The 57,671-nt window shown below is 48.2% G+C and carries 55 protein-coding genes and 1 riboswitch (1 of these 56 running past the window's edge); of the genes, 18 read left to right on the top strand and 37 right to left on the bottom strand.

Going from position 1 to position 57,671, the window contains the following annotated elements; translation table 11 throughout:
• Positions 1–917: the 5' portion of a malate:quinone oxidoreductase gene (locus tag B4F99_RS06075; protein ID WP_290755991.1), read on the bottom strand. 577 nt of this gene lie to the left of the window's left edge; 917 of the gene's 1,494 nt are visible here — the first part of the coding sequence; the start codon lies at positions 915–917; its stop codon lies beyond the left edge, outside the window.
• 244 nt (positions 918–1,161) lie between these two features.
• On the opposite strand from B4F99_RS06075, the gene B4F99_RS06070 reads away from it, so the two are divergent.
• Positions 1,162–2,691, top strand: coding sequence for a cryptochrome/photolyase family protein (locus B4F99_RS06070; protein ID WP_290755990.1), 1,530 nt, complete (start codon positions 1,162–1,164; stop codon positions 2,689–2,691).
• A 40-nt stretch (positions 2,692–2,731) separates the two neighbouring features.
• On the opposite strand, the gene B4F99_RS06065 is transcribed toward B4F99_RS06070, so the two are convergent.
• Entirely contained in the window at positions 2,732–4,099 is a 1,368-nt protein-coding gene (locus tag B4F99_RS06065) for an amino acid permease (RefSeq protein ID WP_290755988.1), read from the bottom strand.
• A gap of 160 nt (positions 4,100–4,259) precedes the next feature.
• Positions 4,260–4,337, bottom strand: a riboswitch (glycine riboswitch).
• A gap of 209 nt (positions 4,338–4,546) precedes the next feature.
• On the opposite strand from B4F99_RS06065, the gene B4F99_RS06060 reads away from it, so the two are divergent.
• Complete coding sequence (locus B4F99_RS06060) at positions 4,547–5,086, top strand: histidine phosphatase family protein (protein WP_290755986.1); 540 nt, start codon at positions 4,547–4,549, stop codon at positions 5,084–5,086.
• Positions 5,087–5,299: 213 nt separating this feature from the next.
• Here B4F99_RS06060 and B4F99_RS06055 read toward each other — a convergent pair whose 3' ends face one another.
• Both B4F99_RS06055 and B4F99_RS06050 read right to left on the bottom strand, forming a co-directional pair.
• Positions 5,300–5,821 carry an NUDIX hydrolase gene (locus B4F99_RS06055; protein ID WP_290755984.1) on the bottom strand — a complete coding sequence of 174 codons (522 nt, stop codon included), beginning with the start codon at positions 5,819–5,821 and terminating at the stop codon, positions 5,300–5,302.
• A gap of 18 nt (positions 5,822–5,839) precedes the next feature.
• Complete coding sequence (locus tag B4F99_RS06050) at positions 5,840–6,334, bottom strand: LURP-one-related/scramblase family protein (protein ID WP_290755982.1); 495 nt, start codon at positions 6,332–6,334, stop codon at positions 5,840–5,842.
• A gap of 153 nt (positions 6,335–6,487) precedes the next feature.
• On the opposite strand from B4F99_RS06050, the gene B4F99_RS06045 reads away from it, so the two are divergent.
• Positions 6,488–8,095: an FMN-binding glutamate synthase family protein gene (locus B4F99_RS06045; protein ID WP_290755980.1), complete on the top strand. Its 1,608-nt coding sequence runs from the start codon at positions 6,488–6,490 to the stop codon at positions 8,093–8,095.
• A 107-nt stretch (positions 8,096–8,202) separates the two neighbouring features.
• Positions 8,203–9,198, top strand: a complete 996-nt coding sequence (locus B4F99_RS06040; protein WP_290755978.1) for a tRNA dihydrouridine synthase — start codon at positions 8,203–8,205, stop codon at positions 9,196–9,198.
• Between the two features lie 45 nt (positions 9,199–9,243).
• Here B4F99_RS06040 and B4F99_RS06035 read toward each other — a convergent pair whose 3' ends face one another.
• The 4 genes from B4F99_RS06035 to B4F99_RS06020 all read right to left on the bottom strand — a co-directional run bounded on the left by B4F99_RS06035 (position 9,244) and on the right by B4F99_RS06020 (position 15,005).
• A complete protein-coding gene (locus B4F99_RS06035) occupies positions 9,244–9,756 on the bottom strand; it encodes an SF0329 family protein (RefSeq protein WP_290755976.1) in 513 nt (170 codons plus the stop codon).
• Between the two features lie 31 nt (positions 9,757–9,787).
• Positions 9,788–12,529, bottom strand: a complete 2,742-nt coding sequence (locus tag B4F99_RS06030; RefSeq protein WP_290755974.1) for a glycoside hydrolase family 3 protein — start codon at positions 12,527–12,529, stop codon at positions 9,788–9,790.
• A gap of 33 nt (positions 12,530–12,562) precedes the next feature.
• A complete protein-coding gene (locus B4F99_RS06025; RefSeq protein WP_290755972.1) occupies positions 12,563–13,642 on the bottom strand; it encodes an alpha/beta hydrolase in 1,080 nt (359 codons plus the stop codon).
• 175 nt (positions 13,643–13,817) lie between these two features.
• The gene (locus tag B4F99_RS06020) at positions 13,818–15,005 is read right to left on the bottom strand and encodes a DUF4317 domain-containing protein (RefSeq protein WP_290755971.1); all 1,188 of its coding nucleotides are present in this window, start codon (positions 15,003–15,005) and stop codon (positions 13,818–13,820) included.
• 206 nt (positions 15,006–15,211) lie between these two features.
• Between B4F99_RS06020 and tnpB the strand changes: the two genes are divergently transcribed.
• From tnpB to B4F99_RS05995, 5 genes are all read left to right on the top strand, one after another.
• Positions 15,212–16,384 (top strand): IS200/IS605 family element RNA-guided endonuclease TnpB, encoded by a 1,173-nt coding sequence (gene tnpB, locus B4F99_RS06015; RefSeq protein WP_290755970.1) that lies wholly within the window; start codon positions 15,212–15,214, stop codon positions 16,382–16,384.
• A 216-nt stretch (positions 16,385–16,600) separates the two neighbouring features.
• Entirely contained in the window at positions 16,601–17,221 is a 621-nt protein-coding gene (locus B4F99_RS06010) for an HNH endonuclease family protein (RefSeq protein WP_029343013.1), read from the top strand.
• Between the two features lie 15 nt (positions 17,222–17,236).
• The gene (locus tag B4F99_RS06005; RefSeq protein WP_290755969.1) at positions 17,237–17,476 is read left to right on the top strand and encodes a hypothetical protein; all 240 of its coding nucleotides are present in this window, start codon (positions 17,237–17,239) and stop codon (positions 17,474–17,476) included.
• Positions 17,477–17,634: 158 nt separating this feature from the next.
• The gene (locus tag B4F99_RS06000; protein WP_214861077.1) at positions 17,635–17,787 is read left to right on the top strand and encodes a hypothetical protein; all 153 of its coding nucleotides are present in this window, start codon (positions 17,635–17,637) and stop codon (positions 17,785–17,787) included.
• Between the two features lie 27 nt (positions 17,788–17,814).
• Positions 17,815–17,988, top strand: coding sequence for a hypothetical protein (locus B4F99_RS05995; protein ID WP_290755967.1), 174 nt, complete (start codon positions 17,815–17,817; stop codon positions 17,986–17,988).
• Between the two features lie 202 nt (positions 17,989–18,190).
• On the opposite strand, the gene B4F99_RS05990 is transcribed toward B4F99_RS05995, so the two are convergent.
• The 3 genes from B4F99_RS05990 to B4F99_RS05980 all read right to left on the bottom strand — a co-directional run bounded on the left by B4F99_RS05990 (position 18,191) and on the right by B4F99_RS05980 (position 20,196).
• Positions 18,191–18,589, bottom strand: a complete 399-nt coding sequence (locus B4F99_RS05990) for a GNAT family N-acetyltransferase (protein WP_396136380.1) — start codon at positions 18,587–18,589, stop codon at positions 18,191–18,193.
• Positions 18,590–18,829: 240 nt separating this feature from the next.
• On the bottom strand, positions 18,830–19,363 hold the full coding sequence (locus B4F99_RS05985; RefSeq protein WP_290755963.1) for a Fic family protein: 534 nt from the start codon (positions 19,361–19,363) through the stop codon (positions 18,830–18,832).
• 170 nt (positions 19,364–19,533) lie between these two features.
• A complete protein-coding gene (locus B4F99_RS05980; protein ID WP_290755961.1) occupies positions 19,534–20,196 on the bottom strand; it encodes an SAM-dependent methyltransferase in 663 nt (220 codons plus the stop codon).
• 196 nt (positions 20,197–20,392) lie between these two features.
• On the opposite strand from B4F99_RS05980, the gene B4F99_RS05975 reads away from it, so the two are divergent.
• Complete coding sequence (locus B4F99_RS05975; protein WP_290755959.1) at positions 20,393–20,743, top strand: hypothetical protein; 351 nt, start codon at positions 20,393–20,395, stop codon at positions 20,741–20,743.
• 374 nt (positions 20,744–21,117) lie between these two features.
• Here the strand turns inward: B4F99_RS05975 and rlmH are convergent, their stop codons facing one another.
• The 18 genes from rlmH to B4F99_RS05885 form a co-directional block, all read right to left on the bottom strand.
• Positions 21,118–21,597 (bottom strand): 23S rRNA (pseudouridine(1915)-N(3))-methyltransferase RlmH, encoded by a 480-nt coding sequence (gene rlmH / locus B4F99_RS05970; RefSeq protein WP_290755957.1) that lies wholly within the window; start codon positions 21,595–21,597, stop codon positions 21,118–21,120.
• Positions 21,598–21,669: 72 nt separating this feature from the next.
• Positions 21,670–21,831 (bottom strand): CxxH/CxxC protein, encoded by a 162-nt coding sequence (locus B4F99_RS05965; RefSeq protein ID WP_069201504.1) that lies wholly within the window; start codon positions 21,829–21,831, stop codon positions 21,670–21,672.
• Between the two features lie 144 nt (positions 21,832–21,975).
• Positions 21,976–23,265 (bottom strand): S1C family serine protease, encoded by a 1,290-nt coding sequence (locus tag B4F99_RS05960; RefSeq protein WP_214856543.1) that lies wholly within the window; start codon positions 23,263–23,265, stop codon positions 21,976–21,978.
• 106 nt (positions 23,266–23,371) lie between these two features.
• Complete coding sequence (locus B4F99_RS05955; protein WP_023469840.1) at positions 23,372–24,163, bottom strand: MBL fold metallo-hydrolase; 792 nt, start codon at positions 24,161–24,163, stop codon at positions 23,372–23,374.
• Between the two features lie 10 nt (positions 24,164–24,173).
• Positions 24,174–25,010 (bottom strand): two-component system regulatory protein YycI, encoded by an 837-nt coding sequence (locus B4F99_RS05950; protein ID WP_214856542.1) that lies wholly within the window; start codon positions 25,008–25,010, stop codon positions 24,174–24,176.
• A gap of 6 nt (positions 25,011–25,016) precedes the next feature.
• Complete coding sequence (gene yycH, locus B4F99_RS05945) at positions 25,017–26,333, bottom strand: two-component system activity regulator YycH (RefSeq protein ID WP_290755955.1); 1,317 nt, start codon at positions 26,331–26,333, stop codon at positions 25,017–25,019.
• Positions 26,330–28,180, bottom strand: a complete 1,851-nt coding sequence (gene walK / locus B4F99_RS05940; RefSeq protein WP_035411745.1) for a cell wall metabolism sensor histidine kinase WalK — start codon at positions 28,178–28,180, stop codon at positions 26,330–26,332. Before walK ends, yycH begins: the two co-directional genes overlap by 4 nt.
• Before the next feature lie 2 nt (positions 28,181–28,182).
• Positions 28,183–28,890: a response regulator YycF gene (yycF, locus tag B4F99_RS05935; protein ID WP_023469844.1), complete on the bottom strand. Its 708-nt coding sequence runs from the start codon at positions 28,888–28,890 to the stop codon at positions 28,183–28,185.
• A gap of 441 nt (positions 28,891–29,331) precedes the next feature.
• On the bottom strand, positions 29,332–30,624 hold the full coding sequence (locus B4F99_RS05930) for an adenylosuccinate synthase (RefSeq protein ID WP_056064628.1): 1,293 nt from the start codon (positions 30,622–30,624) through the stop codon (positions 29,332–29,334).
• A 211-nt stretch (positions 30,625–30,835) separates the two neighbouring features.
• Positions 30,836–32,188, bottom strand: coding sequence for a replicative DNA helicase (dnaB, locus tag B4F99_RS05925; protein ID WP_023469846.1), 1,353 nt, complete (start codon positions 32,186–32,188; stop codon positions 30,836–30,838).
• Positions 32,189–32,207: 19 nt separating this feature from the next.
• Entirely contained in the window at positions 32,208–32,651 is a 444-nt protein-coding gene (rplI, locus tag B4F99_RS05920; protein WP_023469847.1) for a 50S ribosomal protein L9, read from the bottom strand.
• Entirely contained in the window at positions 32,648–34,633 is a 1,986-nt protein-coding gene (locus B4F99_RS05915) for a DHH family phosphoesterase (protein ID WP_290755954.1), read from the bottom strand. Before B4F99_RS05915 ends, rplI begins: the two co-directional genes overlap by 4 nt.
• A 134-nt stretch (positions 34,634–34,767) precedes the next feature.
• Complete coding sequence (gene rpsR, locus B4F99_RS05910) at positions 34,768–34,998, bottom strand: 30S ribosomal protein S18 (protein ID WP_023469849.1); 231 nt, start codon at positions 34,996–34,998, stop codon at positions 34,768–34,770.
• A 44-nt stretch (positions 34,999–35,042) separates the two neighbouring features.
• A complete protein-coding gene (ssb, locus tag B4F99_RS05905) occupies positions 35,043–35,561 on the bottom strand; it encodes a single-stranded DNA-binding protein (RefSeq protein ID WP_023469850.1) in 519 nt (172 codons plus the stop codon).
• Positions 35,562–35,584: 23 nt separating this feature from the next.
• Complete coding sequence (gene rpsF, locus B4F99_RS05900) at positions 35,585–35,872, bottom strand: 30S ribosomal protein S6 (protein ID WP_058704734.1); 288 nt, start codon at positions 35,870–35,872, stop codon at positions 35,585–35,587.
• A 120-nt stretch (positions 35,873–35,992) separates the two neighbouring features.
• Positions 35,993–37,093 carry a redox-regulated ATPase YchF gene (gene ychF, locus B4F99_RS05895; protein WP_290755953.1) on the bottom strand — a complete coding sequence of 367 codons (1,101 nt, stop codon included), beginning with the start codon at positions 37,091–37,093 and terminating at the stop codon, positions 35,993–35,995.
• A gap of 229 nt (positions 37,094–37,322) precedes the next feature.
• Positions 37,323–37,511, bottom strand: coding sequence for a DUF951 domain-containing protein (locus B4F99_RS05890; RefSeq protein ID WP_023469853.1), 189 nt, complete (start codon positions 37,509–37,511; stop codon positions 37,323–37,325).
• Positions 37,483–38,412 carry a mechanosensitive ion channel family protein gene (locus B4F99_RS05885; RefSeq protein ID WP_214856536.1) on the bottom strand — a complete coding sequence of 310 codons (930 nt, stop codon included), beginning with the start codon at positions 38,410–38,412 and terminating at the stop codon, positions 37,483–37,485. Before B4F99_RS05885 ends, B4F99_RS05890 begins: the two co-directional genes overlap by 29 nt.
• 182 nt (positions 38,413–38,594) lie before the next feature.
• Here B4F99_RS05885 and yyaC point away from each other — a divergent pair, with 182 nt between their 5' ends.
• Positions 38,595–39,212 (top strand): spore protease YyaC, encoded by a 618-nt coding sequence (gene yyaC, locus B4F99_RS05880; protein ID WP_035412220.1) that lies wholly within the window; start codon positions 38,595–38,597, stop codon positions 39,210–39,212.
• Between the two features lie 37 nt (positions 39,213–39,249).
• Here yyaC and B4F99_RS05875 read toward each other — a convergent pair whose 3' ends face one another.
• From B4F99_RS05875 to rpmH, 8 genes are all read right to left on the bottom strand, one after another.
• Complete coding sequence (locus B4F99_RS05875) at positions 39,250–40,014, bottom strand: ParB/RepB/Spo0J family partition protein (RefSeq protein ID WP_290755952.1); 765 nt, start codon at positions 40,012–40,014, stop codon at positions 39,250–39,252.
• 38 nt (positions 40,015–40,052) lie between these two features.
• On the bottom strand, positions 40,053–40,886 hold the full coding sequence (gene noc, locus B4F99_RS05870) for a nucleoid occlusion protein (RefSeq protein ID WP_214856534.1): 834 nt from the start codon (positions 40,884–40,886) through the stop codon (positions 40,053–40,055).
• A 48-nt stretch (positions 40,887–40,934) separates the two neighbouring features.
• Positions 40,935–41,651, bottom strand: a complete 717-nt coding sequence (rsmG, locus tag B4F99_RS05865; RefSeq protein ID WP_290755950.1) for a 16S rRNA (guanine(527)-N(7))-methyltransferase RsmG — start codon at positions 41,649–41,651, stop codon at positions 40,935–40,937.
• 5 nt (positions 41,652–41,656) lie between these two features.
• On the bottom strand, positions 41,657–43,546 hold the full coding sequence (gene mnmG / locus B4F99_RS05860) for a tRNA uridine-5-carboxymethylaminomethyl(34) synthesis enzyme MnmG (protein ID WP_290755948.1): 1,890 nt from the start codon (positions 43,544–43,546) through the stop codon (positions 41,657–41,659).
• Between the two features lie 43 nt (positions 43,547–43,589).
• The gene (gene mnmE, locus B4F99_RS05855) at positions 43,590–44,972 is read right to left on the bottom strand and encodes a tRNA uridine-5-carboxymethylaminomethyl(34) synthesis GTPase MnmE (RefSeq protein WP_290755946.1); all 1,383 of its coding nucleotides are present in this window, start codon (positions 44,970–44,972) and stop codon (positions 43,590–43,592) included.
• Between the two features lie 147 nt (positions 44,973–45,119).
• Complete coding sequence (gene yidC, locus B4F99_RS05850) at positions 45,120–45,974, bottom strand: membrane protein insertase YidC (protein ID WP_214856531.1); 855 nt, start codon at positions 45,972–45,974, stop codon at positions 45,120–45,122.
• A gap of 104 nt (positions 45,975–46,078) precedes the next feature.
• The gene (gene rnpA / locus B4F99_RS05845; RefSeq protein WP_023469862.1) at positions 46,079–46,429 is read right to left on the bottom strand and encodes a ribonuclease P protein component; all 351 of its coding nucleotides are present in this window, start codon (positions 46,427–46,429) and stop codon (positions 46,079–46,081) included.
• A 165-nt stretch (positions 46,430–46,594) separates the two neighbouring features.
• Entirely contained in the window at positions 46,595–46,729 is a 135-nt protein-coding gene (gene rpmH / locus B4F99_RS05840; protein WP_012371910.1) for a 50S ribosomal protein L34, read from the bottom strand.
• A 738-nt stretch (positions 46,730–47,467) separates the two neighbouring features.
• On the opposite strand from rpmH, the gene dnaA reads away from it, so the two are divergent.
• The 7 genes from dnaA (at position 47,468) to B4F99_RS05805 (ending at position 57,420) form a co-directional block, all read left to right on the top strand.
• Positions 47,468–48,859, top strand: coding sequence for a chromosomal replication initiator protein DnaA (dnaA, locus tag B4F99_RS05835; RefSeq protein ID WP_056064610.1), 1,392 nt, complete (start codon positions 47,468–47,470; stop codon positions 48,857–48,859).
• Positions 48,860–49,050: 191 nt separating this feature from the next.
• On the top strand, positions 49,051–50,184 hold the full coding sequence (gene dnaN / locus B4F99_RS05830; RefSeq protein ID WP_023469864.1) for a DNA polymerase III subunit beta: 1,134 nt from the start codon (positions 49,051–49,053) through the stop codon (positions 50,182–50,184).
• A 162-nt stretch (positions 50,185–50,346) separates the two neighbouring features.
• Positions 50,347–50,568 (top strand): S4 domain-containing protein YaaA, encoded by a 222-nt coding sequence (yaaA, locus tag B4F99_RS05825; RefSeq protein ID WP_023469865.1) that lies wholly within the window; start codon positions 50,347–50,349, stop codon positions 50,566–50,568.
• Position 50,569: 1 nt separating this feature from the next.
• Positions 50,570–51,724 (top strand): DNA replication/repair protein RecF, encoded by a 1,155-nt coding sequence (recF, locus tag B4F99_RS05820; RefSeq protein ID WP_214856529.1) that lies wholly within the window; start codon positions 50,570–50,572, stop codon positions 51,722–51,724.
• Between the two features lie 10 nt (positions 51,725–51,734).
• Positions 51,735–53,648: a DNA topoisomerase (ATP-hydrolyzing) subunit B gene (gene gyrB / locus B4F99_RS05815; RefSeq protein WP_214856610.1), complete on the top strand. Its 1,914-nt coding sequence runs from the start codon at positions 51,735–51,737 to the stop codon at positions 53,646–53,648.
• Positions 53,649–53,675: 27 nt separating this feature from the next.
• Positions 53,676–56,288: a DNA gyrase subunit A gene (gyrA, locus tag B4F99_RS05810; protein WP_214856528.1), complete on the top strand. Its 2,613-nt coding sequence runs from the start codon at positions 53,676–53,678 to the stop codon at positions 56,286–56,288.
• Between the two features lie 88 nt (positions 56,289–56,376).
• The gene (locus B4F99_RS05805; protein WP_214856527.1) at positions 56,377–57,420 is read left to right on the top strand and encodes an HD-GYP domain-containing protein; all 1,044 of its coding nucleotides are present in this window, start codon (positions 56,377–56,379) and stop codon (positions 57,418–57,420) included.
• The last annotated feature ends 251 nt before the right edge of the window (positions 57,421–57,671 follow it).

Here is a 57,671-nt window from a genome sequence, read left to right as displayed (position 1 = left end):
TATCGTGTATCCAAGTGTGGTACTGACATCGGCGGTGCTCCGACTTTCGCTTTTCCGTAGACTTTCGCATGGTGCTGTTCGATGATCTCAGGATTTTTACAAACGAGGAATAAACCACTGACCGGGAAACCACCGATTTGCTTCGATTCCTCGATGCCTGTTTTTTGGAGCAACGGTAGACTACCGCCGCCACCTCCGATGAAGACGAACTGCGCCGTATGATGCTCGATCCGGTGATCGCGCTCATTCTTCACTTTGACTTCCCAACCCCCGTCAACACGCTTCAAATCCTCGACGCCGTGCTGATAGTTGATCTCTACATCGTGCTGTGCGAGATATTCAAACAGGATTCGTGTCAACGCACCGAAGTTGACGTCCGTTCCTGAATCGATTTTTGTCGCGGCGATCGGCTCTGGTGACGTCCGACCGTTCATGATGAGTGGAATCCACTCGGCTAATTTCGCTGGATCCTCTGAATATTCCATCCCTGCGAACAACGGATTCGCTGATAACGCTTCCAATCGTTTTTTCAGGAATTCGACGTTTTCCGTTCCTTCGACCATGCTCATATGTGGAATCGGCATGATGAATTCTTTCGGATTCGGCAAGACACCTTCCTTGACGAGATGCGACCAGAATTGACGTGACAGTTGGAACTGTTCGTTTACTTTGACCGCTTTACTGATATCGATTGAACCATCGGCATTTTCCGTCGTATAGTTCAGTTCGCATAATGCGGCGTGACCTGTTCCAGCATTGTTCCACTCGTTCGAGCTCTCTTCCCCGGCACTCGCGAGTTTCTCGAATACCTTGATGTTGATCTCAGGCGCGAGTTCTTTTAATAAGACCCCTAACGTCGCGCTCATGACTCCGGCACCAATTAAAATAACGTCTGTTTTTTTAGGCATACTGCTCATGATATCCTTCCTATCCCCGTTGATATTATGGACTACCTGTCATGAAAAACTTCCCCCTCATGACGACAACTTACCTTTCCATTATAACCCTATCATAGCTTGCACAGAAAGGAACTTCTTTTACATTCAGAAATGTGTAAAAGCGACGATTCAGGTAAGAAGATTTTCGTCAGCCGGCATACAATCAGGCATGACTTCGACGAAAAACGGTAATCATATAACGAAAGTAAAAGGAGGAACACTCATGGCGACACGCTGGATATTCGGCAATCAATTGAACCACGATCTCCCTTTATTGAAGGAAGCAAACAAACAAGACGACGTCATCCTGATGGTCGAAGCGACCTCGCGCTCCAAGTGGAAGACGTACCATAAACAAAAACTCGTCCTTGTCTTCTCAGCGATGCGACATTTTGCGGAAGAACTGCGCGAAAAAGGCTTCACCGTCGATTACCGGGAAGCTGATTCGTTCGATCAGGCATTTAAGGCGCACCGGGAAGATCATGATCCGGATCATGTATTCTATACGGCGATCACGGACGAACCAATGCGCAAGGCGATGCATAAGTGGCAAGACGCTTTACCGAAGAAAATCACGGTCGAGGTTTGTTCCGACGTGCCGTTGTTTTTACTGACACAGGAAGAAGCGGTCGAAGCAATTGGCGACAAGCCATACAAGATGGATCGGTTTTATCGCAAACTGCGCAAGGAACGAAACGTTCTCATGAACGGCTCTAAACCGATTGGTGGAAAGTGGTCGTTTGACGCTGATAACCGGAAACCGGCGAAGTCCGGGACGACGTTTAAGGGTCCAATTCAGTTTCGTCCCGATCACATCACAAGGGATGTCATCGATAAGGTCGAGCGTGATTTTTCCGATCATCCAGGAGCACTTGATTCCTTTCATTGGCCGGTTACGCGAAAGGAAGCGATGCAGGCTCTCCATCGTTTCATCGAAGAACGACTCGAGACGTTCGGGACGTATCAAGACGCCATGCTGACCGGTGAAGATACGTTATCGCATTCGCTCTTGTCAGCAGCAATCAATCTCGGCTTACTGACACCGGAAGAGGTCATTCGTCAAGTCGAGGCAGCACTTGAAGAACAGGATGCTCCACTCAATGCGGTCGAAGGTTTCATTCGACAAATCCTCGGCTGGCGCGAATACATGCGTGCCGTCTATCTAGCTGAGATGCCGGATTACGCTTTCGTCAATGTGCTGCGGCATGAAGCGGATCTACCGGACTTTTTCTGGACCGGGAAGACGAACATGAACTGTGTCGCTGAATCGTTACGTCCCGTCGTCGAGCATGCCCATAATCACCATATCCAGCGCTTGATGGTGCTCGGGAACTTCGCCAATCTGTTTGCGATCTCGCCGCAACAGACGGCAGATTGGTTCAATGAGATGTACATCGATGCCTACGATTGGGTCGTCTTACCGAACGTCCTCGGGATGGCGCTACATGCCGACGGGGGAACGTTATCGACTAAACCGTACATCGCTTCGGCAAATTACATCCATAAGATGAGTGATTATTGCAAGGGATGTCCGTTCCATCAAAAGGACATGCTTGGCGAAGATGCCTGTCCGTTCAACGCCTTGTACTGGGACTTCATCGACCGGCACGAAAAGCGCTTTGCTGACAATCCGCGGATGTCGATGATGTATCGGCAATGGGGAAAGCGCGATGCCGACAGCAAACGCGATATTCGAAAGAAAGCGAAAGCACTTCGGAAACAACTACAGGACGGTGCTTTCGATACACCATGAAACAAGCCGGTCGGATTAGATCCGACCGGCTTGTTTTGGCTTACGCACTTTTTTGTTCAGCTGCTTGTTGTTTCTTTTTCCGGAGATGATACAGTCCGAATAGTCCGAGGAACCAGACCGGTGTCAGCAACAAGGCTGGACGTGTATCGTCAGCAAACAGCATGACGACGAGAATGACGGCAAACAATCCGAGCACGAGGTAATTGACGAGTGGTGTCAATGGTGCTTTGAATGTCGACGCCGCATGTAATTCCGGATTTTGTTTCTTGTACCGGAGATGACAGACGAGGATGACACCCCAGACCCAGATGAAGCAGATCGCACTGATCGTCGTGACGATACTGAACGCTTGTCCTGGTAACAGTTTACTGAGCAAGGCACCGACCGAGACGACGATCGTCGAAACGAACAAGGCGTTTGCTGGGACATGGTTTTTATTCAACTTCGAGAACTTGTTCGATGCTTGCTGTTGATTTCCCAGGTTATACAGAATCCGACTCGTCGAGAACATCCCGCTGTTACACGCAGAAGCAGCTGATGTCAGTACGACGAAGTTGATGATTCCTGCTGCGAGTGGAATCCCGATCAGACTAAATGTCTTGACGAACGGACTTTCTGTCGCACTTAATCCTGTCCATGGGTTGATCATCAAGAGGACGAGTAAGGCACCGACATAGAAGAATAAGATCCGAAGCGGAATCTTATTGATCGCGGACGGAATGTTCTTTTTCGGATCCGCTGTTTCTGCTGCGGATACCCCAACGAGCTCGACGCCGACATAGGCGAAGACGACCATTTGGAACGATAGTAGGAATCCAGAAATCCCGTTCGGCATCCATCCGCCATGTGACCAGAGGTTCGACACGGTCACGGGACCGGCGTCCGTTTTAAAACCGATTGCGAGCAAGACGATTCCGACACCAATCAAGGCAAGGATCGTCACGACCTTGATCAAGGCGAACCAAAACTCGAGTTCACCGAACAATTTAACCGTCAATAAGTTAAAACCAAGTAAAATCAAGAGTGCAAGAACGGCTGGAATCCATTGCGGGATATCAAACCAATACTTGACGTACAGACCGACAGCGATAATGTCCGCCATCGCTGTCATGATCCAACAGAACCAGTACGTCCAACCGGTCACGAATGCGGCACGTGGTCCGAGATAAGCTTCTGCGATATCCGTGAGTGACTGATAACCCGCTTTTGACAATAACAATTCCCCAAGTGCGCGCATGACGAAGAAAATTGCAATCCCGACGAGTAAGTAGGCAAAAATGATCGATGGTCCGGCGAGTTGGATCGCTTTTCCTGATCCTAAAAACAACCCTGTTCCGATCGTTCCACCAATGGCAATCAACTGTACATGACGATTCGATAAATCCCGCTTTAATCCTTGCTGTTCCAAACCTGAACTCCTCCTTGTGATGGTTTCTCTACACTTCAGACCGTTCTGTCGGTCCTGAAAAAGAAAAAAAGAGACTGGACGAATGTCCAATCTCAACAAAATCAAAGGAATAACCCATACACGCCACCACGACATTCCATGAATGCCCGTCGCTGCATGTGATTACTCTTCTGTCCGTTTGCCTGAGATTGTGAACCCTTCGGCGCCGTGTCGACACGGTCTCTCCAGAAGCTGCTCCTGCCATAGTGTGACCCATGACAATCATAGCTTTCTCTTTATTTGATTATCCGATGCGTCGCTGCATCGATGAATTGTTTCTAATTCTAGTAATCTTAACAGCATTTGTCAACGCCTTTTTCAAAATCATTTTTCAATCTATGAAAAGGACTTTACCATATTTTCCAGAAATCATACAGCACCACTTGATCATGAAAGGATGAAACATTCATGTCGACGATTTACTTGATTCGCCACTGTGAAACGACCGGTCAGGAACCTGATGCCCTATTAACACCTCGTGGAAAAGAACAGGCACGAAGACTGTCCACACAGTTACTTGAGCTTCCGATCACGCATCTTATTTCGAGTCCGTATCGCCGTGCGCTCGATTCGATTCAACCACTTGCGACTGCCCTGAAACTTCCCATTACACAGGAGGATGCTTTGAAAGAACGACAGTTGAGTGCTGTTCCACTTGACAATTGGCAGGATCACCTCCGACAAACGTTCATCGATCCAAACTATACGTGTCCTGGTGGTGAATCTAGCCGAATAGCAACTGAGCGCATCACGCGTGTCGTCGATGAAACGTTGCAACAGCATGATGGATCCATTCTCATGACACACGGGAATTTGTTGTCTTTATATTTGCATTCGATCGATCCAACATTTGGATTCGAAGAAAGCTTACAGCTCAAAAATCCGGATATTTTTAAGGTGACACGTATTCAAAAACAAACAATTATAGAACACTTAGTAGCCTTTTGAAATTCTATTTATCTTAGGCATATGAACCGATAGAATCTATTTTTTTATTTATAAAAAGCATAAGAACTACCTATTTTACTTCCCTTCGAAACGGCTTTATATTAAACGAATTGATAACAAAATTAAGTGGTTTTTGATTCATGTATGAAGCGGAACTTCGAAAATCTACTTAATCAATCAACAAGCCCTTCCGGATCACCGGAAGGGCTGTCTTTATACTTCATTATGAGCACCATAGCTATGGCGAAGGACAAATAACAGTCGAATTAATGATTCATGATAACCGATGAACCATCCTTCTTCGATCCCGTTGACAATCGCTTCTTCTGTCATCCAAGCGACACGCTGAACTTCTTCTTCCTGCAGTGTCAAAGTCGTCAGATCCACTTCCCGTTCGACGAGATAATAATCATCAAAACCGATTTCAAATGGAATCGTCAGATGGGGGCGGACACCCGTGAAATCAATATCAAGTCCAAGCTCTTCCGACAGTTCCCGTTGCGCTGCCATCTGACTCGTATCCCCGCTGATCGCACTGCCCCCGACCGTCAAATCCCACATGTTCGACCAACCAGATTTGAACGGTTGCCGTTGTTGGACGAGCATCTCTCCCTTGGCGTTAAAGACACAGACGTGAATCGTCATATGATAATCGCCGGCTGTATGTGGCGTTCCCCGTGTCCAGAGCCGTCCTGTTTTCTTGCGATCTGCTGTGTATACATCCCACTGTTCCATCTTGCATCATTCCCCTTTTTAATTGATGAAAGACGAGTTATTCGAGCTTTCCTCCGCTTTGACGCAATCAATCGCGACGACGAGGGCGATCAATAATTCTTCCATCGCTTCATCTTCGACTTCGATCATGTACTGATCGGTCCAAGAAATCCACTTTTTCTGCACGCGACCAATCCGTTGTCCCTGTTGCAGGACTTCAAAATCGACATCCCACCAGTCGCCTGTGACTTCGAACTGATCCGAGTTAATTGTATAGCGGTCTTTGAAGAACGTGAACTCTTTGATGATTTCAAACGATTGTCCCGCTGCTTCGACATAAAAGACCGGACGAAAACTGAACGTTTTTTTCTCGATTTCAGCGACGACTTCTCCGTTTTGATTCGTTACGGTGAAGGTCTTCGGTAATTTCATAAAACTCCCCTCAATGTGATACGCATCGTTTCCCTCTTCGTCCTGAATCGCAAATCGTCCACGCAAACTGAAGGCTTTTTGTTTCATATAAAGTGTATGCATACCGGTCTCCTCCTTTTAATGTATAGTCTTATTTACGACATTACTGACAGAAAAGATTCAAAATCTGGAAATAGTCAGTTGGTGCAGTTTGTAACAGAAGCTTCAGTGGTATCAAGTTACATAACACGAATCTACGGGAAAGAAGGAATTTTGATGTCTATCGATACGATTGTGCTCTTCATTTTACTCGCCATCGCCCTGTTGATCATCCTTGTCCCACCCATCCTCTTTTGGCACGTCTGGCGCGCCGATCGTCGCCAGCAAGAACATGCGGTTCTGCGCAACTTCCCCGTTCTCGGAAAGACGCGCTATATCCTCGAAAACATGGGACCGGAACTCCGCCAATACTTATTTCTCAACAATAACGAAGGCAAACCCTTCTCCCGCAATGAATACAAGACAGCTGTCCTTTCTGGCAAATACCAAAGTCGGATTCTTGGTTTTGGCTCGGAACGTAATTTTGAAGAAGCTGGTTTTTATGTACAAAACGCCCTCTTTCCAACGAATCGACAGGAATTACGGATCGATCAATCAGAACGTGTCGATACGCACATTTATCAAATTGATCGCGATGAACTGTTTACGCGGAAAGAACATCTTGTTGCCAAGCAAATCTCACCCTATCTCTTGAAAATGGAGGATGCACCGATCATCGGGGCGAAGACATGTCGTCAGCCTTATCAAATCCAAGGACTGATCGGTCAATCGGCAATGAGTTTTGGTGCACTCGGTGACCGGGCCATTACCGCTCTCTCGATCGGACTTGGTCGCGCTAAAGGAAGCTGGATGAATACCGGTGAAGGTGGTTTGTCCGATTTTCATCTCAAAGGTGACGTCGACATCATCTGTCAGATTGGTCCCGGTCTGTTCGGTGTCCGGACGGAGGACGGTGATTTTTCGTTCGACGAATTCCAGAAAAAAAGTGAGTTACCGCAAGTCAAAGCCTTCGAACTAAAGCTTGCCCAAGGGGCTAAAACGCGCGGCGGACATTTAGAAGGCGCAAAGGTCACAGAAGAGATTGCCGCTGTCCGGAAGGTCAAAGTCGGTGTCGGCATCGATAGTCCGAACCGGTTTAATGAATTCACGACACCAGAGACGATGCTCGACTGGGTCGAACGTCTACGTGAGATTGGCGGAAAACCAGTCGGGATCAAAGTCGTCGTCGGTAATCTTGAAGACATGCGTCAGTTGATTGCTTATATGAAAGAATCCGGTCGTCATCCAGACTTCATGACGGTCGACGGGGGCGAAGGAGGGACAGGCGCGACGTTCCAAGAACTTGCGGATGCTGCCGGCCTACCACTCTTTTCCGCATTACCGTTCGTCCATCAACTTTTGACAGAAGCCGGTTTACGCGACAAGGTCAAAGTGTTCGCATCTGGTAAGCTGATCAGTGCTGATAAGATTGCGATCGCTCTCGCCCTCGGCGCTGACTTCGTCAACATCGCGCGTGGTTTAATGTTTAATGTCGGCTGTATTCAAGCCCAAGTCTGTCATACGAATCACTGTCCAGTCGGCGTCGCGACGACTGATCCGAAACTGCAGAAGGCGCTGATCGTCGACGAAAAAAGTTTCCGCGTGACGAACTACATCATCTCGTTACGAGAAGGACTCTACAATCTGACGGCGGCAGCAGGACTCGTCTCACCGACGGAACTTCGCCCAGAACACGTCATCTATAAGGACGAAGCCGGACACCTGATTCCGGGTCCGGACTGGATGTCACGGCATATGATGGATCGCTCTCTTTCCTCACGGTAACGAATAGCACTCACTTGCACTTTTTAGCCAGAGCGCTTAAAGTGTATAGTTGATGAAATTCTTTAACCACACATGTGCATTACCTTAAGGAAAGGGTTTAATATACTATGAAAAAGAACTTTTGGCAGGACCTACCACGACCATTTTTCGTCTTAGCACCGATGGAAGACGTCACCGACGTCGTCTTCCGCCACGTCGTCGCAAAAGCGGCGCGTCCGGACGTCTTCTTCACGGAATTTACGAATACAGAAAGCTATTGTCATCCGAAAGGCAAACAGAGCGTCCGCGGACGTCTCGAGTTCACGGAGGATGAACAACCAATGGTCGCTCACATCTGGGGCGACAAACCGGAATATTTTCGCGAAATGAGCATCGGCATGGCAGAGATGGGCTTTAGCGGAATCGACATCAACATGGGCTGTCCCGTCCATAATGTGGCCGTGAACGGCAAAGGCTCCGGTTTGATCAATCGTCCGGAAGTTGCAGCTGAACTGATCCAAGCTGCAAAAGCAGGCGGTCTCCCAGTCAGCGTCAAAACGCGTCTCGGCTATACGAAGGTCGAAGAGTGGCACGATTGGTTGCGCCACATCCTCGAGCAAGATATCGCGAACCTCTCGATTCACCTCCGGACACGTAAAGAGATGAGCGCCGTTCCAGCGCACTTCGAATTGATTCCGGAAATCAAGAAGTTACGCGATGAGATCTCACCACAGACGTTACTGACGATCAACGGGGATATCAATGATCGCCAACACGGGCTTGAACTCGTCGAGAAATACGGTGTCGACGGCGTCATGATCGGTCGCGGGATCTTCCACAATCCGTTTGCATTCGAAGTCGAGAAAAAAGAACATTCGAGCCAAGAACTCCTCGATTTGTTACGTCTGCAGCTCGATCTGCACGATCATTACTCGGCTCAATTCGAGCCCCGTCTCTTCAAACCATTACGCCGGTTCTTCAAGATTTACGTCCGCGGATTCCGCGGTGCGAGTGAACTGCGGGTCAAATTGATGGAGACGAACTCAACGGACGAAGTGCGTGCCTTACTCGACGCCTTCGTTGAAGAAGAAGGCATTCACGAGGTCAACTCGTTTTCAATCTAACAACAAAGCACGCCTCCTCGACTTGAGGAAGCGTGCTTTTTCGTGTCACCAGCGTTCGACGGTTTGCCGCGTATCTGCACACCATTGTTCAAATTCTGAAGCATGTGTCAGTAATAAGAAACGTCGTTTCCCGAGTCGTCGATCGAGCCGCGCGATACCACGGATGAAAGGATGTGGGTGAACGAGCGCTTGTTCAAACGCAAGGTTCGGGTACTGTAACAAATCTTGCTGCATCTCATAGTTCGCTAGATATCCGTCTTGTTTAACCTGTCGTTCGATCTCTGCCGATAACGCATGCGACTGCTTCAACCAGTCGGACTGCCATAGCGATCCGGCTGGTTTTTCCGGTAACTGTGCAGCTTGTAACGCGTAGCGCCGATCGACTTCCCGTTCGAAGTTAAAGTCGTCTGCTCCGAGAATCTCTTCTCCGTCAAACGTCACCCAGACACGACTAGGACTGTCTTGAATCCGGTAGACAGCTGCATGAAAAGCAATTCGTCCTTGTAACGATGGGACGAGCAGTTGCTCGACCCGTTTTTTGATGATGGAAAACTGCAAGCGATCCGTCCTTTCCGTCCGGCTAATGTGATTAGCCGTTCTTCATATGAAACGATTCCGCAAGCGTGAAAGTCAACTCTTTTAACTCCAGACCACCGAGTGCAAAGTAGAGTTTCAGATAGTTGTGTGGGTTGAAGACGAAGACGTCCTTCGTCTGACAGACCCACTCACCGTTCGTTCCGTTGAAGGTGAAGGTTGCGACCGGCATGTTGTTCGAAAATAGTGTCACCGGCATCTGCGCCAGTTCACCAGCATTCGAACGTGCCGTCAACGTGACCTGATACATCCCTGTCTCTTCCGCCGTGACAGCGAAGACATGACTGCTGCCTGTCGTCGTCGTGACGTCCGTTAACGGGAAGGCATTTCCACTGACGAGGCGTTGGTGCGAGACCGCTTGCTCTTCGAGCGTCTCTTCTTCGACCGGTGCCCCGAGGACATCAATCGATGTCGCTGTTCCCATCACGCGATCCATGACCGGTGACCGGAGTAAGAACTGACAGATGTTCGCGGCACTCCGCAATAACTCGGAACGTCGAAGTGTCCCATCAGCGAGAGCCGTCAACGTATCATCCTCGAACGGATTCGTTCCTGGTTCGCCGACGACCATGTAGAGATCGTTTTGCGAACGGACCATCGTCGCCGTTTGTTGACGGTTTGCTTCCAAACCTTCGGCGTTGATTTTCGCCCACCAATCAGTCATGACGATCCCGTCAAAGCCCCACTCATCGCGCAAGATGCGTGTGTTCTGATCGTACAAGCCGGCAGTCCAGATGCCATTGACGGCACCATACGTCGTCATGATCGAGTAGGCTTTCCCGTCTTTGACGGCCATCTCGAACCCTTTCAGGTACAACTCACGCAACGCCCGTTCTGATACGATTGAATCCAGATCATGCCGGTGGAATTCTTGGTTGTTGGCACTGAAGTGCTTCAACGTTCCCGTCACACCAACCCGGTGCATCCCGTCAAGCTGCGCCACGGCCATTTTTCCAGTCAGATACGAATCTTCCGAGAAATACTCGAAGTTCCGTCCGTTGAGTGGATGACGGTGGAGGTTCATCCCGGGTCCAAGCAACGTATCAATCTCGTTTTTCCGTAACTCAAGACCTGTCATCTCAAATAGATCGGCGATCAACGTTGTGTTGAACGTCGAGGCAAGCAACGTTCCGTTCGGTAACGAGAAGGCTTTTGTCCCGATATCCATCCGGATTCCAGACGGACCATCCGCGCAGCAGCCTGCCGGAATACCGAGTGCTTCGAGTTCTGTCGTCACGCCACCGAAGGCGCCCGCTGTTCCTGGTGTGACACGCGGTGAGTTCATCCCTTCTCCCCGGACGATTGCCGCGAGATCCGCATTCGTCAATTGATCGAGGAACGTCTCGAGCGTAACACGCTCTTCTTTGACGTCGCGTAACTTCCAACCAGCATCTTCCGTCTGCGTCCGGTCAACGGGACGTTCCTGTTGACGGCGCTGTTCCGGATCAATCGTCCGCAGTGGTGTCGCTTCATACGTTACCGTATATCCTGTTTCGGTCGCTTGTGGTTTGATACGTTCAAACGCCGTCACCGGTGCCATGTTCTCCGTTAAGACGTCCGTGACGTCAAGCGTCTCGACAGAATGGCTTGCGACTGGAACCGCCGACCGGACGTCCGTTCCGAGATAGAGCTGATACGTGCCAGGTTCGACGACATAAGACGACTTATTCCCGGTGACGCCACTATCGTCATAACTCGCAAATGAGGTGAACGGTACGACGAGTGTGAGAGATTCTTGCTCGCCTGGTGCGAGTTCTTTTGTCTTGCCGAACGTAACGAGTTGACGCGTCGGGTTCCCGAGTTGTCCTTGTGGTTTCTCAAGATATCCTTGTACGACCTCCTTCCCGCTCGTCTCCCCGGTATTCGTCACTGTCGCTGTAACCGTCCAGGCATCTGCTGACGTCGTCATGTCTGTCGTCAGGTCGAACGACGTATACGATAATCCGTACCCGAACGGATACAAGACCGCTTCCGGTGCGAACGTCTCGAAGTAACGGTACCCGACATAAATGTCTTCTTGATACAACGCGCGATCGGCATGACCGAAATGTGGTGTTGACGGATAATCATCGAGTGAATGAACGATCGTATCCGGTAGTTTTCCGGACGGCGAGACGTGCCCGAGCAAGAGATCACTCAGCCCGGTTCCGCCTTCCATTCCTCCTTGCCACGTGTAGAGAATAGCACTTGGCGCCGTCTCTTCGACCCAGCGCATATCGATGATGTTCCCGACGTTCAAGACGACGACAGTTTGTTTGAAGTGTGTCGTCACGAGACGGAGCATCTCCTGTTCCGTCTCTGTCAAGAAGTAACTCCCTGGATCCGCTGTGTTGTCGCGATCTTCCCCAGCCGTGCGACCGATCATGATCAAGGCAACATCGGAATCAAGCGCTGCTTGCTGAACGAGCGTCGCGTCAAGCGGCATCTCTTCTTGCGACCATGGCTCGGCTGCCCAGCCTTCACCTTGGTCAAACGGATGGTCTTCAAGCCATGTTTCATACGCCTTGAGGACGTCCGTATTCAGTGTCACGTCTTCGCGCAACATGTCGAGTGGACTGACGAGGTTCGTGACGTTGACCATCCCGCCTGATCCTGTGCCACTTTTATAGTAATTGAACTGATTACGTCCAAAGACTGCGACCGTCGATGCGGGTTGCAACGGGAGTACCCCATCATTTTCTAAGAGGACCGTTCCTTCCGCGACGGTTTGTCGTGCGAGTTTGGTATAGGCTGCCAATCAAGCGTGTATGTCATACGTCATCCACCTTTGTTAGTTAGTTTGAGAAAAGAGTCGTTTTAAGTCCTTCGCGATTTCGTCTAAGCTATCTTCGGCTTGCGGATACAGACCGAGTTTATCAAGAAAGGCATGCTCCATCCCGCGGTAGTGGAGATAACGGGTCTTAACGCCAGCGCGCGCGAGCTTTTTCGCGTACGCTTCTCCTTCGAGACGTAAGTAATCAAACTCTCCCGTAATGACGAGTGCCTCTGGTAAATCATCGAGCGTCGCGAACAACGGTGAAATCCGTTGATCCTTCGAGTCACTCGCTTGAACGTACCATTGCTCGAGGACACCCTCTTCATCTTGAAGCGAGAGAATGATCCGTTCGAGTAGCTCCGGTTCCGTTTGTCGGTCATATGCTTCTAGCGTCCAGTCATATTCCGAATTCGGATGTTCTCCAACATTGACGACTGGATAATATAAGACTTGATAGCTTATATACGGCGTCGGACGCTCCCGGTCGAGCAAACAACAGACCGTCGCCAAGTTCCCACCGGCACTATCGCCGGCGACAGCGATCGCATGTGGATCAATCCCAAGTCGATCAGCGTGTTCGACTGCCCAATCGATCGATGCATGACAATCCTCAAGTCCTGTCGGAAACGAATGCTCTGGCGCCAATCGATAACCGACCGACAAGACGGCGACGTTCCCTTTATCGGCTAATGCCTTACAGGGGTTCTCGACCGTCTCGAGCGTGCCACCGAAAAAACCACCGCCATGGAAATAGACGACGAGCGGGAGCGGACGCGCCGCTTCCGGACGATACAGCCGTGCTTCGATCGTGGTACCGGGTCTTGGGATCGCGAGGACGTCCGTTGAAATCTGCCGTGTCGACACGTCTTCGTTGTCCCACCCCATGCCGGCACGTGCCAGTTCGACTGGCGACGCCCCTTCTGGAATCGAGACCGATGGACGCTGCGTGAGAACGACCTCACGGACACGCGGATCGAGTGTTCCCGGAGTTGAGATGTCAGGAATTGGCTTATCGACGATTTCAAGTCCGTCTTGATGGATGGATGAACGATTTCGTAACGTTCGTAGCAAATCTTGCATCGATGCGGTAGACAAATGGATCGCTTCCTTTCTGTTCAAACAGTTATCGAAAGCGCTTTCGATAACCATTAAAAAAATTTCGAATGCCACTTTTTAAAAAAGAGACCGCTTAAATCACAATATACCTGTCTTTGGCAGGAGAAGCAAATGTTTCACCTAAAAAAATCAGCGCAGTCGCCTGCGCTGATCCTCATCGTAATTGTTCTTGTGAAACGATCGTAAAGCCATCGATGACCGTGTCTTCCTCGACCTCGATCAACAAGCAGCGTTTCCCTTGATAGTTGACTTGTTTGACGTACTTCAAGTCTTGCGGACTGATCGCGATGTTCGCGACCTTCGTATTGATTTTAATCGATTTCGCTTCATAGTTCGGGACGATGTTACTCGCTTTCATCTCGTATGTCGGATCGTCAACGACCGTCTTGAACGCCCGTTCGACCTGTTCCGTGCTGACGTCTTCGACACCACTTGCCTTGAGCACACGCTCGACTTCTTGGACGTCGAGCATCGGTACTTCTTCCTCATCTTGATCCTCTTCGACGACGATCAACTGGTTGATGTTTTCATAGACACCGGCTAACGTCTTCGTATCCATCGATTCACCGACGACTGATTTGACGATTTCCTCGAAGATCGCTTTATCCTCATCTGCTGTGACGATCGGTTGACCGTTCAAGACATTTTCAAGGAAGCCGAAATCCGGTTTATTCGGCTTACCTGCCGCATACAAGACATGATTGACGTCTGCCGCATTGTCGGTGAAGGTCGGGAAGAGGAATCCACTGATCGGCGACGCCAGTTTGATGACCGGATTGATGAACAAGTTCGACTTGAATTCGCGTTCAACGAAATCAAAGACGAGTGATTGTTTTGGTAGCTCCGTTAAGTTAAGGCTACCGAGGATGAACGGCGTCGTATAGACGTCGTCATTTGGATCGATCTCTGTCTCGTCCGCTTGGCGCTTCGTCGTTTTATAGTATTGACCGCGAATGAACGTGACGACGAGATCATTCTCGTACTGGACGTCCTGGACCATCTTCAACGCCATCGTCTGCATCTGCTCGACCCAGTCCTCCGGCTCTTCCGCATACAGTCCTTCGTAGAGCAACTGTTGCGTATGACCCGTCTCCCCTTCTTCCGGATGCGTGAACTTGACCTCGAACAGCTTGACGTCGAGTTTTCCACCTAATACCTTCTTGAAGTTCGCAAGGAACAGCTCCTGTTGTTCCGGATCAAGCAATGGAAACGGTCGGGCTTCCTCATGATAGATTTCGCTCGTCTCTTTTCGGATATAGACGTTGTAGATTTCATGGATTTTTAGTAAATCGGCATCCATCTTGAAGTGACGACGGATGTCGGCGATGTCTTTTTTATTCATGCATACCAGCTCCTCGAATCATTAAAATCCTGCTTCCTGAAAAGCGTACCATATGCGAGATGACCCGACATCTTTTCGAAGGATTTGATTGGCTTTAGAACACCTTAAATTCTAACATCAGACCCTTCTATCTAAATTAAGTGAAAGTGAGAGGTGAATCGTCCCCTTCCATTTCGGGTATAAACTCTTCATAGGAGGTGAAAATCATGTTGAAGCATAAGGCATACAAATTCAGGATATACCCGACAAAAGAGCAGGAAATCCTGATTGCGAAGACCATTGGTTGTTCGCGCTTCGTCTTCAACCACTTCTTAGCGAAGTGGGATGAAACGTATAAAGGGACAGGCAAAGGACTGTCTTACTGTTCTTGTTCAAAAGAAATCCCGGTGCTGAAGCAAGAGTTCGACTGGCTGAAAGAAGTCGATAGTCATTCGCTTCAATCGAGTGTCAAACACCTGATCGATGCGTATGACCGCTTCTTCAAGAAGCAGAACAAACGGCCTCGATTCAAATCGAAGCGAAACCCTGTCCAATCCTATAAGACGAACATCCAAGGTAAGTCTCAACTTCCGGAAGTCTCGATTTTAGGCAATATGCTTAAACTCCCTAGGCTGAAGTGGGTGCGTTTTGCCAACTCGAGGCAGGTAGTAGGACGAATCTTGAACGCCACGATCCGACGAAACGCTTCAGGGAAATACTTTGTCTCCCTGCTCGTCGAGCAAGAAATCCACGAACTGCCGAAGACGGGTTCATCCATCGGCGTCGATGTCGGGTTGAAGCACTTCGCCATCCTGTCGGACGGCATGGTCTACCAAAACGACCGTTACTTCCAAACGCTTGAGAAAAAGCTGGCACGCGAGCAACGCAAGCTCTCTCGACGTCAGCGCATGGCCTTGGCTAAGAAAGTTAAGCTGTCCGAGGCGAGGAACTACCAAAAGCAGAAACGAAAGGTCGCACGCATCCACGAAAAAATCGCAAACAAGCGAACCGACTTCCTGCACAAGGTATCCACCGAGATCGTCAAAAACCACGACGTCATCGGCATCGAGACCTTGCAGGTGAAAAACATGCAGAAGAACCGCAGGTTGAGCAAGTCCATCTCCGAGGTCAGTTGGTCAACGTTTTTCCTCATGCTGGAGTACAAGGCAGGATGGTACGGGAAGACCATCGTGAAGGTTGGGAAGACTTTCGCTTCTAGCCAACTGTGCTCCGGTTGCGGTCATCAACACAAAGACGTGAAATATCTTGGCTTGCGTGAATGGACATGTCCGAATTGCGGAATCCACCACGACCGTGATGTGAATGCAGGACTGAATCTCAAAAAAGAAGCAGAACGCATCTTAGCTTCTTCAACCGTCAGGACGACGGGGTTAGCCTGATCAGGTTTCGACCGTTAGGTCGGATCACTCAGGAATCCTCTATCTCTAAGGAAAGCGTAGGTGGAGGTAGTTCAAATAATGACAAAAGTTTAATTTTGATAACATTTACACGATATTCATTTTCTCCTAAATAAGTGATGGCATACTAAAAATTGTGAAGGGTGTCTTCACATCATCTCGTCTCATACATAGGAGGAATGACATGTGTTCAAAGCCATCAAGTCCATCGTCATCACTACGCTCGTCTGCCTGACCGCTTTCCAATTCGATACGACGTCTGTTTCCGCATTACCATCGGGCATCTCGTCGAAAGCGACGGCCCAGTCTCAACTCGATGCCTTAACGGTTAAAACAGAAGGCAGCATGACCGGTTATTCGCGTGATTTGTTCCCGCACTGGAGCAGTCAAGGAGGCGGCTGTGATACACGACAAGTCGTCTTAAAACGTGACGCCGATTCATATGTCGGATCGTGCCCCGTCACATCCGGTTCTTGGTATAGTTACTATGACGGACTGACATTCACGAACCCGTCTGACCTCGACATCGATCATGTCGTTCCGCTTGCTGAAGCATGGCGCTCAGGAGCAAGCAGTTGGACGACGACGACACGTCAAGCGTTCGCAAACGATTTGACAGGTCCACAATTGATTGCTGTCTCTGCGAGCTCGAACCGTTCAAAAGGGGATCAGGATCCGTCGACATGGAAGCCGACACGGGCAGGCGCGAGTTGTGCCTACTCGAAGATGTGGATCAATACGAAGAGCCGCTGGAACCTCAGCTTACAGTCGAGTGAAAAAACAGCCTTACAAACGATGTTGAACACATGTACATACTAAAAAGGAGTCGATTCGATGGAAACGAAAACCTCTACCTTTACTGCCACACATGGTGTTATGACGCAAGAAGTTGGTGTCATCAGCGGTGAACTCGAACTCCGGACGACCTGTCAGGAAGACGGGACGTTGGAACTAAAGATTGCTTACGTTGGGGCGATAGACGTCTATACGTTACCCGGTAGTTATCATGTTCACGATGTCCGGGATCATGACGTCATCCATCAGATGCTCGTCAATGTACTAGAACGAACATAATGAAAACAGACGCTGTCCAAATTAATGGACGGCGTCTGTTTTCATTATGCATATTCAAAATCAGATTGTCATTATTTACAAAAGCATACGTTTTTATCTGACGTTCCATTCGGTATAGTGAGAGCAGAGTCATTATCCGTTTTAAGGAGGCATAACTCATGCGGAATATTTTGATTCCAACCGGCGTCATCTTAAGTGGTGCAGGTCTCTATATGGCACTAGAAAGTCACGTGCCTGCGTTACTCGTTACGGGCATCATCATGTTGTTTGGTTGCGGTATCGGTCTCATCACAAAAGAAAAGTCGGAGTAATCTATATATCCAGTCAGGGGGATAACTATGATTCAACAATTCATCAAGGAACAACAGTCGCACCGTACTATTGGCGGTTTTATCGCTAAGTCTGCCGACCCGATCCTAGCCCACGTCAATCCATCGCGTTTACAAGACAACGATCTTGTACTGTTGATTCAAGCGGACCAATCGATTATTGTCTCTTTCACTAATTCATAAGATCAATCAGATTGGACGCCACTATCACGAGAGCAGATTCATCAATCAAAAAGTCTACTCGCACCTAGGACATGCTATTTCAAAATTAAGCACGGTGAATATGTCGGAACCTATTTGATTTCACCGGATTTGATTGTGAATGATCAATTCAAGAGTGAGAAAGATTATTTAGAAGTTCTAACATCAACAACGAATAAGTGACTCATAAATGTTTTATCAAGACGATTTCGTCTTTAATCGAAACTCCCTTTTCATTGTACAACGGAATTTCCGGTTTTATTTTGCGTGCAAGTTCTACAGCATTCGGAATCACCTGCGATATTGTATATCCCCGATGTTGATAGAAACGTATCGCACGTTCATTGTCGTTTGTCGTAACGAGCGTCAGCAAGTTGCATTGTTGCTGTGTTGCCTTTTCTTCTACCATTTGCATCAATTGTGAACCGATTCCTTTATTTTCTTCAAGACTATCCAGTGAAATGATTTCGCACGTCTGTGAAGTAATATGATAGGTGATTAGTCCAATGATTTCATGATCATCATTCGTAACATAAAATCCATCCAACAGACTGCAATCATGAACACCTGTTGACGTTACCATTTGTGAACTGCCCCAGTGCACAGTAAAAAAGTCTTTAATCTGACTACGTGTTTTCTGTTCTATAATCTGAATAACCATTATGTATACCTTTCATTTATATTTATTATGTTAATTGTGATATAAGGGTTGATCTTATTATTTAAAAAAGACCACCTCGAGTATCAGTTACTACACTTAAGGCGGTCATCTAAATACTGTTTATTTATGATAAGGCTCTCCGTAATGTAGTTAAGTGCGGTTTTAAATTGCGCTTAAATATAAATCTAATGAAGCTTCTACTTCCTTCGCAACAAGCTCTATAAAATCAGCATAATCCTTCGTTGTATGTACTTTATTTAAAGCATTATAGTAAGCTAATCTGTTTTCTACACGAATAATTATTGGTGGATAGCCTGACTTCATTAACTCTAAGTTTAATAAAAGTCGTGAAGTTCGACCATTTCCATCAATAAATGGATGAATGCCCACAAATATTGCATGCAACATCGCACCAAGTACGATTGGATGTAAGCTTTGCGCCTTTCCGTCATACCAAGACATTAATACATCCATTTCTTCTTGAATTTTAAATGGTGGCGGAGGTGTATGCACTGCTCCTGAAATAAATACTTGCTGGTCTCGGTAAACACCGGCATAGCTATCGTCAATGCCTTTTAATACAAGACGATGTAAATTTTTGATTTGCCACTCTGAAAATGGCTCCTCTTTATGCATAACATCTTCAACATAAGAAATTGCATCGCGGTGGTTAATGACCTCTAAATGTTCACGCATTGTTTTGCCACCAACTGTAATACCTTCTAACACAACTTTTGTTTCGTTAATCGTTAAAGTATTACCTTCGATCGCCTTTGAGTTATATGTCCAGTCTAAAAAAGCTTTTCTCGCAAACTGGGAAGCATGTCATTAAAAGCATTTATGTTTTTATATTAGCTGAACAGTTGCTATTTTTTACGAACAACAATCATGACAAAGTTTAATAACTCCTTTAAGCCACGGTTTAAAAATTTCTCATCATTTATCGCATATTCGTTGCCCGTATTGATCCAGTCCTGCCAACATGCTTCGAATTGATCCGATTCATACACCGTCACTTCGATTAAATCCTCACAGCCTTGTTGAATATGTTTTTCCCACCAATCGGCACTGTGGAAAGTATCAACCGCATCTTCCAGCCATTCACTCATCACCTCAGGCACTTGCTCAAGCTCTGTTTTCAAACCAGGAACACTAATGAGTACGTACCCACCACTTTTTAAAAGGGGAAGCATTTTTTTCGCAAAAAATTCCTCCTCACAGCCGTAATAATGGTAAGAGTCGATGCTCACAATTGCATCAAAAAAATCATTCGCAAAAGGTAAGTCTAGTGCATTCGCATGAATGGGAATCATTTTATCCTCAAGCTTCCACTCCTGTATTGTTTCCCAGTTTTCTGTTGCAGAAATCCATAAATCTGTTGCATAAACAGTCTTTGCATTCGTTTCATTGGCAATATAAACCGATGTTAGTGCTTTACCACAGCCAAGATCAAGAACTGTTCCACCCGTTATGGCATCTGGATTTTTAATTAGAAGTTCCTCGACAAGTCGTACCGAATTCGGCCCCATCAAATAATTACATACCAAAAAAAACAAACCATCAACTACAAGAAAACTACTGCAATTGATACTTTATTAAATCGTACTTACTAATGATACGGCTCTCCGTGAATTGTTTGAGTATCTGGTACCTAACACCAAACTCTACTCTCCGTTTGTTGTCACAAATCACGATTGCTCTTATGATAAGGAAGTAGGAGGAAATATGAAAAACTCAAGTTATTATGTATGTCCAAACTGTTCAAATATAGGATTAGCAACAGGAAATTTCGTCGTTTCTTGTTGTGGAAGAAAATTAGATGCTTTAGTCGCAACAAAAGCAAATGATGAACAAAAATTAAAAATAGAAGAGATTGATATGCAATATTCGATTTCAGCCGAGCATCCTATGACAAAGGATCATTATGTATCATTTATTGCACTTGCAACAGGAGACCAAATTCAAATATATAAACAGTTTCCAGAATGGGCGTTACAAGTAAATATTCCAAAGAAAAAACATGCGAAATTACTTTGGTTTGATACACGAGACGGATTGCTTTATCAATATATTTAATGGTTAAAAAAATTAATTATAAACACCTAGAACAAATTTATTTGCACCGTTAAAGATTTCTCCACCTTTTGCTGGACCCTCAGTAAAAGCTGAATTATCACCGATGTATAATGTAATTACCTTACATTTAAAGACATATTAAACATCTAATAAGGTTCATGAAAAACCCATAAATGATTTGTAAAGGCCGATTTTCTATAAAAAGAAAATCGGCCTTAGTTTTTTCTTTTTTCGGAATCCTCAACTTAAATATCTATTTAGAATATGTTACGCCCTCCTCTAAATCACCTGCAAATCTTCAATCTCTTACAAACAAAAATAAACCACCAACTACAGTAAAACCACTGTCATTGATGATTTATTTAAAACCGCACTTACTTGTGATACGGTTCATTCCGATTAATCCGGTACGCCCGATAAATCTGTTCACAGAGAATCATCTTCATCAATTGATGCGGGAATGTCATCTTTGAAAACGAGATTGTATCATTCGCACGCTGCATCACTTCTGGTGCAAGACCGAGTGATCCGCCGATGACGAAAGCAATCTTGCTCTTGCCGTATGTCGCGAATTGATCGAGTTCTTTTGCAAACTGTTCACTCGTCCGTTGTTTTCCTTCAATAGCAAGTGCAAGGACATGAACGTCCGGTCCAATCTTCGCCAAAATCCGTTCACCCTCTTTTTTCTTCACTTGCGCCATCTCCGCTTCACTCAACTGCTCCGGTGCCTTTTCGTCCGCGACCTCGATTTCTTGGATCGAGCAGTAGGCGCCAAGACGCTTCGTATATTCGGCGATGCCTTGCTTCAAATACTTCTCTTTTAGCTTTCCGACCGTAATGATGGTAATTTGCATCTTTTTTCTCGCTTTCTGACAGAAAATTCAGGAGTTATCCACAGAGTTATCCACAAATCCACATGTTGATATTTATTTTTTGCTTGACACAAGATATGTTGCCGGTGCCTCGCAGTATTCACACGTGATGTTTTTTTCTGGATTTAGCTGATCGAGAATCGGGTATTGTTCTGTTTCATCTACGATTTCGTCAAGTGCGAGCTCGACATGTTCTAAACAAACGTACTTATCCACAGGTGGTCTCCTCCTTTCACTTATCCACATTTATCCGTTTCCAGTATAACAAATATCGACCTTCCTGACCGGAAAAGGCGCAGGTTTCCTCACTCAAAAAACCATCCACAGGTCGGACCTGTGGATGGTTTTTCAGGTTATGCCTTATTGAACAGTTGGTGACTGAGCCGACAACTTCACATCTGCTGTCTGTTTTTCACCGCCTCGGTAGAACGTGACTTTGACTGTTTCACCGACTTTTGCATCCCGGTACAGTACACTTTTTAAATCGGCGAACGATGCAATTGCTTTTCCGTTGATCTCAACGATGACATCATTTGCCTTCATTCCCGCTTTTTCGGCTCCACTATTACGTGTCAGACCGACGACGACGATTCCTTTCGTGACATCATCCGGTAATTTCAGACGATCTTCGCGATATCCGCTTGGGAATTCCTGCACGTCACGAATCTGAATCCCGAGCTGTGGACGTACGACTTCACCGTTTTGCTCGAGGTCACGCATGATTGGTAACGCTTCGTTGATCGGAATCGCAAATCCGACTCCTTCGACACTTGCTTCCGCAATCTTCATCGAGTTGATTCCGATTAATTGACCGGCTGTGTTGATGAGCGCTCCACCGGAGTTCCCCGGGTTGATTGCTGCATCGGTTTGAATGACTTCTGTATTAAAGTCTTGCTGCCCATCCTTGTTCGTATCAACTGGAACCGTCCGTTCCTGCGCACTGATGACACCGCGTGTGACTGAGTTCGCGAAGATTCCGAGCGGGTTCCCGATCGCAAGCACCGTTTCACCGGCACGTAACGTATCCGAATCCCCCAGTTTTGCGACTTGTGTCACTTTCGATGAATCAATCGACAGGACCGCTAAATCGTACGTCGGATCTTCGCCGAGGACTTTTGCCTCGAGTGCTGTTCCGTCAGATAACGTGACAGACAGGCGGCTCGCGCCTTCGACGACGTGGTAGTTCGTGACGACGTAGGCTTTATTGCCGTCTTTTTTATAGATGACGCCGGACCCCGCACCCGTTTCCTGATCGGTTCCTTGGAACGAGCTCTGGAGGTTCGTCACGCTCACGACGGCTTCCTTCGTCTTACCGACCGCACCGACGATGTCGGCTTCATCCTCTGTCGTCTGTGTCGCAGTCTGTTCCGCTGTCGTCGACGAAACCGGAGTCGGACTCGTCATCTCATCGCGGACGAACGGCCACGCGACGAGGGCGATCAATAAGGCTCCGACGATTCCGCCGATTAGACCGACGAAAAAGGCTTTTCCGGCACCGCGACGCCGTGGTGGTTCTGGTTGTTCTTCATATGGTTCACGATAAGGGCTGACCGGTTCGCTCGTTGCCGGCTGACGGGGCGGGAAGCCGCTCTCATCGGATGACTGTTCGTATCGTTCGGATTCGTTCCGTGGTTCTTCGGGTCGATCCATCGACATACGCCTCCTTTATGACTCTCTTTACACAAGTATACCCCCATCACGTGGCAAGTGAGCCAAATGTGGGGGTCTTTTGAGCATATTCAGTAATTTCCCATAATCAAAGCTTCAGGAGCGGCGTCGGAATGACCGGATCCGTGTCGAGAAGCTGAATCTTACTCAGATCGACGTCACGGCTTGCGAGCGTCTGGGAGACACTCATCCGGGCGAGTTCCTTCATGTTGTTATCCTTGCTCAAGTGGGCCATGTGGATCCGTTTCGTCCGGTCGTCAAGGACCTCGCTCATCGCGATCGCAGCGTCTTCGTTCGAGACGTGTCCGTAATCCCCGAGGATCCGTCGTTTGACGCTCCACGGGTAATGTCCCATCTGGAGCATACCGATATCATGGTTCGCTTCGAAGATATAGGCATCGGCGCCCCGAATGACACCTTTCATCCGGTCCGAGACGTATCCGGTATCCGTGATGTGTGCCAACCGTTTTCCCTCATGAGCGAACTGGAAGAACATCGGATCCGCTGCATCGTGACTGACGTTGAACGATTCGACTTCGATGTCACCGAACTGCTTGACCTCTCCGACTTCCCAGAGGAACTTCAGCGCCGGATCAATCTTACCGATCTTCGCTTCCATCGCTGCCCACGTCTTTTCATTCGCATAGAGCGGGATATTGTACTTCCGTGCCATGATGCCGACGCCTTTGATATGGTCGGAGTGTTCATGGGTGACGAACAGACCATCGATGCCATGCGGCGACCGATCAATCTGGTCGAACAAGGCGAGCATCGCCTTTCCAGTCAGTCCGGCGTCGACGAGCAAACGGGTCTGTTCACTTTCGATATAGAGGGCGTTCCCCGTCGAGCCACTGGCCATGACGCTGTAGTGTAGGCTCATCGTGCATTCCTCATTTCTCTGAGACTGTATCCAATCGTTCAACGGTTTGGACACCGCCATCAATTGCATTGACAAAGTAGACTTCCTCGTTGTCGAGCTCGATTTGCCACGTCGGCGGCAGGATTTGAACGGATTCCGTGCCTTCCGTGACGAGACAGAAATATCCGAGCTTATGACTCGTCAACCGTTTCGATACCGGGAACAAACCTTGCTCCGACAACTGGACGATCGCTTCACTTGCCGATAACAACGTCACGTCCTGTGCTTGCCGGACGACCTTGTTCAAGTGGCGTTGTTTGTAGCTGACGATTTCCTTCGCATCGTTGAGCTGCAAGACGAGCAGGGACGGTCCGATCATCGCATCGTCCTCACGCGACTGCTGTGGTGTCGAATAGAGCGGCTGCCCCTTATACGTCTGAACGAATGTCATCTCCTGATACTTACTATCATACTTCCAAAATGTATATTCGGCACCATACCGAACGGACGCTTGAACGAACGATGAAGCGGAATCCCGCATCGTCTTCGTTTCGAGTCGATACGGTTTCGTCAACCGGACCGACCACTCGACATCGTTCTTGACGGAAGCGACCGCGTCACGAATCGGTGAACTCGCGAGTGGCGCTAGCGTCCGCGCATCGACTTCGGCTGTTAAATAGCCGATGTCTCGCGTAACCGGTTGTAGTTTTTTCTCATCGATTTGACGATCCTTCAAGATCGATTTACCGGTCGCACTCGTCGCGACGATCCGCGGTTCGACCATCCGGTCCATCAATTGAATGGCAAGGTAGACGTTCAGGATCAAAAAGGTCAGCATCAATAAGGTCTTCGCTTTACTCCAGTCCATTCATCCTCACCCCTCATTCCCGACAGCTTGATTGATCGATTGCCAAACCCCATCGATCTTGATGAACCACGTCGGCTCAAAGACAGCGTAGCGGCTCGTTGAAATTTTATACGTCATCTCATATCCGACCCGGATCCCACTGATTTCTTTTAAGAGATCGGCGCGTCTTAAACGTTCAAGAACCGTTTCAACAGCCGGCACCGTCTCTTCCCGAAGGATCAACTTCCGCTTCGCTCGAAGCATGCTGCGGCTGAGCGACCGGACTTGATTTTCTTCATACATGATCTTCAGTGTCGCGAGATCGAACTTCGTCTGTTCGAGCAACGGACCGCTCTCCCCGAACACCGGATATCGGTTCAAGTACAACCGGAACGTCGCCGTCTGTTCCTCGCCCTTCTTACTCATCTGATCGAAGTAATAGCGGAAACCACTCCGTTGCGTCTCTTGATCAAGCCAGCCTCCATGAATGTTGACGTAGCTGACGAGCGTGCTGTAATCGACGGTCGAGCTTTGGGTGTTCGGCGATAACGTGTTGAAGCGATAGACATTGTAGTTTCGGTCGTACGTCGAGACGCTGACGCCATCCGTCAAGACGTCGAGATCATCGCGACTCTTGATTTGCTGGACGTTCGAATTTTCGGCAAAGAAGGCACTCCGGATGCGATCGAGTGGTTGCGGCGATTGCCCGACCTCGTCATAGACGAAGACTTGTTCCAGCCGTGTCGTACCACTCGCGACATACGTATAATCGCCCCCTTTGAGTTCGACGCGCGTCATCGGTTTTTTCCTATCGTACGCGAACAGTCGTTTCAGAACCGTCTCATCGCCGACGAGTTTAAAGTCCTTTAGGCGCCCCGTCGCCGACTCAAGACGGAGAATCGGACCATCGTAATCGAGGAGATAGAGCCGTTTGATCGGTTCTGAGAACGCGATCTGTTTTTCTCCGAGTAACTCCTCAAGCATCGTTGCGCTGATCGGTGTCGGAAAAATCATCTCGACGCTCCGCTCGCCGACCGGGATGTTCTTTGCTTTATCCGTCAGGACAAGGACCCCGATATTGAACGATGCACCGATCCGGTTGAGGAAGGTCCGCCCGATGATTTGCGTTTGGTACGTCCCTTCCTGATCCGAATAGACAAGTAATTCCGGATTAATCAGCTGGTTGCTTTCAATCGTCTTTGAGGCATCGATCTCGTTGAACGAGACTTGTTCCCGCTCGATCGATTCACTGCTTGGATGATAGGTCCAGAGCATCGCTGTCTGAGTGATCGAACCGGCGACGAGCAGGACGAGTAACAGCGAACTCCAGTGTTGTTTCTTCATCCGGCATCCACCTCTTCGATCACCTCATACGGAAGCGTGAAGTAAATCGTCGTACCGCGTCCCCATTCGCTTTCTGCCCAGATGTCGCCACCGTGAGCCGAAACGACGTCTTTCGCGATCGACAGACCAAGACCAGTTCCGCCGATTTTACGGGCACGGGCTTTATCGACACGATAGAAGCGTTCGAAGATTTTTTGGAGATTCGCTTTCGGGATTCCGACACCTTCATCTTTGATGCTGATGACGATCCGTTTTGCCCGGAGCATCGTCCGGACGGTGATTGTTCCGCCTTCCGGTGAGTATTTGATCGCGTTCGTCAGGATGTTATCTGCGACCTGAATCAATTTATCCTGATCTCCACGGATATAGACTTTCCGCTTCATGATCTTACGACGGAAACGAATCCGTTCCGGCTTCGTCATGTCATGGCGATCGAGAATCTCATTCAAGAACTGAATGTAATCGAAGCGGACCTTGTTCATCTTGTATTCCTTACTGTCCATCTTCGACAGCTGTAAAAGATCGGTGACGAGGCGGATCATCCGCTCCGTCTCATTTTGTGTCGTCTCAAGGAAACGCGGTGCGAGTTCCTCATCCTGATAGGCGCCTTCTGCCAAGGCTTCGAGGTAGCTGCGCATCGTCGTCAGCGGTGTCCGGAGCTCGTGACTGACGTTCGCGACGAATTCACGTCGATCCTGTTCGACCTGCTCCTGTTCCGTGACGTCATGTAGGACGACGATCATCCCGGTAATCGGTCCACTGTGTTTCTTGACGGGCGAGAAGAATGCCCGGACGAGGAACAGTTCGTCCTCACTACTGAAATCGAGCAGACGCGGTGGCATCGTGCCGTCTTCCGGAATCATGAAATCGTCACCGAGTGCCAGTAGGTCCTTCAAGTTCGTTCCGACGACGCTCGCATCGTCGGCGCCAACGATATCCTTCGCTTGATCGTTCATCAAGATGACACGCAGCGTCCGGTCCGTCGCAATCACTCCGTCCGTCATGTTCTCAAGAACACTCGTCAACTTCCGCCGTTCGGCTTCCGTCGTCGCGTTCGCTTCGAGCAACTCATCCGTCAATTCGTTGAACGAACGAGCGAGTTGACCGATCTCATCATCCGAATAGACCTTAACCTTCCGCGAGAAGTTCCCGCGTCGCATCTCGATCGCTTGACGCCGCATATCCGAAATCGGACGCGTGATCGTCCGCGACAGCAAGACCCCGAGAATCGACGTGATGACGAGGGCGATGACCGTTCCGGTCGCAAGAATCCGCGTGACCTGTTGCATCTGCGAATAGATCGACTCCATCGAGGCGCGGACATAAATCATCCCGGTCGTGACACCGTCTCGTTCCGAGGTGACGGGTACGGCAAAGATTCGGATCTTATCCTCTGATTCCGGATCAAGTACGGTGTCCGTCCGCGTCGAGCTCGTCGCCTGCGCTTTTTTAATCAGTGAATTCGTCGCCCGTTGACCGACCGCCGACTGGTTCTCGTCATCCGATGTCGCTTGGATGATCGAGTCCTGATCGATAATCTGGACTTCGAGGATGTCGTTCCTTGAGGTGGAGCCATTACTAAACTCAGACAGCAGTTGCCCTAATGATTGGGACAACTGCCGTTTGGAGGCTTCATCATCGCCTGTTTTATCGAATTCCTTCCCGACGTTATAGGCGACAAGACCTGCCCGGTCCTCGACCGACTTCGAGAAGTTCGTAATGTACTGCTTTTCAAGGGAACGAACGAAGTAGACACCAATGACCTGCATCGCCACTAAAATCAATAAGGCATAAATGACGACAAGTTTCCATTGGATGGATTTAAAGAAGTTCGTTCCTTTTAACATCGTTATTCATTCTCCCCGTCTTGGAGATAGTAGCCGACCCCACGACGCGTCATGATATAGACCGGCGTACTTGGGTTATCTTCGACTTTTTCACGAAGACGGCGCACTGTCACGTCGACTGTCCGGACGTCACCAAAGTAGTCATAGCCCCAGACCGTCTGCAACAAATGCTCACGCGTCATGACTTGACCGATGTTTTTCGCGAGGTAATGCAACAATTCAAACTCACGCTGCGTCAGCTCGATCTTTTGATCCTTACGCGTCACTGTATGTGAATTCGTATCGATATACAGTTCTCCGACTTTGAGTGGACCTGGTCCAACCGGTTGTGGTGTAGCTTCCGGACTCGTATTGCGCAAGTGGACTTTAACGCGGGCGAGTAACTCACGTGAGCTGAATGGCTTCGTCACGTAATCATTCGCACCAAGCTCAAGACCAAGTACCGTATCGATTTCGGAATCCTTCGCTGTCAGCATGATGATTGGAATCTTCGACGTCTTCCGGACTTCCCGGCAGACTTCCATCCCGTCCATTAGTGGAAGCATGATGTCAAGTAACATCAAATCCGGTTTGAACTCCTCGAATTTTTCTAATGCCTCCACGCCGTCGTTTGCGATCGCGACCTGGTAGCCTTCTTTTTCTAATTTAAACTTGAGTATATCTGCAATCGGTAACTCGTCATCGACGACTAGAATTTTACGTTCCGTCACTGGGTGTGCCCCCTTAAAAATTTCTATTCAATCTATTTTACCTGTTTTTTCGGCATATAGAAAGGTGGCGACGGAAACTCCCGGCGCCACTCGCTCTACTGTTCGTCGTCTCACGGGAGAAGTTCCACGTGAAACACTGTATTTAGTATACCTGTTTTTGCTTCCGTTTGTGAACCATTTCGCACAAAAAACGGTGCTGACTCAAAAGTCAGTCTCGACAAAGAGAGGGGTAGCAGAATAATGATCTGCCACCCCTATTCCGTAACAAAAAGAATGACGCGTCACACGCCACTCCTACAGGAAAAGCGCATTTATGCGCTATCAGAGACGAACAAGACCCGCTTTCCTGCTTAAATGAAGCAGGAAAACTGGCTTGTGTCTCGCCTGAGGAAAGGGCGTGAAAAGACACGTCATTCTTTTTTTAGTCAGTCCTGTTGAGACTTATGCTTCTTCGTAGAGATCACGCAAGACGACTGTCTGTTCACGACCCGGTCCGACCGAGAACGTGACGAGCGAGATACCTGTCAGATCTGCAATCCGCTTAACGTAGTTCTGTGCGTTCAACGGTAGATCTTCAAAGCGACGGACACCTGTGATGTCCTCTTTCCAGCCTGGAAGCTCTTCGTAAACTGGGACACATGCTTCAAGATCACGGAAGCTTGCTGGGTACTCATCGATCTGTTTACCGTTGAATTCGTACGATGTACAGATCTTCAACGTTTCGAGTCCTGTCAGAACGTCGATCGAGTTGAGCGAAAGATCCGTCAACCCACTTGTGCGGCGCGAGTGGCGAACGACGACAGAGTCGAACCAACCAACACGACGCGGACGTCCTGTCGTCGTCCCGTATTCACGACCGACTTCACGGATTTGATGTCCAATGTCATCGAACAATTCCGTTGGGAACGGACCGTCACCGACACGTGACGTGTACGCTTTACAAACACCGACGACGTGGTCGATCCGGGCTGGACCGACACCAACACCTGATGCAACACCGCCAGCTGATGCGTTCGATGATGTAACGAACGGATACGTTCCGTGGTCAAGGTCGAGTAAGACACCTTGTGCGCCTTCGAACAACACTTTTTCACCGTGGTCGAGACTATCGTTGACGACGACGGATGTATCACAGACATATTTCGCGAACTCTTGTCCATATGCATAGTACTCTTCGAAGATATCGTCGAACGCGATTGGTTCAGCGTCATACATCTTCGTGAACATGCGGTTCTTTTGGTCGAGAACGATCTTCAACTTCTCAGCAAACGTTTCTTTGTCGAGTAAATCTGCCATCCGGATACCGATTCGTGCAGCTTTATCCATGTAGCACGGTCCGATCCCTTTTAGCGTCGTTCCGACTTTTGCGTCGCCCTTCGCTTCTTCTTCTAACTGATCCTGCAACTGATGATACGGCAAGATGACATGCGCCCGATTCGAAATTAACAAGTTATCCGTTGAAACACCACGATCGTGCAGATACTTCAATTCCTTGACGAGTGATTTCGGGTTGACGACAAGACCGTTCCCGATGACACATTTCTTATCCGAGTAAAAAATACCTGATGGGATCAAGTGCAATTTGTACGTCTCGTTATTGAATACGATCGTATGTCCTGCATTGTCTCCACCTTGATAACGTGCTACGACGTCAGCTTGTTTTGAAAGAAAATCGGTGATTTTCCCTTTTCCTTCGTCGCCCCACTGTGTTCCGACTACTACTACTGATGACATCTTATCATCCACCTCCACGTACGATTCAAAACCACGACTAAGTGTAACGCGATAAAAAAAAGAAGTCAACCAAATACCGAACAATTAATTGTTACAATTCTTTTTCGTTCGTTTAATTATCGTTTTTAGTGAATAAACTGAGAATCTTTAGGTGAAAATAAAAAAAGCTACGTTTTGCCTCCGATTCATCGAGGGCAAGACGTAGCTTGGATTAAGCAGGTGGCGCGTACGAGTTACTTGGCTCAAGATCCACGAACTTGTTGAATTCTTTTCGGAAGGCGAGCTTGACGGTACCGGTTGGACCATTCCGCTGTTTCGCGATGATGATCTCAATCGTATTCGCATCTTCCGTTTCTTTATTGTAGTAATCATCACGGTACAAGAAGGCGACGATATCGGCATCTTGCTCGATCGCTCCCGATTCCCGGATATCCGACATCATCGGTCGCTTATCTTGACGACTCTCCACCCCACGCGAGAGCTGCGATAAGGCGATGACGGGGACTTCGAGTTCACGCGCGAGTGATTTCAAGGAACGGGAAATTTCCGAGACCTCTTGTTGACGGTTGTCGCTTGAGCGACCATTCCCTTGAATCAGCTGCAAGTAATCGATCATGATCATCCCAAGACCATGCTCCTGCTTCAAACGACGGCACTTCGCCCGGATATCGTTGACCCGAATACCCGGTGTATCGTCGATGTAGATACCAGCTTGAGACAGGTTACTCATCGCAAGCGATAACTTGCCCCAGTCCTCTTCCTCGAGTTGACCGGTTCGCAGACGCTGCGCGTCGACGTTTCCTTCGGCACAGAGCATCCGCATGACGAGCTGCTCGGCACCCATCTCAAGACTAAAGATGGCGACGTTCTCGTCAGCACGTGTCGCGACGTTTTGCGAGATGTTCAAGGCGAACGCCGTCTTCCCGACCGACGGACGTGCTGCGACGATGATTAAATCGTTGCGCTGAAAGCCGGCCGTCATCTTATCGAGATCCTGGAAACCGGTCGGAATCCCCGTCGTCTCGCCGCTTTGCTTATGCAATTTATCAATCGTTGCATAGGCACTCGTCAAGACGTCTGAGATCGGAATGAAGCTCGCGCTTCCTTTTCCTTGTGATACTTCGAGAATCTTCCGTTCTGCCTCGTTCAGCAGGACATCGACCTCATTTTGCCGTTCGTATCCATCAGTGACGATCTCACCTGCCGTCCGAATGAGACGCCGGAGCGTCGACTTCTGATCAACGACGTTGACGTAATAATTGATGTTGGCTGCAGTTGGTACACCTTCCGCCAGTTCCGCTAGATAGGGTAGACCACCGATCTCATCTAAGATCCCAAGCGTGCTGAGCTCGGCTGTCACCGTGACGAGGTCGATCGCTTCGCCTCGGTCGGACAACACGAGCATTGCTTCAAAGATCCGTTGGTGAGAGGCACGGTAAAAGTCCTGCGGTAACAGACGTTCTGATGCACTGATCAAACGATCCGCATCAATCATGATCGCCCCTAGGACGGCTTGTTCTGCCTCGATGCTTTGGGGAGGCATATTTTGCATGACTTCACTCATCACCGGTCCCCTTTTCTACTCACGCCTCTTTGACCTGAACGTTCAATGTCGCGGTCACTTCGTTGTGTAACTTCAATGGTACTTTCGTAAAGCCGAGTGCCTTGATCGGGTGCTCGAGCTCGATTTTGCGTTTATCGATCTTGTAACCCATGCTCTTGAGTGCTTCTGCGATCTGTTTGCTTGTGACCGAACCGAAGACACGACCGCCTTCACCGGCTTTCGTCGAGACGACGATCGTCTCTTTTTCGATTTTTTCTTTTAACGCTTGCGCATCAAGCAAGTTCTGTTTTGCTTCTTCTGCTGCTTTACGTTCGTGTGCTTCATGTTGCTTCAAGTTTCCAGTTGTTGCAGGGCGCGCCAACTTTTTCTTGAAGAGTACGTTATTTGCATAAGCATCGGCCACGTCTTTGACGTCTCCTGCTTTCCCTTGTCCTTTTACATCCTGTAAGAAAATAACCTTCATTCTGATTCCTCTCCTTTTGTCTCATCTTCTAAATATTGATCGATTGCTTTACGCAACTCATCCGCCACGGTGACGACTGATTCTGACATCTGTGTCGCCGCGTTCGTCAAGTGACCGCCGCCACCGAGCTTTTCCATGATCAACTGAACGTTGACATCCCCAAGCGAACGGGCGCTAATCGCCGTTCGTCCGTCTTGAAGTTCCGCGATGACGAAAGCGGCGCGAATGCCTCGAAGCGATAACAATTGATCGGCTGCTTGCGCGACCAAGACTTGATCGTGAATGACGCCAGGTTCTGCTGTCGCAATCGCCATCCCTTCCGTATAGACCTCGGATCGCTCGAGGATATGTGACTGCTCGACGTACGTCTCAAGATCCTGACTGAGGAACTCTTGTACGAGCACTGTGTCAGCACCTTGTGAGCGTAAATAGGATGCAGCATCGAACGTCCGAGAACCGGTCCGCAGGGCAAAGCCTTTCGTATCGACGATGATCCCAGCGAGTAACGCCGTCGCTTCAAGCATCGCCAGTTTCTGATTCGTCGGTTGATACTCGATCAGCTCGGTGACGAGCTCCGACGTCGAAGAAGCATACGGCTCAAGATATACGAGAACCGCATCTTCGATGAAATCTTCCCCCCGACGGTGATGATCAATCACGACCATATGCTCGAATCGGTCGAGTAATGCCGGTACGACGACAAGTGACGGTTTGTGTGTATCGACGACGACGAGTAACGTCTGATCGTCGATCAATTGATCGGCTTGAAACGCATTGACGAACCGTGTCTCGAGTTGTGGTACTTCAGCGATCTCATCCATCATCCGGCGAATCCCGCGTCCGATTTCTTCCGGTGGTAAGACGATATGTGCTTCCTTATCGTTCATTTCCGCAAGCTTCAAAATGCCGATTGCTGATCCGAGTGCATCCATGTCTGGATTCTTGTGACCCATGATCAGGACACGGCTCGATTCCTGCATTAAGTCACGAAGCGAGTTAGCGATGACCCGGGCCCGGACGCGCGTCCGTTTTTCCGTCGGATTCGTCTTACCACCGTAAAAGCGGACCTTCCCATCGCGTTTGATGACGACTTGGTCGCCACCTCGTCCCAGCGCAAGATCGAGACTCGACTGAGCCATCTGACCAAGCGCCGGAATCGGGTCACTTCCGCAACCAATTCCGATAGATAACGTCAACTGGACGCCGCGTTGACTCGTCTCTTCCCGAACCGTATCCAGAATCGTAAACTTCGATCGTTCGAGAATCCGTAGATTCTCTTCTGTCGTAACGATGAAATACCGATCGGACGCAGTCCGTTTGATATACGTCCCGTGTTCGGCTGCCCAGTGATTCAATAACTGCGTGACCCGGCTGTTCAGTTCACTGCGTAACTGATCCTCGATGCCTTGTGTCATCTCATCGTAGTTATCAAGATAGATGACACCGATGACCGTCTGATTATCGACGAGTTGTTGTTCGACTTGTGCTTCTTCCGTCATATCGAACAGGTAAAAGGTCCGGTTCTCATGATTCGAAAAGACACGATACACGGCATCGCCGATTTCAAGCGTCGCTTGATCCTCATTCGTCGCGACCATTTCGATGAATAAGGGATCGAGCTCATTGAGCGTCTGTCCCATTACTACATCATCAAAGATATCCCGCATTGGATCATTGAACCAGGTGACAAGTGTTTCCTCATCGTATAACAAAATTCCGATCGGCATGTTCGTCAACGCATCTTGTCCCGTCTCTTCGACCTGCATCGAGATTCCAGCGACGTACGTCTCCCATGCCCTGCGTGCACGACGTTCTTCGTATAGGTGCAATCCGAAGAGGAGGGCAGTCACGACGGCTCCGATGGCAGAGATGATCGGTTCGCGGACAGCGACGACGAGAAGTAGACCGACGATTAATAGATACGGAATAAAGCGAACGATACGTCGTTCGCGTTCCGGTGATACTTGTTGACCTGACTCCATCGTGTCCTCCTTATATGCTCTATAGGGTTCATTAAAATTTTTAGTAACTTGTTTATTATAACCGAAAAGCAGGAGGTGATGAAAGAGAAGCGAAAAAAAGCACCACCCTCACGCTTGAGGATGGTGCTACGAAATCAGTCAGCCACGTATGGGATTAAAGCCATTTGACGTGCGCGTTTGATTGCGATTGTAAGTGGACGTTGGTATTTCGCTGAAGTACCAGTCACACGACGTGGAAGAATCTTACCGCGTTCCGAAATGAAACGTTTGAGAAGTTCTACGTCTTTATAATCGATATGAGTGATGTGGTTCGACGTGAAGTAACATACTTTACGACGACGTTTTCCACCTGGACGACGTGCCATGTGATTAACCTCCTTTTTAACTTGGATTTTTCAGAACGATTTCCTTAGAACGGGAGATCGTCGTCTGAAAGGTCGATCGAACTACCGCCGCTGAACGGATCAGCGCCGAAGCCCGAATTCGATGAAGCGGGTGCTGGCGAGGAAGAGTTGTTCTGCTGTTGCTGTGAACCCCATCCTGCAGCATTCCCGTTTCCACCAGTAGATGAAGCGTAGCCTTCGCTACCATCCGAAGAACGGCTCGCGTTGCGTGACTCAAGGAAGCGAACGCTATCAGCGACGACTTCCGCACGGTAACGGCGTTGCCCTTCTTTATCGTCGTAGCTGCTAATCTGGAGGCGACCCTCTACACCAGCAAGACTACCTTTCTTCAAATACTGAGCAACGTTCTCTGCTTGCTTGCGCCAAACGACGCAATCGATGAAATCAGCTTCTCGCTTCCCATCTTGCCCTGTGAAAGGACGGTCACATGCGAGTGTGAATCGCGTTACCGCAATCCCGCTCTGCGTATAACGCATTTCCGGGTCACGAGTTAACCGACCGACTAAAACGACGCGGTTAATCATCAGAATCACTCTCCTGTTTCAGCTTATTTCTCGTCTTTTGTGATCATTAAGCGAACGATATCGTCACTGATCTTCATGAGACGGTCAAGTTCTTTTGTAGCTGCTGGTTCAGCAGTCACGTTAAGAAGAACGTAGAACCCTTCACGCATATCATTGATTTCGTAAGCGAAACGACGTTTACCCATTTCAGTTGTTTTATCAACTGTACCACCGTTATCAGTGAGGACTTTGTTAAAACGCTCCACTGTTGCTTTGCGTGCTTCCTCATCAAGTTCCGGACGGATGATGTAAAGTACTTCGTATTTACGCATATCTGTCACCTCCTCTTGGACTGGCGGCTCGAATGTTCGAGCAAGGAGCAATAATTCATTACTCACATTCGTTAATACTACCAAAGTATTTTGCTTTATGCAATAACGATTCGATTTCGATTAGACGTTGAAGCGGAATGTGACGACATCGCCGTCCTGGAAGACATATTCCTTACCTTCTGAACGGTAACGACCTTGTTCCTTAACTGTCGCCATGTTACCTGCAGCTGCTAGATCTTCATACGCAACGACTTCTGCACGGATGAATCCGCGTTCGAAGTCCGAGTGGATGACACCCGCACATTGTGGGGCTTTCATGCCTTTTTTAAACGTCCAAGCGCGTACTTCTTTTTCACCTGCTGTGAAGTATGTCGCAAGACCAAGTGTGCTGTACGCCGCATGGATCAATTGATCAAGACCCGACTCTTCGATTCCGAGATCGACGAGGAACTCTTGACGTTCTTCTGGCTCAAGCTCCGCAATCTCTTCTTCGATGCGAGCACAGATGACGATGACTTCTGCGCCTTCTTTTGCTGCGAACTCACGGACGAGACGAACGTTCTCATTGCTGTCTGCATCTGCGACTTCATCTTCGCCGACGTTTGCGACGTAGAGCATTGGTTTCATCGTCAACAATTGGAAGTGTTTGACGATGGCTGCTTGATCTTCATTCAATTCAGCGAGACGTGCTGGTTTCTCATCTTCGAGCAACGCTTGCACGATTTCAAGTGCTTCAAGCTCAGCCGCTGCGTTTTTATCGCGCGACTTGACTTGTTTTTGGACACGCTGAATCCGTTTTTCGACCTGCTCAAGATCTGCGAGGATCAATTCGAGGTTGATCGTCTCGATATCATCGATCGGTGAGACTCTTCCGGCCACGTGTGTGATGTTCTCATCTACGAAACAACGCACGACCTGACAGATCGCATCTACTTCACGAATGTTCGCGAGGAATTTATTTCCGAGCCCTTCCCCTTTAGACGCACCTTTTACGATACCGGCGATATCCGTGAATTCGAATGCTGTCGGGATCGTCTTTTTCGGGTTGACGAGTTCTGTCAATTTCCGAAGACGTGCATCTGGTACTTCAACGACACCGACGTTCGGGTCGATCGTTGCGAACGGATAGTTCGCTGCCTCTACACCTGCTTGTGTGATGGCGTTAAAAAGTGTTGATTTTCCTACGTTTGGTAAGCCAACGATTCCTGCTGTTAATCCCACTTGGAATTCCTCCTTTTCGGTATTTCCTAGGAAATCCGTGCTAGCGGCCGCAGTGGGTAGAATGATTACACCACGTCAGCACATCTTTCACAATTATAGATAGTTCATTTTTTTTAAGCAAGGAGCTCGACCGTCTTTTTTAATCACGCTCTAATCGAACACAATCACTTCGCTTATGAAAGACAACGAAAAAGCGGATGTGATCACGAGAATCACATCCGCTTTTTCGTCACTCTGGTAAGACTTTTTTCAATCGTTTATCAAAATCACGACGTGGCATTAAAATGCTTGCCCCGCAACCTTGACATTTGATTCGGATATCCATGCCGACCCGAATGATCTGCCATCGGTTCGTTCCACATGGATGCTGCTTCTTCATCTCAACATAATCATGGAGTTGATACGTTTTTGGAATCATCCGTCTGTCCACCATTCTTTTGTTCTGGATTCATCATGACCATCCGTGGATACGGGATCTTGATGTTTTCTTCTTCGAGTCCTTGCTTCAATTCCTTCCGGATCAGGCGACCAGCTTGGAAATGTTGCATCGGTGGTACTTCTGCCATCAAACGATAGACGACTTCTGAAGGACCAAGTGTCTGAACACCGAGCATCTGAATCGGCTCGACGAACATATCGACATACTTCTTCGTCGTCCGGTCTGCAATCTCATGCAAAACTTGTTCGACGCGTTCAAGATCCTCATCATAAGAGACTTGGACATCGACGAGTGCGAAACTGTTGTCGACCGAATAGTTCGTGACTTGTAAAATCTGACCGTTCGGGATGATGTGGATTTCTCCGTTGAGTCCTTTGAGTTTTGTCGTCCGGATACCAAGTTCCGTCACGACGCCTTCGATTACACCGACGCGTACATAATCTCCGACTTTAAACTGACGTTCGAAGATGATGAACGCTCCGGTAATGATATCTTGCACCAAGTTCTTCGCACCGAACGAAATCGCGAGACCGGCGATTCCGGCACTGGCGACGAGACCGGTGATGTTGATACCGAACTGACTGAGCACCGTCAACAACATGATGATTCCAAGTACATAGCGAATCGCATTTTGCAGTAGCTTCAACAGCGTCTCGTTCTGTCGTTGTGCTAGATAGTCCTGTTCATTGATTTTCCTGATCGTAAAGAGACGTGAGACTGCCCCAGTCAAAACGCGCGTCAACACATAGAACGCCGCGATGATGATGAGCGCAATCAGTAGTTTCATCCCAAAACGAATCCACATATCCGCATCCATTACTTGGTTGATCAATTTATCGACTTGGGCGACGGATTCTTGTACATCTTGATTGGTAGCCATTCTCTCATCCTTTCTTATTCTCTCTATTACGACAGTATACGTGATTTTAATCGAGTTTCAACCAAAGAGCCGATTTTGACGTTAGATTTCTGGAAAAACCGGGAAAGGAAAATCATCTAAGAACCCTTCACTCTTGCCAATCCACCACGACACCGACACCAAGAGAAGAAAGGATGATTTCGATGAACTTCCGCTTTCATTCGCACGAGCCCAAGCCCTATTCTTTCTTTTTAGAATATACGGAACCGTTCGCGAAAGAACGCTTAGCTGAACAATTATTCGAACAAGTCTCTGCCGTCCAAGAAAAACGTCCGATCGTACTCGTCTGCATTGGTTCTGATCGTTCAACAGGTGACTCACTCGGTCCACTCGTTGGGACATTCCTCGAGAAACAAGCGCCTGCTCATCTTCACGTCTACGGTACACTCGCTAAACCCGTCCATGCACTGAATCTCGCAGAAACCATTCATTCGATCCAAACGACACATTACCGTCCACTCGTCATCGCGATCGATGCGTGTCTCGGTCGCCTTTCAAGTGTCGGACATGTCTTTTTCTCGGAAGGTCCACTCGCACCCGGCGCCGGCGTCCAAAAAGAATTGCCTGCGGTCGGTGACTTCAACATTAAGGCTGTCGTCAACGTCAGTGGATTCATGGAGATGATGATTCTCCAGAACACACGGTTACACCTTGTTTATGAACTAGCGGAACTCGTCGCGAACAGCTTCCACTTACTTGATGCGAAACTCTCCGCTGAATCCACACGAACGACGATTTCTTTCACGCCGCGTTCAATGTAAGCAAAAAGAAGCGAACCGTCGCCCGGATCGCTTCTTTTTAGTGATCCGATTCAGGTAACAACAAGTCGAGCAACCGGTTAAGGTCGTCTTCGTCTGTAAAATCGATCTCGAGTTTCCCTGCTTGTTTTCCTTGTTTAATCCGTACCGTCGCCCCGTATTTTTCGCGAAGTGATTCCTCGACGAATTGAACAGCGGTCGCTTGCTGCGGACGGACGGATTCCTTTCGCTCCCGAAGCGCCTGCTCTAACCGACGGACGTTCCAGTTCTCCGCCATGACCCGTTCTGCCATCTGTTCGATCTTCTTTGGATGTTTCAGCGATAGGAGCGCGCGGGCATGTCCCATCGACAACCGTTCGTCCATGACCGCTTGTTGAACGAGCAATGGCAACTGTAACAGTCGAAGGCTGTTCGTAATGTGCGAACGACTTTTCCCGACACGCTGTGCAAGCTCTGCTTGCGTAATGCCGAATTCCTCGATCATCTCCGCATACGCCATCGCTTCTTCAATCGCGGATAAGTCCGCTCGTTGGATGTTTTCAATCAAGGCGAGTTCCATGACGCGTGTCTCGTCTGCTTCAATCACAAGGACCGGCACACGTTCGAATCCTGCGCGACTTGCTGCCTGATAGCGCCGTTCACCGGCGATGATTTCATAGTAGCCATCACGTGGTCGAACGACGATCGGTTGGATCATCCCGTGACGAACGAGCGATTGGGCTAACTCTTCTAATGCTTTTTCATTGAATCGTTTCCGAGGTTGAGTCGGATTCGGGCGAATCGCCCGAACAGGTAATTCATTCACGTGTTTTCTCTCCTAAACGTAGCGGAAGGCACGACCGCTTATTCCGGACGTGCCTTCACGATGCGAATTCGCACCTCTACATATTCTTCGCAATCGACTTCTTCTTTTTCGATCGTCAATCCAGTCTGCTCGATCATATCGACGGAATCCCGCAAGGTGTTTAACGCGATCCGTGTATCTCGTGCAAAGCTTTTATGACGTTTTTTCTTCGGTGGCTGTGGTGTCATCAATCGTTCCACCCGGCGCTCCGTCTCCTTGACGTTCCATTCCCGTTCCAGAATTTCAGCGAGTACCGTTACTTGTAACGCTTCATCCTTGAGCGGCAATAGCGCACGGGCATGACGCTCCGTGATCGTCCGTTGCTTCAATGCTTCCCGGACATCGGTTGGCAATCGCAGCAAACGTAATTTGTTGGCAATCGTCGATTGACTACGTCCGAGCTTACGCGCTAACACTTCTTGCGTGATGTCTTGTAATGCAAGCAAACGCTCATAGGCTTCTGCTTCTTCGATTGGTGTCAAATCTTCGCGTTGCAGATTTTCAATCAATGCCAAGGAAGCAGTCGTCTCGTCCGTCATCTCTTTGACGATGGCAGGAATCGTTTCCCAACCAAGCGAGCGCACTGCTCGGTACCGTCGTTCTCCGGCAATGATTTCGTATCCTGTTCCTTGTTTTCGAACGACGATCGGCTGGAGTAACCCATGCTCTTCGATCGTAACCGCTAGTTCTTCAATTCGGTCCCCGTCAAACACAGTCCGTGGTTGGAACTGGTTCGCGACAAGTTCTGTCAATGGTAATTCCTGAACCGTCTCTTGTGGGTCAAGCTCGATCGTAGCAGGTTTACCGAGCAGTTTGGCAATTGCATTTCTCACGTTGGCGCACCTCACCTTTATCAGTCATCGTTTCACGTGAAACGGTGTTTAGCTTAATGGATCTTTCGCAGGCGTACCCGCTTTACGCGGATATTTCCCGGGTGTTGTTCGTTTTTTATCTACAATAACGATATTACGCTCACTTTCCTCGCCTGGCAATTGGAACTGGAAACTTTCCCGTAAATTCCCACCGAGTACTTTCAAGGCAATCGCACCATCCTCGAGCTCTTCAGTGACTTTCGCTGCCTTTAAGGCAACGAATTGTCCTCCGACTTTCGCAAGTGGTAGGCAATATTCCGCGAGAACGGACATCCGGGCGACCGCACGTGCGGTCACGACGTCAAACCGTTCGCGGAATTGTTTATTTTTACCGAACTCTTCTGCGCGTCCATGATGGAACGCGACACCTTCGAGTCCGAGTTCCGTCGCCAAATGATTCAGGAAGCCGATTCGTTTATTGAGTGAATCGACGATCGTCACTTGAAGGTGCGGGAACATGATCTTGATCGGCAGACTCGGGAAACCGGCGCCCGCTCCGACATCACAAACCGTCGTGACCGTCGTGAAATCAAAATAGAACGCTGCTGTGATCGAGTCATAGAAGTGCTTTAAATAAACATCTTCTTCATCGGTGATCGCAGTCAGGTTCATCTTTTCATTCCACTCGACTAGCAGTTCATAATACCGCTTGAATTGATGCAACTGATGTTCTGAAACCTCAAGTCCCTGTGCTGCCAATGCTGTTACGAATTGCTGTTGGTTCATCTCGTTCACTCCGCAGTCAATGCGTATTGGCCTTGTTCGATATAGACAAGCAGGATTGAGATATCAGACGGGTTAACCCCTGAAATCCGGGATGCTTGTCCGATCGAGAGCGGACGCACTTGGTTTAGTTTTTGTTTCGCTTCAATCGCTAATCCACTGATCGCATCGTAATCGAGACGATCCGGAATCCGTTTTTGCTCCATCCGCATCATTTTTTCGACTTGATCGAGTTGTTTATCGATGTAGCCGGCATATTTGACTTGGATTTCGACTTGTTCTGCTGCTTCTGCAGACAATGGTGTTTCCGGTGGTGTCATCTGCGCAATCATCGCATATGTGATTTCCGGGCGTTTCAGCAACGTGATCGCATGCAAGGCTTCCTTAAGTGGCGATGCACCGATCGCTTCTAGCTGTGCATTCACGTCCGGTGTCGCTTTGATGACGACCTTCTCAAGACGTTTCATCTCAAGACGGATTTGCTCTTGTTTGTCGAGCAACTTCGCTTGGCGTTCTTCCGAGATCAAACCGAGTTCATGTCCGATTTCCGACAGACGAAGATCCGCATTATCATGACGGAGCAACAAGCGGTACTCGGCACGTGACGTCAAGAGGCGGTACGGTTCGTTCGTACCTTTCGTGACGAGATCATCGATCATGACACCGATATAGCCTTGTGAACGTGACAAGATGAGTGGTTCTTTGCCTTGGACTTGTAGTCCGGCATTGATTCCTGCCATGATCCCTTGTCCCGCTGCTTCCTCATAACCACTTGTTCCGTTGATTTGACCCGCTGTGAACAAACCAGGAACACGTTTTGTTTCGAGCGTTGGCCAGAGTTGTGTCGGAATGACGGCATCGTACTCAATCGCGTAACCGGGACGCATCATTTCTGAATTCTCAAGCCCAGGAATCGAGCGGAGAATATCGTGTTGAACGTCTTCCGGTAAACTTGTTGATAACCCTTGCACGTAGACTTCTTCCGTATCGCGACCTTCTGGCTCAAGGAAGATTTGGTGACGCGGTTTATCGTTGAACCGGACGACCTTATCTTCGATCGATGGACAATAACGGGGACCTGTCCCTTTAATCATCCCGGAGAACATCGGTGAACGGTGCAGGTTCGCATCGATCAACTGGTGCGTATACTCCGTCGTATACGTCAACCAGCATGGAATTTGTTCCGTGATCATCTGAGTCGTTTCATGACTAAACGGAAGCGCTACTTCGTCACCTGGTTGAATCTCTGTCTTCGAGTAATCGATCGTTTTCCCGTCGATTCGTGGTGGTGTACCTGTCTTGAAACGTGCGAGCTCAAATCCAAGTTCTTCAAGATGTTTCGATAGATTGATCGATGGCATCTGATTGTTCGGACCACTCTCGTACGACAATTCACCGATGATGATTTTCCCGCGCATGAACGTTCCGGTCGTGATGATGACCGCTTTCGCCCGGTACTCCGCCCCTGTATTCGTGACGACACCGACGCAACGTCCTTCTTCATCGATCAACAACCGTTCGACGAGCGCTTGACGCAAGAGAAGATTCGGCTCATCCTCAAGCGCTTTTTTCATCCGGTTTTGGTATTCGAATTTATCCGCCTGTGCGCGTAATGCTCGCACGGCAGGTCCTTTTGACGTGTTTAACATTTTCATTTGAATATACGTTGCATCGATCGCGCGTGCCATTTCACCACCGAGCGCATCGATTTCCCGGACGACGATCCCTTTTGCAGGACCACCGATCGACGGGTTGCAATACATGAATCCAACCATGTCGGGATTCATTGTCAACATGACCGTTTTCGAGCCCATTCGTGCCGCAGCAAGAGAGGCTTCGATGCCGGCATGTCCGGCTCCGACGACGATGACGTCGAATTCACCTGCTTGATAAGCCATAGTACTGGTTCCTCCTTCTTATTCCACACGCAGTCGTCTTGGATTATTTCCCGAGACAAAACTGCGAAAACAACTGATCCAATAAACTATCCTGTGCTGTATCTCCATTGATTTCGCCGAGCGTGTCCCATGCCCGTCGTAAATCGATCTGTACCATATCGATCGGCATCGCTGCTTCTGCTGCACCGAGGGCATCTTCAATCATTTGACTCGCGCGTTTGATCAGCTGGATGTGTCGTGCATTCGAGACGTACGTCATATCTTGGCTCTCGACACCCTGTTCAAAGAACAGACTCGCAATCGCCGCTTCAAGATCGTTGACGCCTGCTTCTTCGAGCAAGGACGTCGTAACGATCGGTCGACCATCGGCAAGCTCCGTGACACGCGCTAAGTCAATCTGTTGCGCCAAGTCACTCTTGTTGACGATGATGATTGCGTTCATCCCTTTAATCGCTTCAAACAGCAAGACATCCTCATCCGTCAGGACATCGTTCCCGTTGAGGACGAGTAAGATCAAATCGGCCGTCTTTAAAGCCTGGCGTGATTTTTCGACACCCATCCGTTCGACGATATCTTCCGTCTCTCGAATCCCTGCCGTATCAATCAACTTTAGTGGTACACCACGAACATTGACGTACTCCTCGATCGTATCGCGTGTCGTTCCCGCGATATCCGTGACGATAGCCTTCGCTTCTTGCACCAATGTGTTGAGCAAAGACGATTTACCGACGTTCGGACGACCGATGATTGCTGTGGATAACCCTTCACGAAGGATTTTTCCTTGGCGTGCCGTTGTTAATAACTCTGCTAGAATCGCGCGGACAGCACCCGCGTCACGTTCGACGATCTGTTGTGTCATCTCTTCTGCATCATATTCCGGGTAATCGATGTTGACTTCGATGGCAGCAATCGTCTGCAACAGTTGTTGACGTAAGTCTTGGACGAGTTTTGAGAGACGCCCTTCAATTTGACTGACGGCGACATGCATCGCTCGATCCGTCTTCGCGCGGATCAGATCCATGACAGCTTCCGCCTGCGACAAATCGATTCGTCCGTTCAAGAACGCGCGTTTCGTGAATTCACCCGGTTCCGCTAATCGGACTTCCGGTTGTGCGAGGATGAGTTCGAGGACACGATTGACCGCGACGACTCCTCCATGACAATTCAATTCGATGACATCTTCACGTGTGAACGTCTTTGGTGCGCGCATGACACTCACCATTACTTCATCGACGACACGGTCCGCCTCGTGATCGACCAATTTCCCGTAATGAATCGTATGGGTTGGTACTTCCGTCAAGCGGTTGGTTCCTTTATAGACGCGGTCGGCTACAGTGACTGCATCAGGACCTGATAAGCGCACGATCGCAATCGCCCCTTCTCCCATCGGCGTCGAAATCGCGGCAATCGTATCAAATTCCATCATCCGTTCTTCCACCTCGTTTTTCTTCTGTCTTTTTATGAGTATTTAATCCTTAATCGTTGCAATGGGTATAACGAAACAACTATACACGAAATGACGCAAAAGAAAAAGAGCGACACTCTGTCAAAACAAAGCGTCGCTCTTCACGTATTAGCGTTTCTTTTTCGATTTTTTAGGAGCCGGTGCTGCTTGTGCCGCTTCTTTTTCACGTTTAGCAGCCATTGCCGCTTCCGTCTGCAACTTAATCTTTTCACGCATTGGTTTCATGATGACGATCGTGACGATGATCGAGAAGATGTAACCGACGACCCAGTAAAGCGAAAGGGCAGAAGGGAGTGTGACCCCCATGATGAAGATCATGATCGGGAAGACGTAGAGCATGATTTTCATTTGTGGGTTGTCTTCTTGACCTGCCATCGAGATCTTTTGTTGCAGATACGTCAGTACCGCAGACATGATCGGCAAGATGAAGAATGGATCCGGTTTACCAAGGTCGAACCAGAGGAATGTGTGTTGGAAAATAGCCGGTGTATAAATGATGGCGTTATAGAACGCGATCAAGATCGGCATTTGGATCAAGATCGGTAAACAGCCTGCGAGTGGATTGACGTTGTGCTCTTGGTAGAGCTTCATCATTTCCTGTTGCAATTTCTGTTGCGTCTCTTGGTCTTTTGAGCTGTATTTCTCACGAAGCTTCATCATTTCAGGTTGAATGACTTGCATTCCACCCATACTCTTCGTTTGTTTGATCATCAATGGAAGGATGACAAGACGAACGAGAAGTGTCGTAATGATGATTCCGATACCGTAATCACCGCTAAAGAACTGTGAAATCTCACGAATCAACCACGCCATCGGCCAAACGAAGTAATGTTTCCAAAAACCTTCTGTGTCTGCTGTGATCGGTTCACCAGTACCATACGAACTAGGTGTACAGCCGGATAACACGATCGCGAGCACGGACATGAGTCCGAGAGTTAACCAAATCTTAGTTCTCTTGTTCATAATTCCTCCTAGAAATTGTTTACGCTTTGTCGAACGCCATCTTCTTCTATAGTAAGGCAAGGAAAGGGAGCGCCGTACAAATCAACAGGATACATTGCTACGATTCATTTTTTTGATCGCATCCAGACACCGGAACGTTTAAGCACGTGACGGAGACTGTCAGCCACTTCTTGCGCGGTCATCTTCGCGGCCGGATTGCGCGCGATGATCACCAAATCATAATTCGGGGCAATCGAGGCTTCATGCTGCTGGCATGCTTCCCGAAGATACCGTTTCACCTGATTCCGGACGACGGCATTCCCGATTTTCTTACTGACGGATAAACCAACCCGAAAGTGAGTCTGTTGCTCCTTTTTCAAGGCATACACGACAAATTGCCGATTTGCGACAGAGGCTCCTTTAGTAAACACCGCTTGGAACTCCTTGTCTTTCTTGACGCGGTATTCCTTCTTCACCTTATTCACACTCCATCCTGACACTACGAAAATTCGTCGTCTCTCATCATATCATAGAATAAACATGCGACGCGATAGGGCGCATGTGACAAAAGCACGAACACACGAAAAAACATAAAAAAAATCACCTCGGATCATGCCCGAAGTGATGGATGCATCAATGCATTAGACAGTCAAGGCTTTGCGGCCCTTAAGACGGCGAGCAGCCAAGATACGGCGGCCACTCTTCGTAGCCATACGCGCACGGAATCCGTGAACTTTTTTACGCTTACGGTTGTTTGGGTTGAAAGTTGGTTTCATTCGTCTGCACCTCCTTTAAAAGATCTTTATAACCAATTGTTATTTTCTACTTTAAGGCAGTCTTGTACATTATATAAACTGATTGTGGCATTGTCAATGAAAGTTCAGAAGATTTCTTGTCCTGCTTAAGGGATTTCTGGTTTGAAAACAGGCGATAGGATTCGACTGCGCAAACTCTATTACGCGATAGAATGCGTGTGGATCATGGAGGGGATGTTTGTAGACTTATCCACCTATCCACAGACTTATCCACATTATCCACACTTTCCGTGGATAACTCTTCACTTTGTCTACGATAGTATTTTTTAAAATCGACGTCAATCCTCGATTTTGGATTTCCTTTTTCCACTTCTTTTGTGTTTTGTGAATAACTCTTTTTTAACGCTTCCTCTTTCAAAAAGTTATCCACCTCTTATCCACAATTTATCCACACTATCCACAGCTTGTGGGTAACTACCTGTGGACGATTGAATTTACTTGTGGATAAATCATTCCAACCATTGCCAGAGCTCATTTCTTTTGATACACTAATTGTGCATAACACGATCCTGATTTGCTTAGGACCAAACAAGTTATACACACCCTGTGGATAACTTTATACACAGATTCAATTGCCTGTGGATAACGTTATCCACAGTTTTTACGTTATGGGGATAAGTCGAGTTTCTTCATTAACTTTGTCTGTGTATAAGCCTGTGTACAAATTTTTTCTATCTTGATAAAAAAAGGGGGGTATTTATGAAAAACGCTGCCGAACTTTGGCATAATGTCTTATCTGTGATTGAGGAAGAGGAACGAACACCGAAAGCCAGTTATGATATGTGGTTGAAGTCCACAGAAGGCGTTACGCTAAATGGAACGACTTTACTCGTTTCAGCACCGGCTGCATTTACGGTGACGTGGCTTGAGCGCCAGTACTTATCTTTACTTGAAGACACAGTTGAGGAAGTAACCGGAAGCCGACTCGATATTCAGTTCATCGAAGAGGGACAAGCGAAGAAAATGCTCGATCGACAAGAAGAGGAACGGATCGAAGCAACACCGGCTCCGAAATCGCGTCCATTGAACACGCGCAAACCGACAGATGAACTGACGATGAGTGAACTTGGACAATTGAATGAGAAGTACACGTTCGATACATTTGTCATCGGATCGGGGAACCGTTTTGCACACGCCGCTTCACTGGCTGTTGCTGAAGCACCTGCTAAAGCATATAATCCGCTTTTCATCTACGGTGGCGTTGGTCTTGGCAAAACCCATCTGATGCATGCCATCGGACAGTACGTTCAAGATCAAAATCTTGGGACACGGATTGCCTATGTCTCTTCTGAACGCTTTACGAATGACTTTATTAACTCCATCCGTGATAATAAGACGGTTGAGTTTCGAAATAAATACCGTAACATCGATGTCCTCTTAATTGATGACATCCAGTTCCTTGCGGGCAAAGAACAGACGCAAGAAGAGTTTTTCCACACATTTAATGCACTGCATAACGATCAAAAACAAATCATCATCTCAAGCGATCGACCACCAAAAGAGATTCCAACGCTTGAAGATCGGCTCCGTTCTCGTTTTGAATGGGGATTGATTACCGACATCACGCCACCGGATCTCGAGACACGGATTGCGATCTTACGGAAAAAGGCGAATGCTGAACAGCTTGATGTCTCAAACGAAGTCATGCTCTACATCGCGAGTCAGATTGATACGAATATCCGTGAGCTCGAAGGAGCGTTGACGCGTGTCATCGCTTATGCGAATCTCGTCGGACGACCGATTGATCCAAATGTCGCTGCAGAAGCCTTGCATAACATCATGCCAGTCGCCGAACCGCGTAAAGTCACGATTCGTGACATCCAGGAGTCGGTCAGTAAGCATTTCAACTTGCCGTTTGATGATCTTAAGGCGAAGAAACGGACGAAATCGATTGCCTTTCCACGTCAAATCGCGATGTATCTTTCGCGTGAGATGACGGAAAGCTCATTACCGAAGATTGGGGAGGAATTTGGAGGACGCGACCATACGACCGTCATCCATGCCCATGAAAAGATCAGTATGTTGATCAAATCAGACGGTGAAACAGGAAAAGTCATCGAACAAATCAAGCATGAGTTAAAGCATTCGTAAAACTGTGGATAAACATGTGGATAAAGTAGGGTGGTTATCCACAACTTATCCACACCGTTTTTGGCTCTATATCAAGTTATCCACCGACTTATCCACACTATCCACAGCCCCTAAGACTATTATTAAAAAAATATATTATTATGTTATGATGGGCGCATGCCCATTATTTTCGAGAGGAGTCTAACGACGATATGCATATCACCATTCAACGCGAAGCTTTAATTCAAGCAGTACAAGATGTAGCCAAAGCGGTCTCATCCCGCACGACGATTCCGATTCTGACAGGGATCAAACTCGAAGCTCATGGAGATGGCATGACGCTGACAGGAAGCGATACAGAAATCTCGATTGAACGGACGATCTATGCAGAAGAGAACGGAACGTCTTATGTCACGGTCCACCGTGCTGGTAGTGTCGTCTTGAATGCTCGCTTCTTCGGCGATATCGTCAAAAAGATGCCAAAAGACGAAGTGACACTTGAAGTCTCACCGAACTTCATGACACGGATTCAGTCAGGAACAGCGGAATTCCATTTGAACGGTCTTGATCCAGATGAGTTCCCACGTCTTCCACAAGTCGATGGGGGACAACGTTTCCGTTTACCGGCTGATCTCTTACGGTCGATGATTCGTCAAACAAGCTTTGCTGTCGCTGTTCAAGAAACACGTCCTGTTCTCACAGGTGTGAACTTCTCAGCCGACAAAGGTATCTTGACGTGTGTCTCAACGGATAGTCACCGTTTAGCCCTTCGTCGTGCTCAGTTTGAGACAGATACGGATATCTCGTTCCAGAACGTCATCGTTCCTGGTAAGAGCTTAAATGAATTATCGAAGTTACTTGGGGATGGTCATGTGGATATTACGATCACGAACCAACAAATCTTGTTCAAGATGAAACACGTTCTCTTCTTCTCGCGTCTACTTGACGGAAACTATCCGGATACATCACGTTTGATTCCAGAAGAGTACCGGACAGCTGTCCGCATGAACGCGAAAGAATTGCTCCAAGCGATCGATCGCGCGTCACTGCTCGCACGTGAGGACCGTAACAACGTCATCAAGTTTGCAGCTGAAGGAACGACAGCGGTCGAGATTTCTTCGCATTCACCAGAAGTCGGGAAAGTCTCGGAGCAAGTCAGCATCCTTTCGCTTGAAGGCGAAGAACTGAAAATCTCGTTCAACTCGAAGTACATGATGGATGCCTTAAAGGCGCTTGACGCGACAGATATCGAAATCCAGTTCACGGGTTCGATTCGTCCATTCATCTTGCATCCGGTTGATCAAGATAACGTCTTGCAACTGATTCTTCCAGTCCGGACGGCGTAAGCATCAACATAAAACACGTGACAAGACGGGTTCGATCGTTTCGACATCGGACCCGTCTTTTTCGTATACCGTATATACGTTCGGGAATTTTGCTAAATCGTTCAATATTTAGTACAATAAAGAGTACGTCATTTATAATATGTAGGTAGGAGGAGTCAATCCATGCAAGAAATCAGAATTACAACGGAATATGTCACATTAGGGCAGTTCCTGAAACTGTCGGATATCATCTCAAGCGGAGGGCAAGCCAAACCGTTTTTAGCAGAGGTGCCAATTCTAGTCAACGGCGAAGTCGATCAGCGACGTGGTCGTAAATTACGGGATGGAGACATCATTGATGTAGAAGACTACGGTCAGTTCATCATCAAGAACGAGGGTAACTAACGTGCGGCTGGATTCAGTCCGACTCAGTCATTATCGCAACTATGACGCACTCGAACTGTCATTCTCCGAAAAGACGAATGTTCTGATTGGTGAAAATGCACAAGGGAAGACGAACTTATTGGAAGCGATCTATGTTCTCGCTCTCGCGAAGTCTCACCGGACGACACATGACAAGGAACTGATTGGTTGGGACCAGGAGACGGCGCGCGTCGAAGGACGTGTCGTCAAACGAACAGGTTCTCATGTCCAGGAGATCGTCATCTCGGGTCGCGGGAAAAAAGCAAAACTAAATCATCTAGAGCAACGACGCTTGAGTGATTATGTCGGGGCACTGAACATCGTTTTATTCGCCCCGGAAGATTTGCATATCGTCAAAGGCAGTCCACAAGTCCGCCGGCGGTTTCTCGATATGGAGATCGGTCAAGTCAGCCCGGTCTATTTGCATGAATTGAGTCAGTATCTGAAAGTGTTGAAGCAACGCAACGCATTGCTGAAACAACTGTCCATGAAGGGAGGAGACGAGACCTTCCTTGATATCTTGACGGAGCAAATGATTACGCTAGCCGTTAAAATCGTTCAGCGCCGCCATCATTTCATGGCCCAACTCGAAAAGTGGGCACGACCGATTCATGACGGAATTAGTCGTGGACAGGAAGAACTCGCGCTCATCTATCGTTCGGACACATTTGGCAATGAATTACTCGATGTCGAAGGAATGACTGCGTCCTACACGCAGAAGTTTGGTAAAATAAAAGAAAATGAAATCCGAAGAGGAGTTACGTTGTTTGGACCACATCGCGATGACTTTGAGATGGAAGTCAATGGACGAAACGTCCAAACGTATGGTTCACAAGGACAACAACGAACAGCAGCCCTCTCGTTAAAACTTGCAGAGATCGAATTGATTCACGAGGAAGTCGGAGAGTATCCACTTCTTCTACTCGACGATGTCTTATCCGAGCTTGATGATCATCGTCAAACACATTTGCTCGATACGATGCAACAAAAGGTCCAGACGATCCTGACGACGACAAGCGTCGATGGGATTGCGCATGAAACGATCAACCAAGCGAAGTTGTTCCACGTGAAACAAGGGACGGTCGATTTGGAAGAGACATCATATAAAGAAACAGTAGGTGAGAAAACCGATGAGTAATCATGAAGATATGGAATTGGAACAAGGATACGGTGCCGATCAGATTCAAGTTCTTGAAGGATTAGAAGCAGTACGTAAACGTCCAGGGATGTATATCGGCTCGACGGCATCAAAAGGTCTCCATCACCTCGTATGGGAGATCGTCGATAACTCGATCGATGAGGCGCTCGCAGGATACTGTGACACGATCAAAGTCACGATCGAACCAGGGAACTCGATCTTAGTCGAGGATAACGGACGCGGTATTCCAGTCGACATTCAAGAGAAGATGGGTCGTCCTGCCGTTGAGGTCATCCTGACAGTCCTCCACGCCGGTGGTAAATTCGGCGGCGGCGGATATAAAGTATCGGGTGGATTACACGGTGTTGGGGCCTCAGTCGTTAACGCCCTGTCGACGAAACTTGAAGTATTCGTCAAACGGAATGAAAAGCTGTATTACCAAGCGTACCATCGCGGTGTACCAGCGCAAGACCTCGAAGTGATTGGAACATCAGAAGAGACCGGAACGACGATTCGTTTCTTCCCAGACGGTGAGATTTTCCAAGAAACGCTCGAGTATGACTACGATTTGCTAGCGACACGCCTGCGGGAACTTGCTTTCTTAAACAAAGGCTTGAAGATCATCATCACGGACGATCGTGCGGATGAGCCGATGACGCGTAGTTTCCACTACGAAGGTGGGATTAAATCTTACGTCGAACACTTAAACCGTTCAAAAGAAGTCGTTCACGCAGAACCTGTCTACGTACACGGCACAAAAGACGGCATCGAAGTCGAAGTTGCACTTCAGTACAACGATGGATTTGCGTCAAACATCTACTCGTTCACGAACAACATCCCGACGCATGAGGGTGGTACGCACGAGACCGGCTTCAAGACAGCTTTGACACGCGTCATCAATGATTACGCGAAAAAGTTCGGTCTGATGAAGGATGCAGACGGTACACTGTCCGGTGAAGACGTACGGGAAGGGATGACAGCGATCGTTTCCGTCAAGCACCCGAACCCGCAGTTCGAAGGACAGACGAAGACGAAACTCGGGAATTCCGACGCACGTACGGTCACGGATTCGCTCTTCTCTGGTGCATTTGAGCAATTCATGCTTGAAAATCCGACGAACGCACGCGCAATCGTCGAAAAAGGGATGATGGCGTCGCGCGCCCGGATGGCAGCGAAACGCGCACGTGAATTGACACGCCGTAAAGGTGTTCTTGAAGTCAGCTCGCTTCCAGGTAAACTGGCCGACTGTTCGTCACGTGATGCGTCGATTTCCGAATTGTATATCGTTGAGGGTGACTCAGCGGGTGGTTCTGCGAAATCCGGACGTGATCGTCATTTCCAAGCAATCTTACCGATTCGCGGTAAAATCTTGAACGTTGAGAAAGCACGTCTTGATAAGATTCTTGGAAGCGATGAGATCCGGACGATCATCACGGCACTCGGGACAAGTATTGGTTCTGAGTTCAATATCGAGAAGGCACGCTACCACAAAGTCATCATCATGACCGATGCCGATGTCGATGGTGCCCACATCCGGACACTCTTGTTGACGTTCTTCTACCGTTACATGCGTCCGCTTGTCGAGCATGGATACGTCTATATCGCTCAGCCACCGCTATACGGAATCAAACAAGGGAAGAACATCACGTACGTGCACAACGAACGTGAATTGACAGAGGCGCTTGCAGCGCTTCCTGAAAACGCACGGTACGATATTCAGCGCTACAAAGGTCTTGGAGAGATGGATCCAGAGCAGCTTTGGGAAACGACGATGGATCCAAGTGGTCGTCAAATGTTGCGTGTCGAGCTTCAAGATGCGATCGAAGCGGATGAAGTCTTCGATATCTTGATGGGAGATCAGGTCAAACCACGACGCGACTTCATTCAATCTCACGCACATTACGTCAAGAACCTGGATATTTAACGCTGAACAGAGAGGGTGGCCAGAAGCATGTCCGAACAAAATCACGGAATCATCAAGGATATTAATATCAGTCAAGAGATGCGTACGTCCTTCATGGACTACGCGATGAGCGTCATCGTCGCACGTGCTCTTCCGGACGTACGGGACGGTTTAAAACCCGGACACCGCCGGATTCTCTATGCGATGAACGACCTCGGTATTCGTGCCGATAAACCACATAAAAAGTCTGCCCGTATCGTCGGGGAAGTCATCGGTAAGTATCACCCGCACGGGGATTCTGCCGTCTATGACACGATGGTCCGCATGGCGCAAGATTTCAGCTATCGTTATGAACTCGTCGATGGACACGGAAACTTCGGTTCAGTCGATGGAGACTCGGCGGCTGCGATGCGATATACGGAAGCTCGTATGTCAAAAATCGCAATGGAAATCGTTCGCGATATCAACAAAAACACAGTTGACTTCAAAGATAACTACGATGGTTCGGAACGCGAACCGGAAGTCTTACCGTCGCGCTTCCCGAACTTGCTCGTCAACGGTTCAAGCGGGATCGCGGTCGGGATGGCAACAAACATTCCGCCGCATCAGTTAGGTGAGGTCATCGATGGTGTCTTAGCACTGTCTCACGATCCCGAAATCACGATTCAAGAATTGATGCAGCACATTCCGGGACCTGATTTCCCAACGGCTGGTGAAATTCTTGGTCGTAGCGGGATTCGTCGCGCATATGAAACAGGACGTGGCTCCATCATCGTCCGTGCGAAAGCAGAAATCGAACAGACGAAAAAAGACCGCGAACGGATCATCGTGACGGAGTTGCCTTATCAGGTCAACAAAGCCCGCCTCGTTGAAAAGATTGCCGATCTCGTCCGCGAGAAAAAAATCGAAGGCATCACCGATTTACGGGATGAGTCAGATCGCCGCGGTATGCGGATCGTCATGGAAGTCCGTCGTGATGCGAATGCAAGTGTCATCTTAAACAACTTGTATAAACAGACGTCGATGCAAACGACGTTTGGTGTCAACATGCTTGCGATTGTCGGAGGGCGTCCAAAAACATTGACGCTTAAAGAAATGCTCTATCATTACCTCGAGCATCAAAAAGAAATCGTTCGTCGTCGGACACAGTTCGATCTCGAAAAAGCAGAAGCACGTGAACACTTGCTCGCTGGTCTACGGATTGCGCTTGATCATTTGGATGAAGTCATTCAAATCATTCGCGGGAACCGGACAGCGGACGCAGCACGTGAACAGTTGATGGAGCGTTTTGCGTTATCTGAGAAACAATCACAAGCGATTCTCGATATGCGCTTACAACGCCTGACAGGTCTTGAGCGGGAAAAAATTGAAGCAGAGTATGACGAAATCATGCAATTGATCGCGGAACTGAACCGCATCCTTGCGAGTGAAGAAGTCTTGCTTGATTTGATCCGGACAGAACTCGAGGAGTTGAAGGAACGTTTCAACGACGAGCGTCGGACGGAAATCCGGATGGATCATATCGAATTCGAAGATGAAGACTTGATTCCGGAACAAGATATCATCATCACGTTGACAAGCAGTGGTTATATCAAACGGATGACGACGGATTCGTACCGGACACAGCGCCGCGGTGGACGTGGCGTTCAAGGAATCGGAACGAACGACGAGGATTACGTTACGCGTCTCTTATCTTGTTCGACGCATGATACGATTCTATTCTTTACGAACCGCGGGAAAGTCTACCGGATTCGTGGATACGAAGTACCGGAGATGAGCCGGACATCAAAAGGTGTGCCGATCATCAACCTCATCCAAATTGAACGCGATGAAAAGGTCGAGACGATGATTCCAGTCAACTTCAAACGTTATCTTGAGGAGCAACAAGCAACTGAAGCACCTGTCGAGGTGGTTGAAGGAGAGATTGAAGAGACGGAAGAAGCGCTCGAAACGGAAGAAGTCGTTCAAGATGAGCAAAAATCATTGATCTTCATGACACGTAAAGGACGCGTCAAACGTTCACCGTTGTCCGCATATGCCCGGATCAACAAAAATGGTTTGATTGCGATTCGGTTGTTTGAAGACGATGAATTGACATCTGTTCGTCTTGCATCGACGGATGATGAAGTCTTTGCTGTTTCAACAAGCGGGAAAGCGATTCGTTTCCCAATCACGAATGTCCGCTCGATGGGACGTGGTGCTCGTGGTGTCAAAGCGATGACGTTACGCCCAGACGATTTCGTCGTCGGGATGGAACTTGCACGTGATGCACAAGATGTTCTGGTTATTACGGAAAAAGGATTCGGTAAACGAACACCGATGACCGAGTTCCGTAGTCAATCGCGTGGTGGGAAAGGATTGATCGCGAGTAAGGTAACAGATCGCGTCGGTCAAATCGTTGCCATGCGAATCGTTGATGTCGATGATGACATCATGATCATGACAGAGAGCGGTATCGTCATTCGGACAGACTCGCAATACATTTCACGTGTCGGCCGCAACACCCAAGGGGTGAAGGTCATTCGAATTGAAGAAGGTGACCGTGTTGCAACGGTTGCGAAACTGAAACGAGAAGAAACCGATGAAACGGAAGAAGATACGGATCTTGTATCAGAAGAGAATGTAGTCGAATCGGATACTTCAGAAGAAGTGGAGGAGTAAGCAAGACGTTAGTAAGGAAGCAGCAGAGTGATACCACTCTGCTGCTTTTATCTACATATATAGAAAGAAGAGAAAGGAACGAAGCGATATGCGAGTGGCAAGTGATCAATTACGCATCGGGGATCGTTTAACCGAATCGATCTACTTACATACAGATCATCCGATCGTAGAAGCAGGGAAAAAAATTGGAACCGACGAGTTACGACGAATCCAACGGTTTTTGATTAAAGAAGTCACCATCGAGGATCGTCCTGATCTTGTCGAAGGTGAAAAGACACAGATTGAAACAGTGGCTGCGCAGATAGAACATCCTTTTGAAGAGTTCATTCGCTCCTATAATAAAGTCTTCATGTCATGGGAACAGGGGATGAAGCCAAATGTGTATGAAGCTTTGAGCTGGGTCAAACAGTCCGTCCCGGAACAAATTACGAGACAAGATGTTCTGCCATTCTTCCTTGAACGGGGAACGGAAGCTTACACTGTGCGACATGCCATTTATCGAGGAGCAGTTGCCCAAATGCTTGCTGAAGCAGTCAGAAAAGAACGGAAAATGATCCATGAGCTGTGGACGGCATCTTATTTTGCGGATTACGGACTAGCGCGGATCATGGAATGGCGTCACACGAAACGTTATGAAGCGATGCAACAAGAAATTTTTCAACGTCACCCGGCAATGGCATATCAAGTCTTGCAAAAGGAGACGATTATCTCTGACACGGTAAATCGTTTGATTGTTCAACATCATGAACGTTTAGATGGATCTGGTTATCCTCTAAAGGTAAAAGGTGATAAGATTGCAGATCATGCTCGATTGTTCATTGTAGCGGATGTTTTTGCTGCAATGACAAGTTGGCGCCCATACCGGGAAGCGTATACGCCGTTTGACGCATATCGTCATTTAAAAGCGCGACCGATGCAATATTGTTCAAAATATGTATTATTGCTTGGACAGTTACTTCTACCGATTGAAGTCGGTGATCGCGTATTGATGAGTAATGGGAAGATTGCAACAATCGCTCAAAAGAATCCAGTCTTTGATCGTCCTGTCATTTCTTATGAAGACCAGGGAAGAATGATCACCGTTGATTTAATGGAAGAACGACAGCATAGCATCATTCAATTGATGGATTGATAAGGAATAAGTAGCCTCTTGAGCCGAATTCGTAAGGTTCAAGAGGTTTGTTCATGATTTTAAAAATAATTTCCAAATAAGTGTTGCTCAATAATAAAACGCATGATATATTATTACATGTCCTTAACAAAGACAAGCGCTTGAAACAAACGAAAAAACAATTTCAAAAAAGTTGTTGACTTCTTGTTTCAGACTTGGTATTCTAATTGAGTCGCCAAAACAGGCGCGGACGAACTTTGAAAACTGAACGA

This window comes from Exiguobacterium sp. UBA3491, assembly GCF_002377745.1.
Lineage (GTDB): Bacteria > Bacillota > Bacilli > Exiguobacteriales > Exiguobacteriaceae > Exiguobacterium_A.
The sequence above is the reverse complement of the archived record's forward strand: the minus strand, read 5'-3'. Positions and strand labels throughout refer to the sequence as shown.

What these genes read in the sequence shown, in the direction of transcription:
- B4F99_RS05955 (WP_023469840.1), bottom strand. Translation starts at nt 24,163, where the DNA reads ATGAGCCTACACTACAGCGTCATGGCCAGTGGCTCGACGGGGAACGCC.
- tnpB (WP_290755970.1), top strand. Translation starts at nt 15,212, where the DNA reads ATGTTGAAGCATAAGGCATACAAATTCAGGATATACCCGACAAAAGAG.
- B4F99_RS05980 (WP_290755961.1), bottom strand. Translation starts at nt 20,196, where the DNA reads ATGGGGCCGAATTCGGTACGACTTGTCGAGGAACTTCTAATTAAAAAT.
- mnmE (WP_290755946.1), bottom strand. Translation starts at nt 44,972, where the DNA reads ATGATGGAATTTGATACGATTGCCGCGATTTCGACGCCGATGGGAGAA.
- dnaN (WP_023469864.1), top strand. Translation starts at nt 49,051, where the DNA reads ATGCATATCACCATTCAACGCGAAGCTTTAATTCAAGCAGTACAAGAT.
- B4F99_RS06055 (WP_290755984.1), bottom strand. Translation starts at nt 5,821, where the DNA reads ATGGAACAGTGGGATGTATACACAGCAGATCGCAAGAAAACAGGACGG.
- yidC (WP_214856531.1), bottom strand. Translation starts at nt 45,974, where the DNA reads ATGAACAAGAGAACTAAGATTTGGTTAACTCTCGGACTCATGTCCGTG.
- B4F99_RS06005 (WP_290755969.1), top strand. Translation starts at nt 17,237, where the DNA reads ATGGAAACGAAAACCTCTACCTTTACTGCCACACATGGTGTTATGACG.
- dnaA (WP_056064610.1), top strand. Translation starts at nt 47,468, where the DNA reads ATGAAAAACGCTGCCGAACTTTGGCATAATGTCTTATCTGTGATTGAG.
- B4F99_RS05960 (WP_214856543.1), bottom strand. Translation starts at nt 23,265, where the DNA reads ATGGATCGACCCGAAGAACCACGGAACGAATCCGAACGATACGAACAG.
- gyrA (WP_214856528.1), top strand. Translation starts at nt 53,676, where the DNA reads ATGTCCGAACAAAATCACGGAATCATCAAGGATATTAATATCAGTCAA.
- yycH (WP_290755955.1), bottom strand. Translation starts at nt 26,333, where the DNA reads ATGAAGAAACAACACTGGAGTTCGCTGTTACTCGTCCTGCTCGTCGCC.
- B4F99_RS05995 (WP_290755967.1), top strand. Translation starts at nt 17,815, where the DNA reads ATGATTCAACAATTCATCAAGGAACAACAGTCGCACCGTACTATTGGC.
- B4F99_RS05805 (WP_214856527.1), top strand. Translation starts at nt 56,377, where the DNA reads ATGCGAGTGGCAAGTGATCAATTACGCATCGGGGATCGTTTAACCGAA.
- B4F99_RS05885 (WP_214856536.1), bottom strand. Translation starts at nt 38,412, where the DNA reads ATGGCTACCAATCAAGATGTACAAGAATCCGTCGCCCAAGTCGATAAA.
- rlmH (WP_290755957.1), bottom strand. Translation starts at nt 21,597, where the DNA reads ATGCAAATTACCATCATTACGGTCGGAAAGCTAAAAGAGAAGTATTTG.
- B4F99_RS06060 (WP_290755986.1), top strand. Translation starts at nt 4,547, where the DNA reads ATGTCGACGATTTACTTGATTCGCCACTGTGAAACGACCGGTCAGGAA.
- dnaB (WP_023469846.1), bottom strand. Translation starts at nt 32,188, where the DNA reads ATGAGTGAAGTCATGCAAAATATGCCTCCCCAAAGCATCGAGGCAGAA.
- B4F99_RS05975 (WP_290755959.1), top strand. Translation starts at nt 20,393, where the DNA reads ATGAAAAACTCAAGTTATTATGTATGTCCAAACTGTTCAAATATAGGA.
- B4F99_RS06070 (WP_290755990.1), top strand. Translation starts at nt 1,162, where the DNA reads ATGGCGACACGCTGGATATTCGGCAATCAATTGAACCACGATCTCCCT.
- rplI (WP_023469847.1), bottom strand. Translation starts at nt 32,651, where the DNA reads ATGAAGGTTATTTTCTTACAGGATGTAAAAGGACAAGGGAAAGCAGGA.
- B4F99_RS05950 (WP_214856542.1), bottom strand. Translation starts at nt 25,010, where the DNA reads ATGGACTGGAGTAAAGCGAAGACCTTATTGATGCTGACCTTTTTGATC.
- B4F99_RS06045 (WP_290755980.1), top strand. Translation starts at nt 6,488, where the DNA reads ATGTCTATCGATACGATTGTGCTCTTCATTTTACTCGCCATCGCCCTG.
- rpsF (WP_058704734.1), bottom strand. Translation starts at nt 35,872, where the DNA reads ATGCGTAAATACGAAGTACTTTACATCATCCGTCCGGAACTTGATGAG.
- walK (WP_035411745.1), bottom strand. Translation starts at nt 28,180, where the DNA reads ATGTTAAAAGGAACGAACTTCTTTAAATCCATCCAATGGAAACTTGTC.
- yaaA (WP_023469865.1), top strand. Translation starts at nt 50,347, where the DNA reads ATGCAAGAAATCAGAATTACAACGGAATATGTCACATTAGGGCAGTTC.
- B4F99_RS05985 (WP_290755963.1), bottom strand. Translation starts at nt 19,363, where the DNA reads ATGCGTGAACATTTAGAGGTCATTAACCACCGCGATGCAATTTCTTAT.
- B4F99_RS06000 (WP_214861077.1), top strand. Translation starts at nt 17,635, where the DNA reads ATGCGGAATATTTTGATTCCAACCGGCGTCATCTTAAGTGGTGCAGGT.
- B4F99_RS05890 (WP_023469853.1), bottom strand. Translation starts at nt 37,511, where the DNA reads ATGATTCCAAAAACGTATCAACTCCATGATTATGTTGAGATGAAGAAG.
- B4F99_RS05930 (WP_056064628.1), bottom strand. Translation starts at nt 30,624, where the DNA reads ATGTCATCAGTAGTAGTAGTCGGAACACAGTGGGGCGACGAAGGAAAA.
- B4F99_RS05990 (WP_396136380.1), bottom strand. Translation starts at nt 18,589, where the DNA reads ATGGTAACGTCAACAGGTGTTCATGATTGCAGTCTGTTGGATGGATTT.
- gyrB (WP_214856610.1), top strand. Translation starts at nt 51,735, where the DNA reads ATGGAATTGGAACAAGGATACGGTGCCGATCAGATTCAAGTTCTTGAA.
- yyaC (WP_035412220.1), top strand. Translation starts at nt 38,595, where the DNA reads ATGAACTTCCGCTTTCATTCGCACGAGCCCAAGCCCTATTCTTTCTTT.
- B4F99_RS06020 (WP_290755971.1), bottom strand. Translation starts at nt 15,005, where the DNA reads ATGAATAAAAAAGACATCGCCGACATCCGTCGTCACTTCAAGATGGAT.
- B4F99_RS06040 (WP_290755978.1), top strand. Translation starts at nt 8,203, where the DNA reads ATGAAAAAGAACTTTTGGCAGGACCTACCACGACCATTTTTCGTCTTA.
- B4F99_RS06050 (WP_290755982.1), bottom strand. Translation starts at nt 6,334, where the DNA reads ATGCATACACTTTATATGAAACAAAAAGCCTTCAGTTTGCGTGGACGA.
- ssb (WP_023469850.1), bottom strand. Translation starts at nt 35,561, where the DNA reads ATGATTAACCGCGTCGTTTTAGTCGGTCGGTTAACTCGTGACCCGGAA.
- rpsR (WP_023469849.1), bottom strand. Translation starts at nt 34,998, where the DNA reads ATGGCACGTCGTCCAGGTGGAAAACGTCGTCGTAAAGTATGTTACTTC.
- mnmG (WP_290755948.1), bottom strand. Translation starts at nt 43,546, where the DNA reads ATGGCTTATCAAGCAGGTGAATTCGACGTCATCGTCGTCGGAGCCGGA.
- rpmH (WP_012371910.1), bottom strand. Translation starts at nt 46,729, where the DNA reads ATGAAACCAACTTTCAACCCAAACAACCGTAAGCGTAAAAAAGTTCAC.
- rsmG (WP_290755950.1), bottom strand. Translation starts at nt 41,651, where the DNA reads ATGAACCAACAGCAATTCGTAACAGCATTGGCAGCACAGGGACTTGAG.
- B4F99_RS05915 (WP_290755954.1), bottom strand. Translation starts at nt 34,633, where the DNA reads ATGGAGTCAGGTCAACAAGTATCACCGGAACGCGAACGACGTATCGTT.